The 55,674-nt window shown below is 58.0% G+C and carries 59 protein-coding genes (1 of these 59 only partly in view); 22 read left to right on the top strand and 37 right to left on the bottom strand.

The window, feature by feature from the left end; all coding sequences use genetic code 11:
* The 6 genes from ACFC20_RS00005 to ACFC20_RS00030 all read right to left on the bottom strand — a co-directional run.
* On the bottom strand, positions 1-166 hold a 166-nt coding region (locus ACFC20_RS00005; RefSeq protein WP_375191393.1), incomplete at its 3' end, for an RHS domain-containing protein.
* 14 nt (positions 167-180) lie between these two features.
* Entirely contained in the window at positions 181-3,351 is a 3,171-nt protein-coding gene (locus ACFC20_RS00010) for an RHS repeat domain-containing protein (protein WP_375191211.1), read from the bottom strand.
* Between the two features lie 23 nt (positions 3,352-3,374).
* The gene (locus ACFC20_RS00015) at positions 3,375-4,316 is read right to left on the bottom strand and encodes an IS1595 family transposase (RefSeq protein ID WP_375191212.1); all 942 of its coding nucleotides are present in this window, start codon (positions 4,314-4,316) and stop codon (positions 3,375-3,377) included.
* 4 nt (positions 4,317-4,320) lie between these two features.
* The gene (locus tag ACFC20_RS00020; RefSeq protein WP_375191213.1) at positions 4,321-4,662 is read right to left on the bottom strand and encodes a hypothetical protein; all 342 of its coding nucleotides are present in this window, start codon (positions 4,660-4,662) and stop codon (positions 4,321-4,323) included.
* Positions 4,663-4,726: 64 nt separating this feature from the next.
* Positions 4,727-5,035: a hypothetical protein gene (locus ACFC20_RS00025; protein WP_375191214.1), complete on the bottom strand. Its 309-nt coding sequence runs from the start codon at positions 5,033-5,035 to the stop codon at positions 4,727-4,729.
* A 352-nt stretch (positions 5,036-5,387) separates the two neighbouring features.
* Positions 5,388-6,377 (bottom strand): DNA-binding protein, encoded by a 990-nt coding sequence (locus ACFC20_RS00030; protein ID WP_375191215.1) that lies wholly within the window; start codon positions 6,375-6,377, stop codon positions 5,388-5,390.
* Positions 6,378-6,582: 205 nt separating this feature from the next.
* Between ACFC20_RS00030 and ACFC20_RS00035 the strand changes: the two genes are divergently transcribed.
* From ACFC20_RS00035 to ACFC20_RS00045, 3 genes are read left to right on the top strand one after another with little or no spacing between them, the layout of a single operon-like run.
* Entirely contained in the window at positions 6,583-7,077 is a 495-nt protein-coding gene (locus tag ACFC20_RS00035) for a hypothetical protein (RefSeq protein WP_375191216.1), read from the top strand.
* Entirely contained in the window at positions 7,067-8,326 is a 1,260-nt protein-coding gene (locus tag ACFC20_RS00040) for a site-specific integrase (protein ID WP_036207245.1), read from the top strand. Before ACFC20_RS00035 ends, ACFC20_RS00040 begins: the two co-directional genes overlap by 11 nt.
* 7 nt (positions 8,327-8,333) lie before the next feature.
* Positions 8,334-11,363, top strand: coding sequence for a Tn3 family transposase (locus ACFC20_RS00045; RefSeq protein WP_375191217.1), 3,030 nt, complete (start codon positions 8,334-8,336; stop codon positions 11,361-11,363).
* Positions 11,364-11,474: 111 nt separating this feature from the next.
* On the opposite strand, the gene ACFC20_RS00050 is transcribed toward ACFC20_RS00045, so the two are convergent.
* A complete protein-coding gene (locus ACFC20_RS00050; protein ID WP_375191394.1) occupies positions 11,475-12,887 on the bottom strand; it encodes a TrkH family potassium uptake protein in 1,413 nt (470 codons plus the stop codon).
* A 251-nt stretch (positions 12,888-13,138) separates the two neighbouring features.
* Here ACFC20_RS00050 and ACFC20_RS00055 point away from each other — a divergent pair, with 251 nt between their 5' ends.
* Genes ACFC20_RS00055 through ACFC20_RS00065 form a run of 3 tightly spaced genes read left to right on the top strand, consistent with a single transcriptional unit; the run spans position 13,139 to position 14,900 of the window.
* Complete coding sequence (locus ACFC20_RS00055; RefSeq protein ID WP_375191218.1) at positions 13,139-13,681, top strand: porin family protein; 543 nt, start codon at positions 13,139-13,141, stop codon at positions 13,679-13,681.
* A gap of 23 nt (positions 13,682-13,704) precedes the next feature.
* Positions 13,705-14,280: an ACP phosphodiesterase gene (locus tag ACFC20_RS00060; protein WP_375191219.1), complete on the top strand. Its 576-nt coding sequence runs from the start codon at positions 13,705-13,707 to the stop codon at positions 14,278-14,280.
* Positions 14,277-14,900: an ATP-dependent zinc protease gene (locus ACFC20_RS00065; protein WP_375191220.1), complete on the top strand. Its 624-nt coding sequence runs from the start codon at positions 14,277-14,279 to the stop codon at positions 14,898-14,900. Before ACFC20_RS00060 ends, ACFC20_RS00065 begins: the two co-directional genes overlap by 4 nt.
* 34 nt (positions 14,901-14,934) lie before the next feature.
* Here ACFC20_RS00065 and ACFC20_RS00070 read toward each other — a convergent pair whose 3' ends face one another.
* Positions 14,935-16,296, bottom strand: coding sequence for a TrkH family potassium uptake protein (locus ACFC20_RS00070; protein ID WP_375191221.1), 1,362 nt, complete (start codon positions 16,294-16,296; stop codon positions 14,935-14,937).
* Complete coding sequence (locus ACFC20_RS00075) at positions 16,293-16,946, bottom strand: potassium channel family protein (protein ID WP_375191222.1); 654 nt, start codon at positions 16,944-16,946, stop codon at positions 16,293-16,295. The genes ACFC20_RS00070 and ACFC20_RS00075 overlap by 4 nt, the downstream gene beginning before the upstream one ends.
* A gap of 168 nt (positions 16,947-17,114) precedes the next feature.
* Here ACFC20_RS00075 and ACFC20_RS00080 point away from each other — a divergent pair, with 168 nt between their 5' ends.
* From ACFC20_RS00080 to ACFC20_RS00090, 3 genes are all read left to right on the top strand, one after another.
* Positions 17,115-18,383 (top strand): MFS transporter, encoded by a 1,269-nt coding sequence (locus ACFC20_RS00080; RefSeq protein ID WP_375191223.1) that lies wholly within the window; start codon positions 17,115-17,117, stop codon positions 18,381-18,383.
* 123 nt (positions 18,384-18,506) lie between these two features.
* On the top strand, positions 18,507-19,331 hold the full coding sequence (locus tag ACFC20_RS00085) for a MipA/OmpV family protein (RefSeq protein ID WP_375191224.1): 825 nt from the start codon (positions 18,507-18,509) through the stop codon (positions 19,329-19,331).
* Between the two features lie 342 nt (positions 19,332-19,673).
* Complete coding sequence (locus ACFC20_RS00090; RefSeq protein ID WP_375191225.1) at positions 19,674-20,168, top strand: DUF3653 domain-containing protein; 495 nt, start codon at positions 19,674-19,676, stop codon at positions 20,166-20,168.
* A 1-nt stretch (position 20,169) separates the two neighbouring features.
* Here the strand turns inward: ACFC20_RS00090 and ACFC20_RS00095 are convergent, their stop codons facing one another.
* The 20 genes from ACFC20_RS00095 to ACFC20_RS00190 all read right to left on the bottom strand — a co-directional run bounded on the left by ACFC20_RS00095 (position 20,170) and on the right by ACFC20_RS00190 (position 30,270).
* Positions 20,170-20,322: a hypothetical protein gene (locus ACFC20_RS00095; RefSeq protein WP_375191226.1), complete on the bottom strand. Its 153-nt coding sequence runs from the start codon at positions 20,320-20,322 to the stop codon at positions 20,170-20,172.
* Positions 20,319-20,531 (bottom strand): hypothetical protein, encoded by a 213-nt coding sequence (locus ACFC20_RS00100; protein WP_375191227.1) that lies wholly within the window; start codon positions 20,529-20,531, stop codon positions 20,319-20,321. The genes ACFC20_RS00095 and ACFC20_RS00100 overlap by 4 nt, the downstream gene beginning before the upstream one ends.
* 12 nt (positions 20,532-20,543) lie before the next feature.
* Positions 20,544-20,750 carry a hypothetical protein gene (locus ACFC20_RS00105; RefSeq protein ID WP_375191228.1) on the bottom strand — a complete coding sequence of 69 codons (207 nt, stop codon included), beginning with the start codon at positions 20,748-20,750 and terminating at the stop codon, positions 20,544-20,546.
* Entirely contained in the window at positions 20,747-20,980 is a 234-nt protein-coding gene (locus ACFC20_RS00110) for a hypothetical protein (protein WP_375191229.1), read from the bottom strand. Before ACFC20_RS00110 ends, ACFC20_RS00105 begins: the two co-directional genes overlap by 4 nt.
* Entirely contained in the window at positions 20,977-21,510 is a 534-nt protein-coding gene (locus ACFC20_RS00115) for a hypothetical protein (RefSeq protein ID WP_375191230.1), read from the bottom strand. The genes ACFC20_RS00110 and ACFC20_RS00115 overlap by 4 nt, the downstream gene beginning before the upstream one ends.
* A gap of 2 nt (positions 21,511-21,512) precedes the next feature.
* On the bottom strand, positions 21,513-21,929 hold the full coding sequence (locus tag ACFC20_RS00120) for a hypothetical protein (RefSeq protein ID WP_375191231.1): 417 nt from the start codon (positions 21,927-21,929) through the stop codon (positions 21,513-21,515).
* Positions 21,929-23,380: a hypothetical protein gene (locus ACFC20_RS00125; RefSeq protein WP_375191232.1), complete on the bottom strand. Its 1,452-nt coding sequence runs from the start codon at positions 23,378-23,380 to the stop codon at positions 21,929-21,931. Before ACFC20_RS00125 ends, ACFC20_RS00120 begins: the two co-directional genes overlap by 1 nt.
* Positions 23,381-23,382: 2 nt before the next feature.
* Complete coding sequence (locus tag ACFC20_RS00130; RefSeq protein WP_375191233.1) at positions 23,383-23,880, bottom strand: hypothetical protein; 498 nt, start codon at positions 23,878-23,880, stop codon at positions 23,383-23,385.
* A complete protein-coding gene (locus tag ACFC20_RS00135; protein ID WP_375191234.1) occupies positions 23,870-24,244 on the bottom strand; it encodes a hypothetical protein in 375 nt (124 codons plus the stop codon). Before ACFC20_RS00135 ends, ACFC20_RS00130 begins: the two co-directional genes overlap by 11 nt.
* Complete coding sequence (locus tag ACFC20_RS00140) at positions 24,241-24,438, bottom strand: LPXTG cell wall anchor domain-containing protein (protein ID WP_375191235.1); 198 nt, start codon at positions 24,436-24,438, stop codon at positions 24,241-24,243. The genes ACFC20_RS00135 and ACFC20_RS00140 overlap by 4 nt, the downstream gene beginning before the upstream one ends.
* A gap of 9 nt (positions 24,439-24,447) precedes the next feature.
* Positions 24,448-24,738 (bottom strand): hypothetical protein, encoded by a 291-nt coding sequence (locus tag ACFC20_RS00145; RefSeq protein ID WP_375191236.1) that lies wholly within the window; start codon positions 24,736-24,738, stop codon positions 24,448-24,450.
* Positions 24,739-24,753: 15 nt separating this feature from the next.
* Entirely contained in the window at positions 24,754-25,560 is an 807-nt protein-coding gene (locus ACFC20_RS00150) for a major capsid protein P2 (RefSeq protein ID WP_375191237.1), read from the bottom strand.
* Positions 25,561-25,901: 341 nt separating this feature from the next.
* On the bottom strand, positions 25,902-26,576 hold the full coding sequence (locus tag ACFC20_RS00155; RefSeq protein ID WP_375191238.1) for a hypothetical protein: 675 nt from the start codon (positions 26,574-26,576) through the stop codon (positions 25,902-25,904).
* Positions 26,566-26,985, bottom strand: a complete 420-nt coding sequence (locus tag ACFC20_RS00160; protein ID WP_375191239.1) for a hypothetical protein — start codon at positions 26,983-26,985, stop codon at positions 26,566-26,568. The genes ACFC20_RS00155 and ACFC20_RS00160 overlap by 11 nt, the downstream gene beginning before the upstream one ends.
* Positions 26,982-27,263: a hypothetical protein gene (locus tag ACFC20_RS00165; RefSeq protein WP_375191240.1), complete on the bottom strand. Its 282-nt coding sequence runs from the start codon at positions 27,261-27,263 to the stop codon at positions 26,982-26,984. The genes ACFC20_RS00160 and ACFC20_RS00165 overlap by 4 nt, the downstream gene beginning before the upstream one ends.
* Positions 27,250-27,441: a hypothetical protein gene (locus ACFC20_RS00170; RefSeq protein WP_375191241.1), complete on the bottom strand. Its 192-nt coding sequence runs from the start codon at positions 27,439-27,441 to the stop codon at positions 27,250-27,252. The genes ACFC20_RS00165 and ACFC20_RS00170 overlap by 14 nt, the downstream gene beginning before the upstream one ends.
* Positions 27,438-27,665, bottom strand: a complete 228-nt coding sequence (locus tag ACFC20_RS00175; RefSeq protein ID WP_375191242.1) for a hypothetical protein — start codon at positions 27,663-27,665, stop codon at positions 27,438-27,440. The genes ACFC20_RS00170 and ACFC20_RS00175 overlap by 4 nt, the downstream gene beginning before the upstream one ends.
* On the bottom strand, positions 27,655-29,535 hold the full coding sequence (locus ACFC20_RS00180) for a replication endonuclease (protein ID WP_375191243.1): 1,881 nt from the start codon (positions 29,533-29,535) through the stop codon (positions 27,655-27,657). The genes ACFC20_RS00175 and ACFC20_RS00180 overlap by 11 nt, the downstream gene beginning before the upstream one ends.
* An 84-nt stretch (positions 29,536-29,619) precedes the next feature.
* Positions 29,620-29,958 (bottom strand): hypothetical protein, encoded by a 339-nt coding sequence (locus ACFC20_RS00185; protein WP_375191244.1) that lies wholly within the window; start codon positions 29,956-29,958, stop codon positions 29,620-29,622.
* 3 nt (positions 29,959-29,961) lie between these two features.
* Complete coding sequence (locus tag ACFC20_RS00190; RefSeq protein WP_375191245.1) at positions 29,962-30,270, bottom strand: hypothetical protein; 309 nt, start codon at positions 30,268-30,270, stop codon at positions 29,962-29,964.
* A 147-nt stretch (positions 30,271-30,417) separates the two neighbouring features.
* Between ACFC20_RS00190 and ACFC20_RS00195 the strand changes: the two genes are divergently transcribed.
* Positions 30,418-30,765 carry a hypothetical protein gene (locus ACFC20_RS00195; RefSeq protein WP_375191246.1) on the top strand — a complete coding sequence of 116 codons (348 nt, stop codon included), beginning with the start codon at positions 30,418-30,420 and terminating at the stop codon, positions 30,763-30,765.
* A gap of 147 nt (positions 30,766-30,912) precedes the next feature.
* On the top strand, positions 30,913-32,169 hold the full coding sequence (locus tag ACFC20_RS00200; protein ID WP_375191247.1) for an ABC transporter substrate-binding protein: 1,257 nt from the start codon (positions 30,913-30,915) through the stop codon (positions 32,167-32,169).
* Here the strand turns inward: ACFC20_RS00200 and ACFC20_RS00205 are convergent.
* A complete protein-coding gene (locus ACFC20_RS00205; protein ID WP_375191248.1) occupies positions 32,138-32,548 on the bottom strand; it encodes an ACT domain-containing protein in 411 nt (136 codons plus the stop codon). The two genes, ACFC20_RS00200 and ACFC20_RS00205, sit on opposite strands and share 32 nt — an antisense overlap.
* Before the next feature lie 189 nt (positions 32,549-32,737).
* A complete protein-coding gene (locus ACFC20_RS00210) occupies positions 32,738-34,198 on the bottom strand; it encodes a malate:quinone oxidoreductase (protein ID WP_375191249.1) in 1,461 nt (486 codons plus the stop codon).
* 329 nt (positions 34,199-34,527) lie between these two features.
* Here ACFC20_RS00210 and ACFC20_RS00215 point away from each other — a divergent pair, with 329 nt between their 5' ends.
* The 6 genes from ACFC20_RS00215 (at position 34,528) to ACFC20_RS00240 (ending at position 43,392) form a co-directional block, all read left to right on the top strand.
* The gene (locus ACFC20_RS00215; protein ID WP_375191250.1) at positions 34,528-35,712 is read left to right on the top strand and encodes a thiamine pyrophosphate-dependent dehydrogenase E1 component subunit alpha; all 1,185 of its coding nucleotides are present in this window, start codon (positions 34,528-34,530) and stop codon (positions 35,710-35,712) included.
* A gap of 1 nt (position 35,713) precedes the next feature.
* A complete protein-coding gene (locus tag ACFC20_RS00220; RefSeq protein WP_091985180.1) occupies positions 35,714-36,691 on the top strand; it encodes an alpha-ketoacid dehydrogenase subunit beta in 978 nt (325 codons plus the stop codon).
* Between the two features lie 26 nt (positions 36,692-36,717).
* Positions 36,718-38,319, top strand: a complete 1,602-nt coding sequence (locus ACFC20_RS00225) for a dihydrolipoyllysine-residue acetyltransferase (protein WP_375191251.1) — start codon at positions 36,718-36,720, stop codon at positions 38,317-38,319.
* Between the two features lie 9 nt (positions 38,320-38,328).
* Positions 38,329-40,173, top strand: a complete 1,845-nt coding sequence (locus ACFC20_RS00230; RefSeq protein ID WP_375191252.1) for a protein kinase — start codon at positions 38,329-38,331, stop codon at positions 40,171-40,173.
* A 143-nt stretch (positions 40,174-40,316) separates the two neighbouring features.
* The gene (locus ACFC20_RS00235) at positions 40,317-42,320 is read left to right on the top strand and encodes a methyl-accepting chemotaxis protein (protein WP_375191253.1); all 2,004 of its coding nucleotides are present in this window, start codon (positions 40,317-40,319) and stop codon (positions 42,318-42,320) included.
* Between the two features lie 127 nt (positions 42,321-42,447).
* Positions 42,448-43,392, top strand: coding sequence for a peptidoglycan-binding protein (locus ACFC20_RS00240; protein WP_375191254.1), 945 nt, complete (start codon positions 42,448-42,450; stop codon positions 43,390-43,392).
* 11 nt (positions 43,393-43,403) lie between these two features.
* Here the strand turns inward: ACFC20_RS00240 and ACFC20_RS00245 are convergent, their stop codons facing one another.
* Positions 43,404-43,556: a DUF1127 domain-containing protein gene (locus tag ACFC20_RS00245; protein WP_375191255.1), complete on the bottom strand. Its 153-nt coding sequence runs from the start codon at positions 43,554-43,556 to the stop codon at positions 43,404-43,406.
* A gap of 168 nt (positions 43,557-43,724) precedes the next feature.
* Positions 43,725-43,976: a YdcH family protein gene (locus tag ACFC20_RS00250; protein ID WP_375191256.1), complete on the bottom strand. Its 252-nt coding sequence runs from the start codon at positions 43,974-43,976 to the stop codon at positions 43,725-43,727.
* Positions 43,977-44,154: 178 nt separating this feature from the next.
* Here ACFC20_RS00250 and ACFC20_RS00255 point away from each other — a divergent pair, with 178 nt between their 5' ends.
* Positions 44,155-45,123, top strand: a complete 969-nt coding sequence (locus ACFC20_RS00255; RefSeq protein WP_375191257.1) for a beta-ketoacyl-ACP synthase III — start codon at positions 44,155-44,157, stop codon at positions 45,121-45,123.
* On the opposite strand, the gene ACFC20_RS00260 is transcribed toward ACFC20_RS00255, so the two are convergent.
* From ACFC20_RS00260 to ACFC20_RS00270, 3 genes are all read right to left on the bottom strand, one after another.
* Positions 45,117-46,754: a diguanylate cyclase gene (locus ACFC20_RS00260; protein ID WP_375191258.1), complete on the bottom strand. Its 1,638-nt coding sequence runs from the start codon at positions 46,752-46,754 to the stop codon at positions 45,117-45,119. The two genes, ACFC20_RS00255 and ACFC20_RS00260, sit on opposite strands and share 7 nt — an antisense overlap.
* A gap of 173 nt (positions 46,755-46,927) precedes the next feature.
* Positions 46,928-49,420: a YbcC family protein gene (locus ACFC20_RS00265; RefSeq protein ID WP_375191259.1), complete on the bottom strand. Its 2,493-nt coding sequence runs from the start codon at positions 49,418-49,420 to the stop codon at positions 46,928-46,930.
* Positions 49,417-51,045, bottom strand: coding sequence for an NADH-quinone oxidoreductase subunit L (locus tag ACFC20_RS00270; RefSeq protein ID WP_375191260.1), 1,629 nt, complete (start codon positions 51,043-51,045; stop codon positions 49,417-49,419). Before ACFC20_RS00270 ends, ACFC20_RS00265 begins: the two co-directional genes overlap by 4 nt.
* A 98-nt stretch (positions 51,046-51,143) precedes the next feature.
* Between ACFC20_RS00270 and ACFC20_RS00275 the strand changes: the two genes are divergently transcribed.
* From ACFC20_RS00275 to ACFC20_RS00290, 4 genes are all read left to right on the top strand, one after another.
* On the top strand, positions 51,144-52,055 hold the full coding sequence (locus ACFC20_RS00275; protein WP_091985160.1) for a LysR family transcriptional regulator: 912 nt from the start codon (positions 51,144-51,146) through the stop codon (positions 52,053-52,055).
* 90 nt (positions 52,056-52,145) lie between these two features.
* A complete protein-coding gene (locus ACFC20_RS00280; protein WP_375191261.1) occupies positions 52,146-53,633 on the top strand; it encodes a flavin-containing monooxygenase in 1,488 nt (495 codons plus the stop codon).
* 79 nt (positions 53,634-53,712) lie between these two features.
* Positions 53,713-54,390 (top strand): FadR/GntR family transcriptional regulator, encoded by a 678-nt coding sequence (locus ACFC20_RS00285; RefSeq protein ID WP_375191262.1) that lies wholly within the window; start codon positions 53,713-53,715, stop codon positions 54,388-54,390.
* 3 nt (positions 54,391-54,393) lie between these two features.
* Positions 54,394-55,398, top strand: coding sequence for a bile acid:sodium symporter family protein (locus tag ACFC20_RS00290; protein WP_375191263.1), 1,005 nt, complete (start codon positions 54,394-54,396; stop codon positions 55,396-55,398).
* Here the strand turns inward: ACFC20_RS00290 and ACFC20_RS00295 are convergent.
* A protein-coding gene (locus ACFC20_RS00295) for a J domain-containing protein (protein ID WP_375191264.1) crosses the window boundary here: on the bottom strand, positions 55,372-55,674 show its 3' portion. It continues 294 nt past the right edge of the window; 303 of the gene's 597 nt are visible here — the last part of the coding sequence; its start codon lies off the right edge, out of view; the stop codon is at positions 55,372-55,374. The genes ACFC20_RS00290 and ACFC20_RS00295 overlap by 27 nt on opposite strands.

Genomic DNA, 55,674 nt, shown 5'->3' on the forward strand with positions numbered 1-55,674 from the left:
CCTGCTGCCACACCACGGCCCCGGTACTGTCAGTCGCCGCAATGGGCGAGCCCAGATGATCGTTGTGGTAATAGGTCACCACCTCAGCGGCGCTAAGGGGCAAGGCGGTGAATATGAGCATGGCCAGCGGGGCCAGTGTGTTCCAGATAGTGCGTGTCATAGTCATGTCCTCCTTAACCGTTACTGGCCAACTACGGTGGTATCGTCCACCGCCTTGGCGGCGGTTTTCGAATCCACGTAGATGTATTCCTTGAAGCCGCCCGATGGATCGTATTCTCCCAGCAGGTCACCCATCATCGTGTATAGAACGTGAGTGTCTTCGGACGGCGAACTCCGGCTGACCCGGGTATTGGCTCCATCGTATGTGTAATCAATCACATCGGTACCGTTATCAATGGAGGCGAGATTTTTTGCGCCGTCGTACACCATGATGTTCGGGCCATCACTGGTCATGTTGCCCCGTGTGTCGTGGGTGATGGTGTAGAAAAAGGTTGGAAAAACCCGGTAAGTCATTTTGTCAGAGTTGTAGTAATACTCCTGCAGACTGCCATTACGATCCCGTGTGAGAATATTGCCCCGGCCGTCGTAGGTGATCGTCTCAGTCCCCCATTGCCCGGCTGCCGACGTCATTCGGTTCACATCGTCGTAACCAATCGTGCGGTTATGGAGTGATCCGGCGTTGTCGACAATGCTGGTGACGTTGCCAACGTTGTCGTAGCCCATACCCAGATCGACAAAGTCCACCTGGCCGTTATTGGACACCAGCGTATCAGGCCGCAATCGGCTATCCAGGGTTTGGGTAGTCACCACGCCGTTGCCGAAGGTCATGGTATCGACTGCTCCGGAGGGGTGACGATCCACGGATGATACATAGGGAGTTGCCTGGGTTTGCCAGCCCAGGGCGTTGGTGCCAAAGTTCACTGTGCGTCCACTGGGGTAAGTCACTGAAGCCAGATGGTCCAGATTATCAATGCCGTAAGTCACGCTGTAGGTGGCGCTTCCAACAGTCAATGATTCGCTTTCGAGGTTGTCGTTCTGATCGTAGGTATAGCTGCGACTGGCTGTCGAGCTGGTCACCGATTTCAGATTGCTGTTGTCGTCATAGGTAAAGGTAGCGGTCGGGGTGCTATCCGAGTAGGAAACAGCGGTCAGGCGGTTGAGATCGTCGTAGGTCCACGTTTCAATGATACCGCTGGTACCGATTTCCTTGCTCGTCATATTACCGACGTTGTCGCGGCCATAGACCGTGGTTCCTGTCTCCTGATGGATTTCCTGCATCAGGAAACCGCGTGCATCATGAATATACTGGCGGGCGTAGCCAAAAAGGCTTCCATCCGTCTGAATTTCCCCCTGAAAAACGCGGTAGACCTGCCCCAGGCCGTTCCTCGAGATGCTAGTACCGATGCTTTCGGGCGACGAGATGAAGATCAGCCAGCTGCCGTCCATAGTGCCATGGCTGGCGATGGTCTTTATGGTTACATGGCCGTTTTCATCCACCTCTCGAATTTCATACCCACTTGGGTACGAATAGGTTTTCGAGGTCTGATCGGGAAAGTCGATGCTCGTTACTCGCTGCAGAGCATCGTAGGAGATAGTTCTGCCCTGAGCGCTGTTGGGGTAGCTCTCAAAGGTCATATTACCCACCGCGTCCCAGGCCTTGGTGACTTCGGTAGTCGTATTGGTGCTGGTGTCTTCACGCTTGATGCCAAGGTCGCGCCAGAAGCCGTCGAAGGAACGGGTTTCCTTGAAGCTCCCTCGGGTCAATACGGCCGACTTGTCATCGTAGCTGATCAATACATCTGCGTGTATGGGGAAGTCGATACCGGTCAGGCGGTTCAGGTCGTCCCAGGTGTAGGAGGCAATGTGTCCTTCACCATTTGTGGACGAGGCCAAGGTACCGTCCGCATTGACAATCCGCGTCTCTGAAATGGCTTCGGGCCGATTGATAACCTGAGGTGTGCCCCGGTAATAGTTTGAAAAGGTAGTTACATGATTGTTGGCATCGGTGATCGAGGCAATGTCGCCTTCAGGGGTGTACGTGTAGGTGGTCAGAACGCCCGACTTGTCTTCTGTCAACATATTCCCGGCTGAGTCGTAAGTTCTGTCGGTGACCCACTGGGTGACCGGCGCACTGTTTGGATAATCAATCGTTTCCTGAGTCACCAGACCAAGGATCCAGTCGTTGGCTGAATGACTGTAGGTGCGGGTGCGAGTCCGATCGGAAGTGGCGGTGGTATTGGTGGTTTCAACGATGGTTTGCGGCTTGGCGTACGTATCGAAATTGGAATATTGGGTTTGTACGGAGGTGCCTTGTCGCCAATGCGTCATATTGGTCAGCAGCGGAACCTGCGTATCATTATCAATTCTGCTGGTATCCCGCCCATGCCAGAAGTTTTCATTGGATAGCAGCGTGCTGCTGTACTGGTAGGAGTACTGTTCCAACATCGTTCCTTGAAGGTCGTACACTTCCTCGTAACGCTTGGTGCCAATTTCCCAGACATTGGCGCTGGTGGTGTAGCCGATGTGGTAGAAGGTGCGCTGATGGTCCGGTGCCACCATGTGGGTTTCGTCATAACCATACTGCCCGTTGTAGGCCGGTGTGTAGGTGTAGGACCAGGTGCCCGGCGTTATGTCGCGGCCGCTGTTTTGCTTGCCAGTCACAACCGTTGTTGCCTTCTGGGCACCGAAGTTGAAGTAAACATAGTCATAGTCGTAGTCGATGATGCCGCCGGAGGGATAGGTCACGGTATCGATCGCGAGGCTGCCGGCATCACCGTTGGTGGTGATTGGATAATAGGTGTAGTTCCAGCTCTCACCGTCTGGACGGGTCACTGTGGTTAGCTGCGCAAAATCCGGCGTGGTGTTGTTGGTGTAGGTGTGGCTGTAACTCCAAGTCTGTCCATTGGCGGTAATGGATGTCAGTCGAGTACTGTCGCTTAAGGTATTCGCATAGTTGTAATCTACCGAGCGTCCGTCACTGGTGGAAATCGACTCAATATAGGTGATGCTAAACGCATTGGTATTGTAGTCAATAGTCATCCAGTTGCCGTTGGCATCCTCGATGCGGGTCGCGTAGATCTTCAGGCCCTCAGAGTCGTTCGCCCGGTAATCCATGGTGTAGGTGGTACCATCTGGCGACTTCACAATCACATCGTTGTTGCTGTTGCAGTTCGCACTCCACCACTGCTTGGTGATTAGCTCAGGACTATGTTGATCCGCGACTACCAGCAATTGGCGACTACCGTCGGCCAACTCCAGAGAGGGGTTGTCGAGCACATCCACTGAAAACAGGTTCTGACTGCAAACCTTGTCTGCGTTCGTGTCTGAAACGGCAATGCGGCCAAAATGCATGCTCCAGCCATAGCCATACCTGATTACGCATAAGGTTCAGCCATCTTAAGGAACCGGTACGGCATCGGCGGCGTTCGCATGGCGACCGAGAGAAAGCGCGGGATCATGGCCTTGAGGTCATAGCGTCGATTGAAGCGATACTCGAACTCGGCCAGATAGCGTGGGGCATGCTGCCCGCGGATGGCATGGTAGGTACCGGTGATCGCGTTTTTGACGTTACCGAGCAGGGTGTTGACCCAGTTGAACTCCGGGTTCGCCACGCTGGCACGTCCACCGCCGGTGATATGGCGCTGATGAACGTAGGTGGGGGTATCGAAAGCCCGGAAACATCCGAGGCCGTCGCTAATAACCCGGCTGCCGGGGGCAATGGCCTGTTGGGCATAGCCGCGTATCCCGGCCAGGGTAAAGCCGCTGATACGGCGCAGCTGAACACGCTGCGGATGGCCGTCTTCACTGGTTTGCACGGCGGCGACAAACGGGAACTTGTGCTCAGCGCCGCGCCCGCGCTTTCCCGGCCGTTCACCGCCCAGATAGGCGTCATCCAGCTCGATGCGTCCGGACAGCTTCTCTCCCTGGTTGCGCTCATGCATGACCTGCAGCAACTTGTGCTTGAGCTTCCAGGCGGTATTGTAAGCAACGCCAAGCTCCCGGGACAGTTGCAGCGCTGAGATGCCACTCTTGCGCTGGGTCAGCAGATAAATGGCCAGAAACCAGGTGGTCAGCGGCAGATGTGTGGCATGGAAAATGGTGCCGGCAGTCAGCGAGGTCTGGTGATGGCAGCGGTGACACTGGTGAAGCCCGCGTGACAGTCGGCAGCCGGTGTTATTGCCGCAGTCCGGGCACACGAACCCTCCGGGCCAGCGATGCTGGAAGAGGGCGGCCTGACATTTCGCCTCTGTGCCGTACTGCTCTAGAAACGCCGGCAGCGACAGGCCGGACTGGAACTGAATCGGGTTTCGTGCCATGGCGTCATCTCCGGTACTGGATATAACCACAGTGTAGAGCAGGCTGATCAAAATGGGTAATCAGGTAGCCATAAGGGCTGTATGGCAAAAAGGCGTCTTGAGGGTTGTTGTAAATTCGATTGATGCGGATATCGAAACCACCATTACCGGGCACGACGAGATCCGTGTAGCTCAGTTGCAGTTGACCAGAGAAGGGGTCGATCTCTTCTCCGAAATTCTGGTTGATAGTTTCCTTGAACGGGTTCAACCCTGGTTCTTCGTAGTAATCGCGAATGTTGGCCTGGGCAGTTGAGGCAAGCGCAGTGCATGCGATTAGGCAAGACACAACTCGAATGCGGAATGACATCAGTCACCTCCATGTGGTTTGGGCGTGTTCGGGGCTAGGCATCACTCACGATGCCAAGTGATAATCAGGAGTTCGGATCAGCAATAATTGAGCGAGCCTTGATTTTTTGGGCTTCGTGCTTCTCCATGGTTCTAGCGGCTTTGGGAGCGTTAAGTGACGCCGGCGCAAAAGACGGAAGTCTCTGTTGCGAAGCCTTGTCAAATGATGAGGCTTGTCGTGTGGTTGAAGCCGAATTTCTGTCCGAAGCACCTACCGTAAATGGCAGGCTTTCAATCGCTGAAGCCCCGTCCGGGAATGCATGCGGTTTCTCTGCGACCACAACTGAAGACATCAGTGCGGAGAAAAAAGTAAAACTGATAGCGGTAAATTTCATGTATCCACTCCCTGTGTGCTGGTCAATTTCCGTACAATCCAAGCTAGGCCAAGGCTGATCTTTTGTCCAAGCGAATTTACAAAACGACACATGTTTCAATAAACGGACACGTTTTGGCAAAAACCTGTCCCTAGACGATGAAAAGGCAGGGCAACACGCCGTCCTAAATCCGTCATCCAAACCACTCGGACTCCCCCCAATGAAAAACACCTGTGACTTGAGCCACAACAGCCTTGCAGTAGGCTTTAAAACACAGTCTGGAGGCATTTCAAGAAACGGGATATCTCAATTTTATGTCGCGGTCACGAGCGATCTGCTCCTTTCGTCAACAGACCGTGTCTTTACGAATGCATTAAGGGGCCCTTCTGATCGTCTCGTCGGAATCGTTGCCAGCGCTCAAACGATCCAACAGCTCACTCTTCACGCTCAGCTCGGTTTCAAGCTGCTGAACCCTCGCTTTCAGTTGGTCGTTCACGCGCTGCTGCTTTTCAAAGGCAGCCTTTGGTTGACGTAACGCTAAGGCTTGCTGCTCTAACCGCGCCGTTTTGTCGACCAGACGACGATTTTCGCGCTCCCGCTCGCCAAGTTGCTGCGTCAACTGATCCGACTGCTTTCGAACTTCAGTCACCTCCGTGAACAGCCGGGTAATCTCCCGGGTGGCCTGGGTCTGCTCGTCGCGTTTCACGGCCAGGGCTTGTTGCAGATGGCGTTGCTCTTCCTGGACTTGCTGGATCTGCTGCTCATGCCGCCGCTGATCCTGCTCGCGCTGCTCTTGCACAGAGCCGCGATAGTGCTCTAGTGCCTCGCGGGCATGTCCGTGCTTTTCTTCCAGCGAGTCCACCTGGCGCTGCTTGTCCTGAACCTGCTCAGTCAGACTTTCAATGCGTTGGGCCTGTGCGCGGTTATCGCCTTCGAGTGTCGAGAGCGCCTTCTGAAGCCTGCGGACTTCGGACTGTAACTCATCCCGCTCCTTAGCCAGCGATTCGTTCTGCGCCTGGTGTTGCCGGGTCTCAGCGGTCTGTGCCTTCAGGGTTTCCTGCAAGCTGGCGACCTCGGCCTGGTGGCGCTTTTCAGCCTGTTCGATGGTCTCCTGCGCGTCCTGGCGTAATTGCCGGGCGAGTTGGCCAACCAACTCGGTGACCTGGTTGCTCAGAAGCGCTTCATCATCCAGACGGGTGCTTTCTCGTGCCTCAATCGCTTTCAGATGGTTGCTGATGGTGGTCTTTGAGCCAGTGTTGCCCAATTCGGCGCGTATGGCGTCGATAGAGGGGCGAACATTGCGAGCCAGAAGACGTTTGCGGGCGTCCTCGACCAGGGGTTGGGTGATGCCGCCTCGGGCCATGGTGGTGTCCTCATGCTTATTTCATACCGTATTACGTAATACGTTATTACATACTATATACGTTAGAAATATAGTTGAAAAGAACAACAAAACAAACATGTGATAATCCAGAGTTATCCATTGTGATACCCGTTTCAGCGGCTATACTGACTCACGACCGGTACGATATGGCCTCGGACGACGGCCACGCAGCAGGAGATCACACATGCACACACAAGTCGATCCACTGGATCAGGTGTTTGCCTTCCGGGCGTTTGATTTTCGCAACCGGTTTCCCGCCCCATTACCAAGCTTTCGTGCGGCCCTTGAATGTCTGCAAAGTGAAGACGCCTATTTACCGGACGTTGACGCGGAGATCAGGGCCTACCTCAAAGACGGGCGCTCAATCGCGATTCCAAACAGTTTCTTCTGGGTGGAGCACAAGCAGTTCGGTTCATTGGCTGAGGCGCAAAGCTGGGTTCAAGGCCGTCAGGATAGAGCAGCCACGGGGTCTGCGCTGGACAGGCTGTCTGGCTCACTGATCACCAATCCCGACGATCCATTCGATCAACAGGTGCGCGATGCCATGGCCAAGACGTTCACAAAGATGGTTTCAAACGCGGACAACGATGCTGTGTGCGAGTCGGTCGAGCGCTGGTTAACAGAAGCAATAGCGGCATTGCCGACATCGAACGAGACGGGTGGGCCCAATGACGATTGATCGGTACGTTCGGGCGGCGACCCGCGACAACACCCGACGCAGCTACCGATCCGCAGTCGAGCATTTTGAGGTGACCTGGGGCGGGTTTTTACCGGCAACCGCCGATAGCATCGCTCGCTATCTGGCCGATCATGCCGAGCGGCTGTCGGCCGCCACCCTGAAGCAGCGCCTGGCGGCGCTGGCACGCTGGCATCGGGACCAGGGGTTCCCAGACCCGACCAAAGCCCCGCTGGTACGCACGGTCCTGAAGGGCATTCGCGAAGAACATCCGTACCGGCAAAAACAGGCCAAGCCCCTGGCCATCACCCAGCTCCAGCTATTGGATCAGTGGCTGGCCGGGCAGATCGCGCAGGCCCGTCAGCACGACGCACGGCGTCTCGGGGTCTGGTTGCGTAACCGGGCGATGGTCCTGCTCGGGTTCTGGCGCGCCTTTCGCAGCGATGAACTCTGTCGGTTAACCATTGAAGACATCACGCTGGCCCCCGGTGCCGGTATGTCCCTGTACCTGCGAAGAAGTAAGGGGGATCGTCAGGCCGAAGGGCGTCTGTATAAAGTGCCCGCTCTGAGGCAGTGCTGTCCGGTCGAGGCCTGTCAGGATTGGCTGGACTTCCTGGATCAACCCAGCGGCGCCCTGTTCAGGGCGATTGATCGCTGGGGGAACCTGTCGGACGTGTCATTGCACCCGAACAGCATCGTGCCGTTGCTACGCCAGCTACTGTCTGACGCGGGTATTGACGCCGTGGAAGCGTTTAGCAGCCATTCACTACGGCGCGGTTTTGCCACCTGGGCCAGCGCGTCGGGCTGGGAAATCAAAGCGCTGATGGAATACGTCGGTTGGCGGGATACCCAAACGGCCTTGCGTTACATTGAAGCCAAATCACCGTTCGAGCAGGCCCTGGTGCAGATTCCAACCGAAGTGGCGTCTTCGGTCGGCCAGCCGCGCCTGGCGGGCGCATCCCAACTGCGCTTACGGGCCTTGACCGTCCAGCTTACCCTGGAGCCGCAGCGTCCGCGAAGCCGCAAACACTACCAGGCCCGCACGGTGATCGAAGCCCATTGCCTGAAACCGTTCGAGGTGGAACACCAGACCGATGGACACTACCGCATCGAGGTGCCTGCAACGTCGGATGAGCATCTGGACGAAACGATGGACGACTTGATCGATGAGATACACCGTATAGCGTCCGACAAAGCCTGCTGGGTGGAGACACTGATCACGGACCCGGCCACCGGGCAGACATGGGATTGAGTCGATCATGAGTGCGATCCAGGATACAGCCTATCCACGGTTTCGGTCGGATATCCCACAACACGAACTCGATGCCGTTTACACACCCACCCCGAACGAGCAACGCTGGGCGCGTCGATGTGCTAAACAACTTCAACAACGCTTCTTTTTGCTGGTGCACCTGAAGGCTTATCAGAAACAGGGTTTTTTCTGCGCGACGGTTGATTTGCCGCCCGACTTGAGTGGCTACATAGCGAGATGTCTTGGCCTTCAAAAACGGCCGACCAAGATCCAGCAGAGGCAGTATGACCAATCCAGTGCCCGTAATCGCCACATCAATTGGATTCGGGCCTACGTCGGCAGCCGAATTCTGGGCGATAAAGATCGTCTGTGGCTCGAAAACCAAGCCATAAACGCTGCCGAGTCCCGCGAGGTGCTGGCTGATATTATCAACATTCTCCTTGAAGAATTGGTGCATCACCGCTTTGAGATTCCCGGCTTCACGGTGCTTTTGCGGCTTGCCAAGGATGCCCGAGCCACCGTGAATGACCGCTGTTACCGGTCCATCGTCAGCGAACTGACCGACGATACAAAGGCACTGATCAATGACTTGCTGGTGTCGCCACCGGGGATCGAGATCAGCGGTTGGCAGCGTCTGAAGCGAGAAATTCGCAAGCCGACCAATAAAGAGATCCGGTCCTACCTGCAACACCTCAAGTGGCTCAGGGATATCGTCGAGCGATTACCGAGTGTCCATGCCATTCCCGTGACCAAACGGAGGCAGTTCGCCAATAAAGCAAGAGCACTAGATGTGGCCAAGATGGCCCGAATCCCTGCACGCAAACGCTATGCCCTGGCGGTCGTCCTAATCCGGCAACAGTATGCCCAGGCACTGGACGATACCGCCGAGCTTCTGATCAAGCTGATGAGGCAGCTGGAAACCACCGCCCAGCAAAATCTGCTAACCTATCAAATGGAGCAGACCCAGCGCACGGATCGACTCGTGTCCTGCTTTAAAGACGTGCTGACCGCCATGGAAGCCGGGCCCAACCCCTGGCAATCACTTCAGGCCGTGGTCGGCGACAAGCGCCAGGAGTGGCTGGATGAATGCGAGGAACATCTGGCCTATGCGGGCAACAACTACCTGCCTTTCATGTTGCGACCGTTTCGCGCCAAACGCAGCCTGCTGTACAACTGTCTGGACATACTGACATTTCAAAGCACCTCCAGCGACACCTTGTCGATTCAACTGATTGAGCTGCTCCGAAAAAACCGTTCGCTGAAAGCCGAGACCCTGGATTTGCGAATCCATGCGCCGGATCTGATCGAAAACGTTCAGCAGACCAAGTGGACGCTCGATAAGTGGCGACGTCTGATTTTCATCCGTCCGGACAGCCTGACGGTTCACCGTAAATATTTTGAGTTGGCCGTTTTGAATCTGGTGAAACAGGAACTGAAGTCAGCGGACCTGGCGGTTGTTCACGGAGATCGGTTCGACGACCATCGGGATCAGCTGGTGAGCTGGTCGGGTTACGAACAGGAAATTGACCAGTACGGGCTGGAAGTAGAGCTTCCCATGGAACCGAAGGCGCTGGTCGGCCATCTCAAGGAACAATTAACCCAAGTGAGCCGCTCGGTGGACGCCGCCTTTCCGGACAATACACACGCCACAATCGAAGACGGTCGCATTGTCATCAAGCGGAATCAGAGGCAGGGGCTGCCGACGAACTGGCAGGCCCTTGATGACGACATCACACGTCGGCTTGGCACCCGCAGCATCGTCGACGTTCTGGTGGATGCGGAGCGTTGGCTTGGGCTGCACCGGGAATTCGGGCCACTGTCAGGCTATGAGGGGCGCGTTGAAGACCCCCGGTTACGCTTCATCGCGACGCTTTTCTGCTACGGCTGCAATCTGGGGCCCTCCCAGACCGCCGACTCTATCAAACAGCTGAACCGCCGCCAGATAGCCTGGCTCAACCTTAACCACGTGACCGAAGACAGGCTGGACCGCGCTATCGTCAAGGTCATCAACGCGTACAAGAAATACGAATTGCCCGGATACTGGGGGACAGGGCGGCGAGCCGCCGCCGATGGCACCAAATGGAATCTTTACGAGCAAAACCTGCTCAGCGAGTACCACATCCGCTATGGCGGCTACGGCGGCATCGGTTACTACCACGTCTCGGACACCTACATCGCGCTGTTCAGTCATTTCATCCCCTGTGGCGTTCACGAGGCGGTATACATCCTCGACGGGCTACTTGAGAACCGGAGCGATATCCAGCCGGATACCTTGCACGGTGATACGCAGGCGCAAAGCTATCCCGTTTTTGGGCTGTCCTATCTACTAGGGATCAAGCTGATGCCGCGTATCCGGAACCTCAAGGATCTGAACTTTTACCGGCCTGACCGGCGATTCCGCTACGCGCATATCGAAGAACTGTTCAACGGCCATATCGACTGGGCACGGATTGAGCGGCATCTGCCGGATATGTTGCGAGTGGCCGTGTCCATCAAGTTGGGTAAAATCACGGCATCAACCATACTGAGACGGTTGGGAACCTACAGTCGCAAGAACAAACTGTATTTCGCCTTCCGGGAGCTGGGCAAGGTCGTGCGCACCGGCTTCCTGCTCAATTACATCGACGATGTGGAGCTGCGCCAGACCATTCACGCCGCAACCAACAAGAACGAGCAGTTTAACGGGTTTGCAAAATGGAGCTTCTTTGGTGGCTCGGGCATCATTGCCGCCAACCTCCGGCATGAGCAGCAAAAAGTGGTGAAGTACAACCACCTGGTGGCGAATATGCTCATTCTGCACAACGTCGAAGCCCTCAGTCGGGTATTGCGCGACATGGCCGCAGAAGGAATTGCCATCACAGAGGATGTTTTGAAAGCGTTATCGCCGTACCGAACTCGCCATATCAATCGTTTCGGGGACTACACACTGGATCTGAAGCGACCGGTGGGGCAGCAGCTATTTGATTTGAAACTGGCTGAACTTGCCTCTCAGGGAGCGTCCAAAGCTCGGACGAGTGTTGAGGATGAAGCTGAATAAAAATCTACCCTAAAATTAGGCAATTCAATGGGTTGGGGGTGTTTCTGGGGAATTTTTCACGTTTGTCTGCCAACCCTCAAATAGGCCTGGTCTGAAAGGGTGTGGGGCGCGTCAGCTGCGCCAGAAGGCGGGCGACAGCACAATGACAACACTCAGAATCTCGAGACGCCCCATCAGCATGCCCACCGACAGAACCCACTTGGCACCATCCGGTAGCGGGCCGAAGTTGCCGGCCGGGCCAATAATGTCGCCAAGGCCTGGGCCAACGTTGGTCAGGGAGGTGAGGGCACCGGAAAGCGCGGTAATGAAATCAAGCTGCATGGCAGCGAGGGCAACGGTAATGAGCAGGAGACAGAGCAGGAAAATAAAGGTGTAGGCGATCATGGAGGAGATAATCTCGTCGCTCACTGACCGACCATTGTAATTCCGGGTCAGTACTGCCCTCGGGTGCAGCAGCCGCATGAGCTGTTCACGGAGGATGATCAGCGACAGCTGGAACCGGAAAATCTTCATGCCACCCGCCGTGGAGCCGGAACAGCCACCCACGAACATCAGGAAAAAGAACAACACAAACGCCAGGGGGCCCCAGGCCGAGTAATCCTCAGAGGCGTAGCCGGTGGTAGTTACCACCGAGGTGACGTTGAACAGCGTGGCCGCATAATTGTGGACCGGATCGAAGGGAACCGGGGAGACCAGCCACCGGTACAACGTGAGCAACAGCGGCACCAGGAACAGGATCATCAGGAACAGGCGAACCTGTTGGTCGCGAAACAGCACGCCATGCTGGCCGTGCAGCTCGCGCACAAACAGGAAGAAGGGCAGGCTGCCGATGATCATGAACAGGGTGGCTTCCATCAGGATCACGTCGTTGAACTTGCCCATGGACATGTCCGATGTCGAGAAACCGCCGGTCGCTATGCTGGTCAAACCGTGGTTGAAGGCGTCAAACAGGGTCATACCCGAGAGCCAGTAAGTCACCACCGCGATTACCGAGAACGCCACGTAGACCAGCAGCAGCCCTCGGCTGAGGGTCTTCATGCGGGGCAGTGCCTTGTCGGTCCATTCCGATGACTCGGTCGCAAACAGTCGCATGCCGCCCACTCGCAGGAAAGGCAGGACGGCAACGAACATACCGATGATCCCGACACCGCCGATCCACTGCAGAATCGACCGCCATAACAGCAGGTCCCGGTCCATGGCGTCGAGCCCGCTGAAAACCGTGGCGCCGGTGGTGGTGATGCCGGAGGTGCCTTCAAAAAACGCATCGGCGGCCGAAATGCCGTGATCGCTGAGGTAGAAAGGAAGCGCTGAGAGCAGGGCAATGATGAACCAGGAGGAAACGGTCAGCACGAACATGAAGCGCGGCTTCAGATCCCTGGGTTTCCGGTAGGTGGCGATCATGCCCACCAGACCCAGCGTAAACACGATGGCCGCCGACTCGGCGAACGCATCGGCGTTGGGCGCGTGGCCGCCGGCCAGTAGCAGCACGGGCAACGTCATGAAAATGCTCAACAGCACGAACATGACACTGACGATGAAAATGACGGGGTAAAGATTTCTCAATGGATGCTCGAGCCAGCTGAAACCGGGGAACGGCGTCAGAATACCTGCGAGGTGGGTTGTCCGCAAGGTAACCAGCCGCTTTCCGGACAATTAACAGCTGATTAAATCACTGTAAATTTGGCGTAAATGCGGATCTTTCTGATGGCAAAAATCGTGGGTCTGGTGCAAGTTCATTGCTGGAAACCGAAAGATTCGGTCAAGGAGATGCAATTATGAAAAGCACAAAGCTGATCGCAACCGTGTTCGCGTCGGGACTGGCGGCTGCAGGAACAGCGCACGCCCAGGACATGTACAAATCCGGGGTTGGCGGACTCTACTCCGGTCTCAATTATTCATTCGTGAGCCTTGATAACGGCAATGCAGAAGCTGACGTTGGCACGCTTTCCGCGAAAGTGGGTGTAATGGCAACGCCGTTCCTCGGCATTGAAGCCCGGGGCGGTTTTGGGGTAGATGACGACCGGATTGGCGGGGTCGACTACTCGCTGGATAACTTCTTCGGTGGTTATGCCACCTTTAACCTGGCCAACGAATCACCCCTGACACCCTATGCGATTCTCGGTTTCACCCGCGTTGAAGTGGAGGCCGAATCCGCCTTTGGCTCGGCAACCGAAGATGATTCGGATGTATCCTATGGCATCGGTATGAACATGGAATTTGCCCCCAACCTGTCGGGCAACCTGGAATACATGCGTTACTATGAGGATGGCAATACCGAAATCGACGGGCTCGGTGTCGGCTTGCAATTCAACTTCTGACAGCCATTGACCGGGGAGACTGCTTGAATCATCTGGCCCATGTATTTCTCGCGCCAGACTCACCCGAGGCCCGGGTGGGCAGTATTCTCGGCGATTTCAGCCGGGGCGTTGATCTGTCAGCGCTGCCGGCTGGGGTAAGGCAGGGCGTTCGGCATCACCTCGCCGTTGACAGCTACACCGACCAGCACCCGAGTGTTCTGGCCAGCAAACAGCTGTTCTCCGCCCAGCGCAGACGCTTTGCCGGTGTGGCACTGGATATCCTGTACGACCATTTCCTGCTGATGCACTGGTACCGCTTCACCCATACCGACAAAGATGCCTTTATCCGCCAAACGTACACAGAGCTTCAACAGAGTGAACACCTGATGCCCGAATCCATGGCCCGGGTGACTCGCCGCATGGTCTGGTATGACTGGTTCGGTGCCTACGAGGATCTCGACAACATCGGTGAGGCTCTGGATCGTGTGGCAGCGCGGATCCGATTCAGGAACCGCTTTCACGGGATAATTGCTGAAATCCGGGAGAACCACTCACAGCTAGAACAGAATTTCCTTTCATTTTTTCCTGATTTACAGGAGTTTGCAGGAGGTATTGAATGAGGTTTATTAAAACTGCAGCGATGGTTGCGGCGCTCTCTGCTTTGTCGCCATTGGCCCACGCAGCCGATCCGGACGCGGAATCCGGGCAGCGGGTGCCGGAGACCCTTGGCTACGTTGAGTGGATGGTGATGCAGGACACCAGCCTGAGGTTAAAAGCCAGGCTGGATACCGGTGCCAAAACCTCCTCCCTGCACGCAGTGAACATTGAGGCCTTCGAGAAAGACGGCGAGGAGTGGGTAAACTTCCAGATCCCTCTGGGCGACCATGAGGATCAGCCAACAGAAGGCGAACTGGATCATGAAGACGTCATCCTAGAATTTGAACGCCCGGTAGAGCGCACCGTACTGATCAAGCGTAAAGGAGCGCCGTCCCAGAAACGCTATGTGGTGGTCATGGATTTCTGCATCGCCGGCACTACCCACAGCACCCAGTTTTCCCTTACCGACCGTTCCAAGTTCTCCTACCCGGCATTGCTGGGACGGCGTTTCATGAGCGACGACAACATCCTCATCGATTCTGCAGACGCCTTCCTGGCGGAGCGGGAATGCGAGTATATGACGCTTGAAGAACTCGCCAAACGACACGCGGACAACCTGGTCGAGGCGGTAGACGCCAAATGACATCCTAATACTCGCGTTGAGAACGGGTTCGGGCTCACCCAACCGGGAACTCAGTCTGAGCATACCGGACCCGGGATTTTCTGCGAACCGTGAGCGTATAGCCCAGAGTAAGCGGCCCCAGGCGGCCAATGAGCATCACCGCCATGATAACCAACTGACCGGCGGTGCCAAGCTCACCGGTGGTTCCGCGCGACAAACCCACGGTGCCAAAGGCAGAAACGACTTCAAAGGCGATATCGAGGAATTCGTCCTCTACCAGGGCACTGAGCGACAGCCCCCCCAAAAACACCACGGCCATGCCGATCGTTGCTGTGGCCAGTGCCTTGAGCACGGTTTCGCTACTCAGGGAGCGCCGGAAGAAGGTGACGTTCAGGTTTCCCCGCAGGAACGAACGGGTGGCTGCCAGCATGATCACGAAGGTGGATATCTTGATCCCACTGGACGTGGAGTTTGGCGCACCACCAATGAACATCAAAAGCAGCATCATAACGCTGGTTGCCGCGGTCAAAGCACCTATATCGAGGGTGTTGAAGCCTGCGGTGCGAGGGGTGACGCCCTGAAACCAGGCAGCCAGCAGCTTGTCCCCGAAGCTGTCCAGTGCACCAAGGGTGGCCGGGTTGCCGAATTCAAAAAGCAGAACCGCGCCGGTGGCAGCGAGATTTAGAAAGAGGGTGGCGAGCAGGATGACTTTCGCGTACACCGATAAACTCGACCAGCGCCGTTTGTCCATCAGCTCCATGATAACGATGTAGCCAAGTCCCCCGACAATGAACAGGCCCGTTATAGCCAGGGTGATGCCTGGGTGGCTCACGTAATCAATAAGACTGTCGGCCGAAAGGGCGAATCCGGCATTGTTGAATGCTGAAATCGCATAGAACACGGCGTGGTAGACGCCGTCCCAGAAACCCAGCTCCGGCACAAAGAACAGCGCAAGCAACAGGATGCCGACGGCTTCGGCCACGAGTGCAAAGAGGGCGATGGAGCCACTGGCCCGACGTGCTGTTTGCAGTGAAATCTCATTAACAGCTTCCTGGGCGACCAGCTGCTGTCGTAATCCCAGCTTGAACCCCAGGGCCAGGGCAGTGAGCACGGCAAACGTCATCAGGCCAAGCCCGCCCAGCTGAATCAGGGCGAGAATGACCAACTGTCCGAACAGGGTGTACTGGCTGCCGGTGTCGACTACCACAAGCCCGGTTACCGTGACCGCCGAGGTAGCGGTAAAGGCAGCCTCCATCCAGGTGACCGGCTCCACGGTGGCGAAAGGCAGCTTGAGTAGGCAGGCGCCCAGGGCAATGAGTACCAGAAAGGCTTCCAGGAGCAGCCGGGGAGGGTTGATGCCCTTGGCCGGTTCACCATGTTTCCGGTACGACACCAGATCCAGGAAATGGACTTTCATAGCCGATCGACCAGGTCCCTCAGGTCTTCCAGCTGCCCGCCAAGAACCAAGCGATCGCCCTTACGGATCTTCCAGGTATGGTCAGGGTGAGGGTGGGCCTCCTTCATTCTTTTCACCACCAGCGCCTCCACGGGCTCACCCTTGATTACCTCACCGATGGTTTTGTCGACCAGATCGTCGGTGGTGTGAAAGTCCACGATGAAGTAATTGTCGTCGAGCCCCAGGTAGTCGTGCACCATGGGGTAATTGAGCTCCTGAGAAATGCGCACGCCCATTTCGTATTCCGGACCAATCACGCGGTTGGCCCCAAGCCGCTCCAGGATCCGGTGGTGCTGGTTGGTCAGCGCCTTGGCCCAGACTTTTTTAACCCCCAATTCCCGCAATTGGAGCGTCGCCAGCATGGTGGCCTCTACGTTCCTGCCGATAGCAACCACAGCGGCATCGTAGGTGCCCGCGTTTAACTCGATCAGGGAGTTTTCGTCGGTTACATCGGCAATGACCGCATGGGTGATCTCGTCAGCCAGTCGATCGACGCGCTGTTCATCGAAATCGATCCCGAGCACCTCGTGGCCAAGACGGGTCAGTTCGCGGGCAATCGTTGCTCCAAAGATTCCGAGGCCAATAACAATGAACTGCTGCTTTTCGATCATGGCTGCGTTCCCTGTATTCAATAGGTTTTGGCGACGGCCGCCGAAATCATCTCACAAGAGGCTGGAATTCCTCTATGCTTACCCGGCTGCGCGTGCATAATAGCCCCACCAATTCCTTTGCTTCACCTTAGCCAATCCACACCGGATTGATTGACCGGACATAGCTGAATGCCGCAAACAACGCCCCTGACCTACGATCGCTTGATGAACCCGGTACTGGTAGCCGGCTGCATCATCATTCTGGTGAGTTTTGCGGTGCGCGCGTCTTTCGGCCTGTTTCAGCTGCCGATTGCCCAGGAGTTCGCCTGGCCCAGGGAGTCGTTTTCCCTGGCAATCGCTATTCAGAACCTGTTCTGGGGCATCGGACAGCCCATCTTCGGCGCCCTGGCTGAACGATTCGGCGACCGTAAGGCCATTCTGGGTGGCGGTGCGTTCTATGTCGTTGGCCTGGTGCTTTCGGCCTATGCCATCACCCCGGGCCAGCACCAGCTTCTGGAAATGCTCGTGGGTTTTGGCATTGCCGGCACCGGTTTTGGCGTGATTCTGGCGGTAGTAGGGCGGGCAACTCCGGAACGGCATCGTTCCATGGCCCTTGGCATCGCCACAGCCGCAGGATCTGCAGGGCAGATCGTAGGGCCACCCGTTGCCAACGCGTTGTTGAGCCAGATGCCCTGGCAATCGGTGTTTGTGGCTTTCGCGGGTTTCGTTGCCCTCTCGATGTTTGCCCTGTTACTGATGCGTGCGCCACAGCGACAGCCAACTGCCGACACCGATGAACCGATGGGTGTTGTGGTCAAGAGGGCACTCAAGGACCCCACATTCCTGTTTATCTTTATCGGTTTCTTCTCCTGCGGCTACCAGTTGGCATTCATAACGGCCCATTTCCCCGCCTTTATCACCGAAATGTGCGAGCCAATTACGCCAGACAGCCTCATCTACGTACTGGGCGTAACCTCCGCCACAGGCCTTGGCGCCATATCAATCGCGCTGATTGGGCTTTTCAACATTGGCGGAACCCTGCTGGCCGGCTGGCTGGGCAACCGCTATTCCCGCAAATATCTGCTTGCCAGCGTCTATCTGTTGCGGACATTGGTCTCGGCAGCGTTCATCCTGACGCCCATCACGCCCGAAACCGTCGTCCTGTTTTCAGTAGCCATGGGTTCCCTCTGGCTTGCCACCGTACCGCTGACTTCCGGGCTGGTCGCCCACATTTATGGCCTCCGGTATATGGGCACGCTCTATGGGCTGGTGTTCTTTTCACACCAACTTGGTGGCTTTATGGGCGTGTGGCTCGGCGGAGCGCTGTATGATCTCTACAACAACTACACGCTGGTGTGGTGGGTTGGCGTAGGCGTAGGTGCTCTGTCGGCGGTGATTCATTTGCCGATCAAGGAATATCCGTGGTCGGAGCGCCCCAAAGTCCCTGTTGCTGCGTGATGGAAGCCTCCTTGAACGACCATTTAACCAAGAAAGTTTTCGAGCGTCCGTAGATATCAAGCTAATAAACTGCCGCAATCGGTTGATCGTATAAGCAGGTATCGCAGGGCAGGAGAACACATCATGAGAAAAACCGTCGTTCAAGTTGCAACATTTATGGGTGCCCTTACGTGTTACGGCCCCTTGTATGCCGCAGAGCCAAGAACGGCTCTGGTTCCGCTCCCTTCAATCGAGGATTTTACCAATGGAGAGGGCTGGGGCTTCGGGCTTGGCCTGGGCGTTGAATACGAGACGGCTTATGAGGGCTCGGACGAGTTCGAGGTTGAGGTCGACCCGGCCGGGGGCGTTCAGTGGCGAACCGGCGACCACGTTTTGTTCTGGGCGGGAGAAGCCATTGGTTGGCGGGCTCTGGCGAGCGGTTCGTGGCTGGTTCAGGCCTCTGTAGGTTACGAAGAAGGTCGCGAAGAGGGCGATTCAGAAGATGGCAGGCTCGATGGGCTAGGGGAATCCAGTTCCGGAGTAGGCGTGCTGTTGCAAGCTCGCTACGCGCTTACGCCAGATTGGCGTTACTTCCTGGATGGCCGTGTATCCACGGGAGAAGTCGGCACACTCGGAATTTTTGGCGCAGGAACGTGCCTGGGTTGCCAACTGGATGGAACGGGCTGGGAAATCGGCGCCGTTGTCACTTTTCATGACAGTAAGCTGGCCAATCGGGATTTCGGTGTGAGTGCCACACAGGCCAACAACTCAGGCCTCCCAGAAACTGACGTAGATAGCGGCTACCGATCAACCGGTTTCAATGTTAATTACCGTCATTACCTGAACACCAATTGGCAACTCTTCGGCGAAGCGCTCTATGAAATTTACGGAAGTGAGGTTTCAGATAGCCCGATCTCCAGAAACGATTATGAAGCGGAAGTAGGTGTCGGCTTTATCTATGTTTTTTGAGGCTGGTCGAATGCCGGTCCGCGAAGAAGGAGGTGAAGGCGCTTTTACAGGAGGCCTTCACTTCGAGAGTGCGGAGCTTATGCCGTATCAGGGGAGACACCAGTTATCGGCGAGCGGACTTGACCTTATGTCCACCAGGAGCGCCATACCATATTTAACATAATATACATTATGCGCAGTCTTGATGCCTGATTCCGGCCATATTTCACCATTGTTTACGCTGCCAACTCCCTGTTTTTTCGTGATCTCGCGCACACTTTCCAATCCTTTAGACCCCTATGGATTGGAGGTTAAAAAATGTGCGATTTTTATTCCAAAGGCAAACTTTTGTGGTTCCCGCTTATGAGAAACCCGTCTAAAAAAAGTTACCGCCACGACCCCACCCGCAAGACGTTACGCCTTGAATACGGCCCGCACGTGCGGTTTTTGCCCGCCGCCCTGGCGGCTGAACTTACCGGCGTGAGCGTGAAAACGGTCTACAAATGGATTGCCGGCACCCATCCGATTGACGCCCGCACCCGTCAGGTTCTGTATACGCGGGCACTCGGCCTGTTGCCCGATGAGCGCTGGACGCGGTGGCACATCGACGAAAACGGGCGCCTCACGGCCCCCAACGGCTGGACCTTCCACCCGGACGAATTGCTGGGCCTCAGTTACCTGAAACAGTTGAACGGCGCACTACAGGCGGATGTGGCCCGGCTCACGGTGGAAAACCGCATGTTGCGCGAAGCGCTGGACCATGCCCAGGCGAACCGCTGGCCCGGTAACGTGGTGGCGTTTCCGACGGGCACAAAAAAGCCCGGACTGAGCCGGGCCAAGGGTCCACAGGTGCCCTGAGTTATTCGGCGCTTTCCATCTGCTCAATGCCCTGGTCTACCGCCGTGCCTACCGACACCGCCACCGGTGCACCGACGCCCGTGGCGGCAATCAGACCAATCAGCACGTATTTACGCGCCCCGCTGTTCCAGAGGTTTCGAAACCAGTTTTTCACAATGTCACCCCGCCCATTTTGTCGAGTCGTTCGTGTGCCAGATCCGCCCGCGCCTTGACTTCGATAATCTCCCGGTCCTGGCGTTCCTGATGCTTGTTGATGTAATGAATGTGGACTTTGATGGCGGCAAACGCGCCCCCGAATCCACCCAGCCCGCCGGCTCCGGCGGCAATGATGCCCAACGCTTCCAGCCCCTGTACTGCCTCCACGTATACCCCTTACTACATCCGGTCAATCAATCGGTTTAACTCATCGGCCAGCCCGCCGCGTGCCGCTTGCAGGCTGTCAAACTGCACTGTGACCACCCCGCCCGATACGTCGGTGCGCACGGCTTCACCGATGTTTGATTTTGCCTTTCGGCCCCAGGCGAACCCGGCGACAGCGCCCACCAGAAAGCCCAGCGCGGCCAGTGGTACGGCTTTCTTCATCCGTCCACCCCGTTGAAGTAGTCGGCCAGATCCGTCCCCAGCGTGCCCTCCGAACCGGTCACGCCCTGGTACGCCTCATTGAACCAGCCGTTAATCACGTTGTCCGGATTCACCGGGTTTACGGCGTTGCCAACGTCCTTGACGGTTTCGACTGTCTTGTTTTTCAGATACCAGAGGGCCAGAAACCCGACAACACCGATACCGATTAGCTGTTTATTCGTGAAGGTCATACAACTAGCCCGATGCCCATGTATTCGCCCGACACTCGGGACCATGTGGCCACCGCTGGCCCTGGCCTTACGTCCACGTGCAGCATATTGCCCGGCGTGGTGTCGGTATACAGCCCTATTCCGGTAAACCCGACCCGCTGCGCGATTTCATAGGCCCGGCGTCGGTCCGTTGCCGTGCGCATGTAGCGGTAACCGGCGCCGCCGGCCGGCACCATCGGGAACACATCCACGGCCCGCACTTGGCCCCATCGGTCGATATTGTGTTGGCTGGCGCCTTCGCTGCCCTGGTGGCGACCGATACCCCCGTCCGCCGGGCTCACCCGCACCGGTGCGCCCCACTCATGCCGGAAGGCGTCGAGCTTGCGCAACAGCTCCGGGCTCATCTTGTCCCACCACGGCCCGAACTCTTCCGGCTCGAAGTAGCGCAGCTCTGGCCCGGTGTTGTCGGTGTTGGTGTTGGTCACGGCGTTACCCCTGAAAACGACGGTCAGCAGGAGCGCCCCGGCGGCTATGCCGATGAGGGCGCCCATGGTTAGCAGCCAATCTGAAACAGTGGCTGCTCGACTTCAATGTAACTGTCTACGGTCGCGCTTATGCCAGCGTCCGCCGCCGCTGTTACATCCAATTCGACGCGCAAATCTGTTTCACCGGCTACCTGGCTCATATCAACCGGCGATTTGTTTGAAATCACAGTTACGCCATTGATGGCCAGTGCCTCAGATCGAATCACCGTTTCACCGGCCATCAGTTTTATATTTACCGCCCCCGTCGTTGGCGCTGCAGATAGCCTGACCAAATACCGCCACATGCATGGCTTGTATTGCACATTGGCAAGCGGTCCCAGCTTTGGCCGCATGTTTTCCGGGGTTGCTGTTTGTCCGATCGCGTCCAGGCTTGTGGCCATTTTTGGCTCGAATCCCAGATGCGTGTTACCTGCCATCACTGTCATCAGATTGCCGCTCCTAATTCAAGTTCGTTATCCAGGACCAGAACAACGCGCCCCGGAAGAATGGTTGTAAAATTATCAATCACGTTTGTTCGTGCAAAAGAGGCATTCCCCCCGGTTATGGTTTTGAAGGGCTGGCCAGATCCGTCCTGCGTCAGGTCAAATTGATAAACATGATCCAGGTAATCATCTGGCGCTTTTCGCCTGTAGTGGTACTCAATGGCAGCTTTTATAAGCTCGCCTGACAGTTTCAGGCCGTTGGGCAATTCTTCCGCCTGTATATCCGCTGTAATTTGCGGGAGATCCTGAGGTTTGGCGTAGGCCGTGAAAAGGTCGCATCCTGGCGTGATACTCCGGATGAGCGGTTTTGTTGTGTAGTCCCGGACTGCCAGCTTTTTAATGCCATCACCGGCAGTCCCCGACATTGCCCAAATATCATTGCGCTCCACGTAAAACGGCCTTGATAGTTGCGCATCTTGAAGCGTCACAGCCTCCACCAGTTCCCACGGCGCTCGTTTATAAAATTCTAAGGTTTCGCCGTCGGCACTGCTGATTGCGATATGGCCAGTAAACGGATCAACGGTCACCCGGCCAGCGGTGTTAACCGGCACCCCATCGAATTGCTCAAAAATTTGATTACCCTGAAGGTCGTAAATCCGGACTACGCGATAGCTGGCATTGGTTGACCCGCAATAGGTCAAAATGCCACCAGTAACCGGATCATAGGCAATATCGTCGATCTTATCTTCGTTTGCTGGCCCTTCTTGCGGTGTAAACAGGTACGTCGGTTGCCCAACGTCGTTTAGTATTGCGACCCCGAACCCAAAGTTTGCATCAAGCCCCACCACACCAGCGCCGGGCACGTATGCAAATGCGTCGTCGTGATTTACCACACTTGATACGTAACTACGCTTTTCCTGGAGCGTTTCACGGTCTCGGGTAATGATTCGGTAACTATCATTGCTGAAAAGATCCTCAATTTCGGTAACTTCCCCGACTGCCCCGCCAACGATTGCCAATTCTGGATGCGCTAGAGAAATTTCTTGTAGGATCTGGCCTTCGGCGAAGCTTTCAACGGTTGTCACTTTCGGCATCAGATCAATCCTGACTGTGTGCCGGGTGTCGGTCACAAACGTGCCATCGGCTTTCCTAAGCCCCGGCTCGATCATTATTTCACCACGAACTATTTTTTCGTCATAGGTGCCGTTGCCCATGACAAACGCCACCGCCGCCGGGTTATCCGGGTCGGTGTTTTCGAATTCAACGCGGGCATTCGGCCCTGCCAGCGGCTCGAATTCCTGATAACCGCCGGCCCGCATGGTCACGGTTTTGCCCGCGATCTTTACCCGTATTGGCCGGTCCGCAAACTGGCAGAAAATGTAGGTTTCCCCGTTGCCGTTAATCGGGTAGGTGCCGCCGGCGGGAATGGTGAATGCTTTGGTATCGCCTGCCATGCTTACCCCTTACGATTCAGCAGCCACACGGCTGCAACAGTGCCGGAGGCAATGAGCCCCCACTTGGCCACGTTTTCGAATGCCTGCGAGGCGTCGGATCTGGTCGAGCTGTTCGCGTAGCTCAATACCCGGTCGAGTTGTTCGCTGATGCCCTGGTTTGCGGAGCTGGCGAAGTTCACGGCGCGGGCCAGCGAATCCTTGGCAAATTCCTGCGTGCCCAGTAGCGCGTCGTACCCGTCGCCTACCAGTTGTTCGGAGGTGTTCAGCAGCTCTTTATAACTCTCGCCTGTGGCGGCAATGCCGGTTTTCGCAATGTCCGCCCCGGCTGCAATAGAGCCCTGATCAGATAGCGTTACGTCGCCCACGGTCAGTTCGGAGCGGGCCAGATTGATGTTACTGGCCAAGGATGCAGACTCACCGCCGCCGCCGGCGTAGTCCGCATTGTTGAAGATGTACTCTTCCGTTGTTGTTTCCGTTCTGGAATCGCTGTTACCAACCATGTGCGACCACCGTTTCTTTTTTGCTCCAGCCGTGGCGCTCGAACTTGCGCACCAGCCCCGGCCTTTCGATATGAGCCCGCAGCCGCTTTATGCCGCAGTCCTCCGCGAGCTGCATACACCACGGAATAATTACATCGGCGTCGGAGCCCTGGCAGACCACCAGAACCAGCTCCCGCTCCCCGTTCGGGTGGCGCTCCACACGGGTGACCAGATAGGTTTCCCGCGTCAGATCATCCAGCCGCCACAGTTGCGCCCGCCCGGCGGCTACATCGGCCCGAATCCGGGCCATTTCTTCCGGGCTCCGGGCTGCAATGTCGAGCCCGGATTCTGCCCGGTCGTTCCAGTCGATTCGTTGCGCTTTCACTTTTTCACCGCCACCCACAGGACCGCCCCGGCAATCGCTGCCATAACGATCAGGTTGATATTCACGCCTTCAACGCCGGTCTGCGGAGGCGGGCCAAAGTTGAAAATATGCCCGCCCTGTTGCAGCTCGGAGCTTGTCGAGGCGCCCGAGGATGTTTGCAGGCCACCGCCGCCGGTTGAAATGCCTGGAATCATGGCGCCCCCTTAGCTGCGCGAGTAGATCACCGCCGCAAGGCCCAGGCCCAGCGCGAGAAACACCCAGCCTTTCATTCCGCCGAGTGTGCCGGTGATTTCATCGGCCACTTTCTGGGCGCTGCCATCGGTCGGTGTGGTCACGGTCTGATCGTAGGTGTCGGCGGTGGTGGTTCCGGATTGCTGGCCATCCTGGCCCCGGAGCCGTGCAGCGGTGCCCGCTGCCCAGCCGCTGACAACCTCATTGAGCGCACCGGAAAAGGTGCCCCCAAGGTCAGACCACGAAAGGTCGAGTTCTTCCATGGTCTATCCCTCCGATCAGTTGCCCAGACCGCCCACGTAGTCCACGTAGATCGGGCAGTTGGCTTGCGTGGTGCCGACTTCCAGAATCAGCGCGAAATCACTTACACCGGTGAGCGGGAACGGGTCGCCGGCGTAGCCCTTTTCGGTCCGGTCGATCACGTACCAGCCGGTTTGCGGGTCGCGGCGTGCCCTGGCCTGCGCGGCGCGGTTTACCGCGTCGGTGCGCTCAAAGTGCTTTTTCTGGTCCAGCTCAACCTTGAGCAGGCTGATGTTGGCCGTTGCCGCCTTGATGAACATGCGGCGCACTCTGGCGAACTTGACACCGCCTTTCGGCAAGTCCCGAATCTGGCGCTCTCCGGCGTTCAGGTCATACGGGAACTTGAGCAGGCGCGGAATCAGGCCCGGACCACCCGGCGCGGCGTCGTCCACATCCGCGAACAGGTCCAGTGATGGGCTTGTGGCGTCGCTCGGAACGTCGATTTCCACGGTGTATTTGGAAATGTACCGCCCGTTTTGATCACGGGAGCCGGTGTTGATGCCGGTCATTTCCTCACCGTCGCGGGTTTTCATGTTCTCGGTATTCAGAGGAATGAACAGAACGCCCGCTTCCGCCGGGATCTTGTCGTGCTGGTTCATCGCGTCGCGGTCAGCGGCGCTGTATTCCTGGATAACTTCACCGTTGATACGGTGCCGGATCATGAGCTTTGACCGGTCCACGGTGCCACCGATTACGAGGTCAAAGTTCAGGTACTTGTAACCGATGGGCATGTCGTAGGTAGTGGTGTTGCCAGCGGCCACACCGTTACCAGACGTAATGCGCATCGGAATTCTGTAAGGCGTTTTAGCCATGGTTCAGCCCTTCTGCGTTAATGGATTCTGGTCTGTTACCCGGCTTAGCCGTAGATAACTTTCTTGACCGGAGCGGCAGCGCCTACCCGGTTAATGACCATGAGCGCCAGCAGCGAAAAGCCCACGGCTTTCAAAACAGTTTTGTTAGGTTTCACGTTTGAAAATCTCCCGTTTCAGATACTCACCCACGACCATTCCCAGCGCGGAAATGATGATTCCGTAAACTAGGTGTTTGGTGGTCATGGCTCCCCCGTTGGTTAATGGTTACGCAACCTGAAACCTATGGGATAAAGTCCAGCGCTGCCAGCGCTTTTTTATGCCTCAATCGTTAACGGGTTTTCTTTGATCTTCACCGCCGTTAACGACTTTGCCCCATTCTCCGGAATCTGGATAACGCCCCGGAAATATTCGTTAGCGGCCATGTTCTTAATGATGTATTCCCGGTTTTTCAGACCACTGAGCAGCGATTCTGGAACGTCGATTTCGGAGGCCATATACTTCCTGTCCTGTGCCCTGGCCAGCCGGCCCACCCGCATAAACGAGGCGTTTCCCATAATGGTTTTGTCCGATTCCGCCGGGCGCTGCGTGACCGCTATCAGCGCAATTCCCCGTTTTCGTCCCCGGCTTACTAGCGTGTGCCAGCCCGGAGGCGCCTTACCCGGCGAGGTTACCCCGGCCAGCTCCTCCGCAACCGCCGTACACACGCCCCAGGCGAACACCGCCCGGCACCATGACTCGAATTCGGTTACCTTGCCCACGTAGGCAAACTTCCCGGCCTTCGATTTCGCCAGCTTCGTGACCAGCTCCCGCATGTTGGTTACGCGCTGCATACCCGGCACGCCCTTTGGCCCGGTGTATTCGTCGTCGATATCCCAGACAATGGCCCGCTTCGCCTTCACCAGTGCCTTTTTGATCACCACCGACTTCCCGGAGCCCGACGAACCGCAGACCACCCCAATATCGGCTTCCCGGCTGGTATCAACCCTCATCGGCTTGCGTCCCCCCTTCCTGTTCTTTGGCTTTCGGCTTTTCCCTGGCTGGGATGCCCTTGGCCACACGCGGGCCAAAGATGGCCGCTGTCATGAGCAGCGCGTTTAGCTCCACCCCGAAGGCGCCGATGCCATCCGGCCAATACTTGTCGATCATGTCGGCATAGCCATCGGCCAACGCCTTTTTTTCGGCGTCCTGAATCATCCAGTTTGGACAGCCCAGATCACACCCGAAGGAAATCAGCGGGTAAATCACCTCAGCCGTTGCCGGCCCCTGACGCTCGGCCAACTCCCCGCCGGCTTCCTGTTGCTCCTCTCCGGCCAGCTCCGCCGCTATGCTGTTCAGTTCGTCGGTGTCGATAGCGGCGCCGGCGGTTTCCTGTTCCCGTTCTTGAATATCGTCTTTCATTCGTCGTCGTCCTCAAGCAATGCCGAGAGCCAGTTTTTCGGCTTTGGCTTCGGTTTGTTTTCCGGCTCCGGCTGGCGTGCCGGCTCCGGGTTTTCCTCGCCTTCCAGCGGTTTCATGTTGTCCCGCATCCACTGTTGCCCCGCTTCCAGATTCGGCGTAATCATGCCGTGTTTGCAGGCGTAGTAGAGCTTTCGGCTACCCCGGCTGTATTGCCGGACCTTGCCCACGCACCCGGACTCGAGCGGGCACGCGATGGTGCCAATATCAGGATTCGCCACGGTTACCCCCTTCCATTTGCTCGATTCGCTTTTCCAGCGCTTCGATGTGGTTAATCATGCCTTCCATGCACTGCGCAGCCTTCACCATGGCCTTTTTGCCGAGCTGGGCAGCGGCCCACGGGCTGGCGTTTTTCAGTGCTTTCAGGTCTGTTACCAGATCTGCAAATTGCTCTTTCATAGTCCCCACTTCTCCAACAGGTACAGGGTTTTGTTAATCCAGTTCGCAAGGTGGTTTTTCCATGTCCACCCGCTTCGCTTTTGTTTCGTGAAATCCAGCGCGGTTAAACGCTTTCCGGTCATGGTCGGATACACCCGACAACCTGCGTACACCGCCATTGCCCGATAAATCGCCATTCCGATCAGGTGCCGGTGATAAGCCCTTACATGCGCGTCATGGTCCATACAGCCCGCCTCCGTCGGTCATTGCCCCGCCCCCTGGCGGGGACGGTTCAGGACATAACTGCACTGGCGTACAGTTATTGCCACGAGTCCAAGTGGCGGCATTCGCCGCCCGGCGGTAGTCCGCCACATTGGAGAACGGCGCCGGCCTTTCGGTGTCGCCACCATGCCCCCAGGTGCAACCGGTCCACGGCCCGAACATGTCTTGCCATTCCTGCACCGACTCACCCCGCCAGAACGCCCGCGAATGTTCCGCCCTGGCCCGATGGCTGGCGTTTTTCTCAGCGGTGCCGGCTTTCTGCAGGGTCCATCGGGTCAGGCGGGTAACCATGGAACAGAGCCCGGACACCGCCACACCGATCAGGCGTTGAACCGGCTGGTAATACTTGCTCAGCCCGTCCGGCTGGTATTGGCTCCGGATAAACTGCTCATCCCGGCGAACTGTCATACCGCCCTGCAACATGGTGTAAGCCGCCCAATCGGCAGAATCGGCAGCGGTCCACGTATCAATGAGCTTTTCGGCCTGTTCCTGGCTCAGATCAAACTTGCCGGTCATGTCCTCAATTTTCAGGCGCCGCAGCTCCCGCCACACGGTCACAGAGGCCCCGCCGATCTGTTGAAACTGGCGAATACCCCAGGCAGCGGCCCATGCGTCGATTCGCTCGGCTGAGTTCTTCGCGTCCTTCCCATACAGATCCTCGTCTATGGCGTGCCCGTCTATGTTCTTGCTGATGTACTTCGCGATATAACCGGCAGCGCTGCCCTTGTCCGGGTCGATGTTCACCACCGTTACCCGGTGTCGTTGCGTGCCCCACTCTTTCCCGTCCTCCCGGGTGCCGTAGTCGCGCATGATTTCGGTCAGCCGTTTTGCTTTTTCCGGGTCCACGAATAACAGCAGGTGCCAGTGCGGTGTACCGTCGTGATGCGGTTCGGCCACCCGGAAGCCATAAGGGCGGATATCTTCGCGCCACAGTTGCGCCCGGATCTGCGACCACACCCGGCAGAAATAAGCCTGCGCCTGACGCGGGTCAAAGCCCTGGTATTTCTTATTCGGGACTACCCGGTCCCAGCTTTTGATGTAGGTCATGCGGTGATACTTGGAAGGCGCCGTTAACGTGATGAACACCCCCACGTGTCCGGCGGTTTCTGCGCACTGCTCGAAGCCCTTGATGCGCACCATGAGTTCGGCCCGCCTGTTAACGGGATTGGCCATGCTGGTTTTCGCCACTTCCAGCAGGTTGATTGCCTCGCCTGCGTCGTTAACGGCTTCCATGTTCGTTAAGGCTTCGCGGTTCCTGGCCTTTTGAGCCTTGCGCCTGTTAACGGTGGTGTTACTGGCATAGATTCCGGATTCTTTGTGTACCAGTTGGATCTCCCGGGCTACGGCTTCGATTTTCCGCGCCTGAATTTTCCTTACCTGCAACCGCCACCACTTCGGGTCGAAGATCCGGGCAAAGGCGCCGGCGAAATCCTGTTTTGTCGGATGCTTCGGCATTTCCGGGCAGGGTAGACCGCATTCCGCCAACCGCTTGTTGGCATAGCGCCATGCTTCCACTACACCGGCGGTTCGGGTCCACTGGTCGCAACTGTCCGCGATTTCCGAGGCGTGCCGCTCACACCACTTTTTCAGCTCGGAATCATGCACGGTGCAGGTGAGCCCGGTTTTTCCCAATTCCAGATTCTCGGATAGCTCCCTCAGCCGGTGATTTGCCTGCACCGGGTCTACCCTGGCGGTGCGCATGTAGTCCACGGCCAAAGGCCGGCCCAGCTCCCCATGTTTCCGGCATAGCTTCGCAACATAGGCCCGGCTGTCCGGCCCGATCTGCCCCCATTCTTCCGATTTCAGCCCGTGCCATTGGAGCGGTTGTCCCACGTTCTATTTCCCCTGAAAGCCCTGAAAAGTAGATGAACAAAAAAACGGCCCCGAACAGGGCCAAGTTCTCCCGGTGGCGTTTCTTCAAGCCACCCCCTTGCGGGTCTGGACCTCCACGCGGCGCCAGTCCATCCCGTCCGCTATCACGGTTTTCAGCTCTCGGAGGGCAACCCGGATTGATTGCCGGGTTTCCTCAGTCATGTGCGCCCAGGCTTTCGACGCGGTGAAGCGGGACACGCCCGCCACTTCGCACACCACCACCCGGAACCGCTGGCTACGGGTTTCCCAGAACGTGATTTCTTTCGGGTCTACGCCCTGGCTCACCCATTCCCGCATCATGGCGCCCAGGTCCGCCGGGGTTTTCCCCCGGTAGAACTCGGAGCGCATGAGCGCCATTTCGGTGATGCTCTGCGTTGCCTGCATGGTTCAGCCCTCCACCAGTTGAGCGGCCTCAACGGCTTTTTCGGCGTTGTACTGGCTCCAACCGGGCAGGCTCATTAACGACTCGGAAGGCCGGTTGAACACAGACACCCACGGCGTGCCCATCTTGTCCTCACCGAACCGCATTACCCAGCTTGCCCAGGTGTAGTCACCATGGGTCATGCCTTCGGCTTTCATCTGTTCCGCTACCAGCCTTTCCAGCTCGGCAACGGGCATGTCTGGAACTATCGACTGTTTGTGATATCGGATGAGATCAAGCGCCAGTTCAAATAACGACTTTTCTTGAACGTCCATAACGGGGTTCCCTTCGGGTTGATTTTCGTTAACGGGTCACCGGTTAACCACCCGGTAACTGACGGTCACATACTAGTTAACCTTTCCCGGGTCATGCAAAGGGTCTACATTTCGTTATTAGTCGCGTGACGCGAATCGGGGAGACACATGGAAAATTCGGCCACTAAGAAATATCTCGACATCCTCAGGAACCAATACAACGGTTGCTCTGATTACCGAATAGCCCAGCTATTACAGGTGTCTAAGGCATGTGTAAGCCGCTGGAGCAATGGAAAAGTGGGGTTAGGTGACGAAAGCGCGGCCCGCCTCGCAGACCTTTGCGGCCTGGACCCGGTGGAAGTGATTACAGAATTGCATCTTGAGAAGGCGAAAAGTCGCGCTACGCGACTCTATTATGAGGAAGTTTTGAAGCGTACCAGCACGGCGCTAGTTGTTGTTTTGCCTGCATTTTTCTTTTTTTTGGCCCCAATGGTTACAGGTTACGCAACCCTTTAACGGCCTATACATTATACGCAGTTTTGGATGGAAACGCCTGTGCAAAAGGCCGCATAAAATTGGCTGATCCGGACGCCACCTCCTATTCTCTAATCATGGCTGTAAGCCTCAGCTGCACCCAATTACGTCCACCAATGGGCACAACACATGAATTTCAGGGATGCACTACTCGTCGTTTTGTTTTTCTGCGCCTCGAGCCTGCTCTCTGCTGAAGAGATTCGTGTCAGTCTCCAACTCCAGCCAAACCAGCGTGACACATTCGAAAGGATCTTCCAGCAATTCCAGGTCGAAACCGGAATCAAGATTGTGTCTGTTGTGGAAACAGATCTGGGTTATAAACGTAAGGTACCCCTCTGGCTGATCGAAAGAAAAGATACACCAGACGTCATGTTCTGGAGTGCGTCGCAACGGCTGTATCTTTATGCGGAAAAAGGTCTGATTCTGCCCATCACCGAGCTTTGGGATGAGCAAAATTACGACGAGCTATTCTCACACGTCAAGACGGGCGTCACGCTCAACGGCGAAGTTTACGCGATTCCATTTGCCTACTATCACTGGGGGCTTTTCTTCAGGAAATCCATGGTTGAACAGTTCGGAGGCGCGCCTGAGGATTGGGAGTCCTTTATTGCGGTTCTGACCAGAATGAAGAAGGCAGGCATTACTCCGATCGGTATCGGAACGCGCCAGAACTGGCCTGCTGCCGCCTGGTTTGATTACATCAATCTTCGTATGAATGGCCTGGATTTTCATCTGGAGCTGCTCAATGGAAACGTCTCTTTTCACGATGCACGTGTACAGAACGTTTTATTGGAGTGGAAACGACTTATTGATAGCCAGTTTTACAATGAGGACCATGAAAACTACGACTGGGACGGCGTGCTCCCGTTTTTCTATCGAAATAAGATGGGCTTTATGCTGCTGGGCAACTTTGTGGCCAGCAGATGGCCAGTCAGGGATCCGCTGTTCGAGGACATCGGTTTTATGCCATTTCCCACCATTAATCGAGGCATCCCCTACTATGAAAATGCCCCAACCGATGTATTCATGATTCCCAAGAGCACAACGAAAGTGGCCGAAGCAAAAGCCTTTCTCCGGTTCATGGCGCGTGCCGATGTTCAAACAACGCTGAACAAGGATCTGGGGTATCTTCCGCCAAACCGGGAAGCCACTGTTGGCGAAGACAGGTTCATCAGAGACGGTGCCGAACTCATCAGCCGGGCTGCGGGGCTCGCCCAGTACTTCGACCGGGATACACCCCCGGCTTTCGACGAGCTGGCAACGCCGTTACTGGCCGACTACATCAGCACCGGAAATATCGATGCCCTTACAGAAGGCCTGGAAGCTGCCAGAATCACGATTTTTGGTTTGACGCCTAACCCGCAGGATTCTCAGCCAGTTCCTTGAGCGCCCGCAGGGCTTCATCGGTGCGGTCGCTCGGAACGAACATATGGTCGTGGTAGAAACCAGCGATAACATTCGTCGTGATGCCTCGCTCTGCCAGCAGGCTGGTGACGACCGATGTAAGCCCGAGGGCCTCAAGGCTGGAGTGGCCTTCAAGCGTGATACGACGGAATACACGGTAATAATCCAGGCCTTCGGCCTCCGCCTGTTCCAGCGGAATCACCAGGGTGAGCCCCTCCAGTTCGGCGATGCTTACAATAGGCTTGAGGTGTTCCAGCTCCCCGTACGCAGCTTTCGGTACAGTGCAGTACACGTAAGACGCCGGATCCAGCTTTGGTGAAAGCTGACTGATCAGATTCTGGAGGAATTCGGTTCGCATCATTTTACTGCCCTCTGGCCCCATGGCTTGGCTTCCTTTAAAAGGTAGCATGTCCAGCGTTCCACGTTAGAAATACGTTGTTGGATGCGAATCCGGTTTGTAGAGATATATCGCTCTCTCCCGCACTATTGCTTGAGTTTGCACTGCCGATAGCTCAATCCGGCGCGGCTGAGTCATCGGCAGCGCTGCACTCTATTCCGGCGTAATTCCAAGCCTTGCATTCACCAGATCGCGGATTTCGCGGTAGCGGTCGGCGTCGTGGCTGAGGGTCTGCAGGTTGTCCTCAGGGAACATTTCCTTTTTCTTTGCCTGCGCTTCCGGCTTGCTGAACAGATCCGGCATCAACTGTTCCAGGCAACGCAGCATCACCTCAGGAGACACCGAGGCCCCGGGCGACGCCCCCAGCAAAGTACCGTAGGTCTTGTCGCTGTTGACGAGAATCTCGGTGCCCATCTGCAGGTCGCCGTCGCGGATAATCTGCACCCGCTGGCCGGCCTCCACCGGCTTCCAGTCGAACTTCTTGCTCATGCCGGGCGCGAAGCTTTCCAGCTCCTCGAACATGCTCTTCTCGCCCTTGAAAGTCTCCGACAGCAGGTATTTAACGAGCGGGAAGTGCTCAATGGCAACGTTCAACAGGCTCGGGATGTCGTGCAAGCGCATGGACTTCAGGTAGTCCAGAAAACCTCTTCCACGTTCCAGAACCGGCTTGAAGGAAGCGAACGGCCCAAACAGCAGGTAATACTGGCCATCGGCCACCCGCAGGTCCAGGTGTGGCACAGACATGGGTGGAGCCCCTACCTTGGCTTTGCCGTAGGTCTTCGCCCGGTACTGCTCTGCCTGCTCGGCGGTGATCGGCGCCTGCAGGAAACGGCCGCCCACCGGGAAGCCGGTGAAACGCCTCGCAAACGGCAGGTGGCTTTTCTTGAGGATGGGGAACGCACCGCCACCGGCACCCACGAACAGAACGTCTGCCCGATACTGCTTGGGCAACATGTCACCTCGATGATGGGTCTCGATCAGCCAGGTTCCGGACGGGCTCCTGTGCACCCGTTTAACGTGGGTGCCATATTCAATTTTCACACCCAGCTTGTTAACCGCATACTCGGCCATCTGTTCCGTCAATGCGCCAAAGTTCACGTCGGTACCCGTCTCAATTACCGTGGCGGCCATTTTGTCGGAGCGCGGACGCTCTTCCATAGTGAACGGGATCCAGCTCTTGATCTCGTCAAAATCCTCGGAGAAGCGCATCTGCTCAAAAAAGTGGTGAGCCGACATCTCTTTGTAACGCAGCTTGAGCTCCGGGATTGAGGGCTCAGACACGATGGTGCAGTGCTTGGTACGGTTGATGAAGGTTTTCGGCTCCTTGATCGCGCCCTTCTCCACCAGATAGGCCCAGAACTGTTTGGCCACGTTGAACTGGGCGTGGATCTTGAGGGCCTTTTCTACAGAGATGACTTCTTCATCCACCGGGGTGTAGTTCAGTTCGCAGTTGGCCTCATGGCCCGTGCCGGCGTTGTTGAATACCCACGAGTTACCCGCTCCCGGCCCATCAAGCCGTTCAAGGATGGTCACCTCAAGCTCGGGCGCCAGTTCCTTTGCCAGTACGGCAAAAGTGGTGCCCATAATCCCTGCGCCAATGATCGTTACGTTCATACAGAAAGTCTCACCCGTTCCAATGTGTTCCAATCCCGTTGCGGTTGCTGAATTTATCACGCTTCCGACATCTGGCGGAAATCAACAGAACCTGTAGGCGCTTACGGTCACCGGGCCATTCTGTATCAAAATCCATGCTCAGCTGGCGACATATCCTGCCGTCGCCATAACGAATGTTGGCATCGGCCTACCCTAAAAGCGCAGTTTACGTTAAGGTAACCCTGTTCCGAAGCATCACACCAGATTCTTCAGGACTGTCTACAATGACATTAACGACATGCCCACAAGGCGTGTTTTGTTCCTCAGGCCATTACCCCAGGAAGAGGATTATGACAACAACAAAGTCAAAAGTTGCGTATTCCCCGGTATTTACCGACGGTGCGGAATTCCGTATTCCCACGTTCAAACTTCTCAAACAGGACGGCAAGCTCTACAAGAGCGCCAAGGCGCCGGACCTGGATAAAGACAAGGCCCTGCGAATCTACCGGGCCATGGTCACCACCCGGATTCTTGATGAACGCATGCTGGCCGCCCAGCGCCAGGGCCGTTTGAGTTTCTACATGCAATGCACTGGCGAGGAAGCCGCTGTAATTGGCAGCGCCGCGGCACTGGATGATGGCGACATGATCATGGCCCAGTACCGTGAACAGGGCGCCCTCGTCTATCGCGGCTTCACCATCGACGAGTTCATGAACCAGCTGTTCGGCAACGAGCAGGATTATGGCAAGGGCCGGCAGATGCCCGTGCACTATGGTTCGAAGAAGCTCAACTACATGACCATTTCCTCGCCGCTGGCCACCCAGATTCCCCAGGCCACCGGCTATGCCTATGGCCAGAAAATGGCCGGTGATGGCCACTGCACCATCACCTACTTTGGCGAAGGCGCGGCCTCCGAAGGCGATTTTCACGCGGCCCTGAACATGGCGGCGGTACACCGGGTACCGGTGATTTTCCTTTGCCGTAACAACGGCTACGCCATTTCCACCCCTGCGGCCGAGCAGTTTGCCGCCGACGGCGTGGCACCCCGGGCCTACGGCTACAAAATGGACGTAATCCGGGTAGACGGCAATGATGTACTGGCCATGTACGAGGCCACCCGGGCCGCTCGCGCCATGGCCGTTGAGCACAATCGCCCGGTCCTGATCGAGGCCATGAGTTACCGACTGGCCGCCCACTCCTCGTCAGACGACCCGTCCGGCTACCGCAGCAAGGACGAAGAGGCCGTGTGGCGGGAAAAAGACCCCATTCTCCGCATGCGCCTGTGGCTGGAAAGCAAGAAATGGTGGAGCGAGGACGAAGAAAAGCAGCTCCAGGAATCCATGCGCCGTGAGGTGCTGGAAACCATGAAGCGGGCCCAGAAGCGACCGCCTCCCCCACTCGAATCGCTGGTGACCGATGTCTACGACGAGGTGCCAGCCTCGCTCGCTGAGCAATTCGACAAACTCAAGGCCCACATTCGCCGTTATCCGGACGAATACCCCAAGAGTGCCGAACACGCCAAGGGAGGAGCATGATATGAGCAAGATGAACATGCTCCAGGCGATTAACAATGCCCTTGATACGGCCATGGCCGCCGACGAGCGGGTGCTGTGTTTTGGTGAGGACGTCGGCGTATTTGGTGGGGTTTTCCGGGCCACCAGCAACCTCCAGCAGAAGTATGGAAAGGCCCGCTGCTTCAATACGCCCCTGGTCGAACAGGGGATTATCGGCTTTGCCAACGGCCTGGCGGCCCAGGGCTCGGTTCCGGTGGCCGAGATTCAGTTCGCGGACTACATCTTCCCGGCCTTTGACCAGATCGTGAACGAATCGGCCAAGTACCGGTATCGCTCTGGCAACCTGTTCAACGTGGGCGGCCTGACCATCCGGGCTCCTTATGGCGGCGGCATTGCCGGCGGCCTGTACCATTCCCAGTCACCGGAAGCCTACTTTGCCCATACTCCGGGCCTGAAAATCGTGGTGCCACGCAATCCGCACCAGGCCAAGGGCCTGCTGCTGGCAGCTATCCACGACCCCAACCCGGTGCTATTTTTCGAGCCCAAGCGCCTCTACCGCGCCTCCGTGGGCGAAGTGCCCGATGAGGACTACCGCCTGCCCCTGAGCGAAGCGGAGATCACCAAGGAAGGCACGGATGTGACCGTACTGGGCTGGGGCGCACAGATGGAGGTAATCGATCAGGCCGTGGAGCGGGCCGAGAAAGAAGGCATCTCCTGCGAGGTGATCGACCTGCGGACCATTCTGCCCTGGGACGTGGAAACCGTGGCCAACTCGGTGTTCAAGACCGGTCGTTTGGTGGTCACTCACGAAGCGCCATTGACCGGCGGATTCGCCGGCGAGATTGCCGCCACGATTCAGGAGCGCTGTTTCCTGTATCTGGAATCCCCCATCGCACGGGTTACCGGGATGGACACCCCCTTCCCGCTGGTGCTGGAAAAAGAGCACCTGCCCAACCACCTGAAGGTCTACGAGGCCATCAGGGCGAGCGTGGAATTCTAGGCTGATATCAGGACAGGAGAGCTGCAATGAGTGATTTTATACTGCCCGATATCGGCGAAGGTATCGTGGAATGTGAACTGGTGAAATGGCTGGTCAGCGAGGGCGACGTTATCGAGGAAGACCAGCCGGTAGCCGAGGTGATGACCGACAAGGCCCTGGTGGAAATCCCTGCTCCCTACAAGGGCCGTGTTACCCGCCTCTACCACAAGGAAGGCGACATCGCGAAAGTGCACGCGCCGTTGTTCGAGCTGGTGGAGGAAGGCGAGCCTTCTGAATCCACGGAAACAACGAGCACAGAGCAACCAAAAGACGTCGAGAAGGCCGAACCGGCGCCCAAACCGGCAACCTTGGCCGATACCGGCGACGATGCCACCGAAGACTTTATCCTGCCGGATATCGGCGAGGGTATTGTCGAGTGTGAGGTGGTGGAATGGCGCGTGGCCGAGGGCGACGAGATTGAGGAAGACCAGCCCGTGGTCGACGTGATGACCGACAAGGCCATGGTGGAGATCACCGCACCAAAGGCAGGCCGTATTACCAAGCTCTACCACGAGCAGCAGGCCATGGCCCGGGTGCACTCCCCGCTGTTTGCCTTCATACCTCGCGAGCGCGAAGATTCCGTTGGAACGCCCGCGTCCCAAAAACCGCAACAGCAGCCGCAAGCGGATACCGCAACGCCACCGGCAAAGGCGGTCAATGGCACCCATCGCCAGCGGATACCGGCCAGCCCGGCGGTGCGTCGCCTGGTGCGTGAGCATGAGCTGAACCTGGCGGACATTGCCGGGTCCGGTAAAGACGGCCGGGTACTTAAGGCGGATGTGCTTGCCCACCTGGAGCAACCCAAGGCGAAAGAGCCAGGGAAAGCCACCGCCGACAAGGCGCAACCGGCGGCTACAGGGTCACTTCGCCCGCAAGGCGAAGCAGAGGTGCGCGTCGAGCCCATCAAGGGCATGCAGGCGGCCATGGTACGCAGCATGACCCAATCGGCCAGCACCATTCCGCACTTTATCTACAGTGAGGACATCGACGTAACCGACCTGCTTGCCCTGCGGGAAAAGCTCAAACCTGAGGCCGAAGCCCGGGGTTCAAGGCTCACCCTGATGCCGTTTGTGATGAAGGCCATGGCACTGGCCATCCAGGAATTCCCCGTGCTCAACAGCCGCATCAACGAGGATGTCACGGAGATCCACTACCTGCCCCACTGCAACATCGGTATGGCCGTAGACGGCAAGGCGGGCCTGGTAGTGCCCAACGTGAAGAACGTGGAGCAGCGAACGTTGCTGGGTATCGCCGACGAAGTCTCCCGGCTCACCGAGGCGGCCCGCTCCGGTCGGGTCAGCCAGGAAGATCTGAAAGGCGGTACCATTACCATCTCCAACATCGGCGCGCTGGGCGGCACCTACGCGGCCCCCATCATCAACGCACCGGAGGTGGCAATTGTAGCCCTGGGCCGTACCCAGAAGCTTCCGCGGTTCGATGCCAACGGCCAGGTGGTGGAACGGGCGATCATGACGGTCAGCTGGGCCGGGGACCACCGCATCATCAACGGTGGCACCATTGCCCGTTACTGCAACCGCTGGAAGGGCTACCTGGAAGCGCCGCAGACGATGCTGCTGCATATGGGCTAACGATTGGTCATGGTGCAGCAGAAACCTCTTCAGCAGTTCTACATACCGGAAGAGCAGTCGATCTACCTGCTCAGCCATGACGATGCCAAAAAGCTCAAGGACTGGGTGGCGCTCTGCGCCGCCCAGCTCCGCCAGCTCGGCTACCGCGATATTGAACTGATTGGCAAGGGTGCCTACGGATTCGTATTCGCAGGTCGCCTGCCCACACCGAGCTCCCAGGGCCCGGAGCACGTGTTCAAGTTCACCCGGATCAACCTGCCCCAACACCTCCAGGACCGCCTGGAAGACGAGGCCTACATTCTTGAGCAGGTCCGACACCCCCGGGTTCCGCGGCTAATCTCCTACCAACGTGCCAACAACCAGCCCATCCTGGTGATGGAGCGGGCCGCAGGTCTGAATCTGGAAGAAGTATCCCTGCAGGAAGGACGTCTCAAACCACGGTTGATCATTCGTATTGCCGACCAGATCGCCGATATCCTTCGCTGCCTCCGCCGAGAGAACGGTCCCGCCGGGCGGCCGATCGTCCATGGCGATATCAAGCCCTCCAACCTGGTGTTCGATGCCCGCACCGAGAACGTTGCCCTGATCGACTGGGGCTCGTCGGTGTTCGCCCAGCTCGACGCCAACCAGCAGTTCATCACCGCGAATGTAATGGAGTTGATGTCCGACAACTTGCAACAGACCAACGCCCGGCTTGGGGACGTGTATTTCATCGGCGAGGAGCAGCTCAACGGCGGTCTGTCGTCGCCACGATTCGACGAACAGGGTGCCGCCGGGACTCTCTATGCCCTGGCCTCGGCCCAGTCATGCCGCTTTGGCCACCGGGCTATTCCAGCTACCTCTCTCGGGCTGCCCATGGAGTTTGCGCGCATGCTCGATGGCATGCTCTCGCCGGATCCGGAAACCCGTCGCAAAGCCGGAGACTACTACCTGCGGGAAATGCCGCGCATGGCTCGCACGGTCATGATCGATCTGAAAGAACCGCCAGTGCCGCCCCAGGTGCCGGTGTGGGTCCGCGAGTCTGACCAGGAGATCGACACCGTGGTCTACAGCTCGCGCAAATCTTTCCTGCGGGAGGAAGGCGCCCCGGAAACCCTGAGCGATGTGAACGACGTTCAGCTGGATCGCTACTACAAGAACTTCATGCAGGGCATGGGCGAAACTGAAAAGGCCTTTCTGGCGGCGGTCAGTCGCCTCGGCCGCTACCCCGTGGAAGGCGGGCTCGCGGTACGCTGGGAAACCGATGGCATTTACATCGACACCTCCCTGAACCTGCACGATCCGGCCCTGAAATCCGCCTTTGTTCAGGCGGTGAACAACATGGTGTATCTGGCCCAGGCCATTTACCGCAAGGGCATCTTCAAGAGCTGCCTGTTCAACGCCCGCAACACCCTGCACGTGGATCGCGACGATCCGAGCCAACCGTTCCGCATTGAGCCGGACCTCAAGCTCCATTACGAAGTCAGCGCCGCTCCCGAGGTGGAAGATGAATCCCGCGTGCACTCCTACTTCGAGGACGGACCCGACCCGGAGGAGTTCCTGGTACTGCCGGACACGATCATCGAGGCCCTTGAGGCGCTGAACGACATCCATCACACCGGCATGATCATCTTCGAGGCCCTGCCCCGGCACCTGAAGATCCACAGCCACTACCGCCTGCTGGACCCGGAACGGGAAGCAGAGTTCAGCCACCTGCTGGATGAGATCCTGTCCGCTGTCGAGCAGATCACCGGGCTGGGCGTATCCGGTTATATGAAGATGCCGTACAAGGACACCCGCTTCTTCCCACACATCGAGCGCCTGCCAGACCGTTACTATCCGCGCAATCCGAGGGCCGACATGGCGCCCTCCTGAACAGCTGCGAGAGGATCACTTTCTCTGGAAGCAGTGCAATACTCAAAACAGCCAATGCGCCGTAATGGAAACTCGAACGTAAAGCTTCAGGTTTTGTCGGCGCTGCCGATACCCGTGAAAACAACTTTAGAAAGGATCACACTTTGGCCTCCTCTGCCTTCGCATCGATTGAGCGCAAACTGGGTGTTCCCGGAAAGCTGCTGATTGCACCGGTTTTCATCCTGCTGCTGTTTGCCGCGGTCACGTTCTTCAGTGTCTATGAGTTCCAGGAACTGGACCGGCGAATGAATACCGTCGCCCGGGATCTGGCGCCGGATACTGCCATCGGCACGGAATCGGTTATCAGCGTCTACCGGATGCGACTGCGGGTATTTGACTATTACTCGTCTGGCCATGAAGAGGCCCTTACCCACTTTGACGAGCTGGAGCAGGAATTCAATGGCGTGATGACCCGGGCCCAGGAACGGATCTCCGACCCTGCGGCTGCCGAACTTGTCGATCGCATCGAAGAGACCACCCGTGAATACATCAATGCCTTCCGGAACGAACTGGTTCCGGCCAAGCGACAGGTGTTGGCAATTGTTCGCGACGAACTCAACCAGCATGGCCCCAATGCCACCCAGGCCCTGCGCATGGCCCTAAACGGGGTGGCCAACCGCGAGCCGGAAAGCGACCTTCGTGCTGGCCTCGAACAACTCCTGAACGACGCACTGGTGATGCGTTTGACCGCGCAGCGATACCTGGCCAGCGGTGAAAAGGACGCCCAGGATGCGCTAGGATGGGCGATCGAGGACCTGACAGACGCCCTGGAGCTGCTGGATACCGAGAACGGGCCCGAGTTTGTCCAGGTCTATCTGGATACCGTGGTGGAAGAACTGGCCAACTACCGGGCCGCGGTCCAGAGGATGCTTGAGCAGCAGAACATCGTGGTAACCGTGAAGCGGGACAAACTCGATGTACTGGGACCTGAAATCGCCAGTATGGCCCGGGAGCTGGAAAGCAGCATCTTCGCGGCCCTTGAAGTTGAAGCCGACGCCGCAGGCGAGGAAACAGACCTGGCCCTGAGGTTCACACTGATTGCCTTTGGTATTTCCCTGGTGCTTGGCCTGGTGGTGGCCGTTCTGATGAGCCGGATGATGGGCGCCAGCGTGAAGCGCGCGAAAACCGAAATCCTTGACTACCTGGATGACATTGCCCAGAACAATGGCGATCTCTCCACCCGCCTGACCCCGGGCCGCCCCGATGAGATCGGCGATTTCATTGGCGCCGTCAACGCGTTCCTGGAGACTCTGGAACAGACGATATCCCGAATCGTCAGCGCCTCGCGCCGTTTGACCTCCGAATCCGAATCGCTTTCCGGGATTACCGAGCGCACCACCGCCAACTCCGAGCAGCAACGGGACCAGATCACGCAGGTGTCAGCGGCCATGCAGGAAATGGTGTCCACCTCCGAGGAAATCGCATCGAATACCAGCGACACTGACGAATCCGCGCGCCGGGCGGCCTCGCTCGCGGACACCGGCCAGGAAACCGTCAGCACGGCCATTCGCTCCGTCACCAACCTGGCGCAACAGGTGGAGGAAGGTTCCAGACGTATTCAGCAACTGGAGAACGAGTCCGCCGAAATTGGCAAGGTACTGGCCGTTATTCAGGGCATTGCAGAGCAGACCAACCTGCTGGCCCTGAACGCTGCCATTGAGGCAGCACGTGCTGGCGAAGCCGGGAGAGGATTTGCCGTGGTGGCGGATGAGGTGCGCGGACTGGCCAGACGGGTCCAGGAGTCGACGGTCGACATCGAGCGGATCGTGTCCCAACTGCAAAGCGGAGCTGCGGGCGCCGTCGTTGACATGAGCCGCGCCAAGCAGATGGCCTCGGAAGCCAGCGAGGAAGCCGGCAAATCCGGCAAGGCCCTGGCCGATATACTCTCTGCGGTTAACAACATTGTTGAAATGACCACCCAGATTGCCAGCGCCACCGAACAGCAGCGGGCCACCGCCGCCGAGATGACCCAGAACGTCGAGGTCAGCAGCAACGCCATTGAAGAGCTGGCCGGAGACATTGGCCAGGTCAACCAGTCCAGCCGGTCCCTGGCGGAGATGGCTGATGATCTGAACACTCTGGTGAAGCGGTTCCGCGTAAAGGAGTAGCGCCAACGGCAATCGTTGCAGATGTTAACCACGTCATGGGCGGGTTCCTGAAATACTGATACGTTGGGCTGTCGGTTACAGAATGTAACCATCCAGGACAGCCTTGGACACGTTGGAGGGACCCACCATGACCCACGCCCGCAAAATCGTAAACGCCCACCCAGGTCGCCGGAGTGCGGCAATTCTGGCCACTGCCCTGCTCTTGAGCAACGCCCCACTCGGTTTTGCGCAGGCCGGTCAGACCGAGCAGGTTATCTTCTCTGCAGAAAACGCACTCTATGGCGCGGGGTATGACATCGGGCGTGCCGACGGCTGGTTCGATAATGACCTGCGCAGCGCCGTGCGCGCCTACCAGAAGGCCAACGCGCTGGCGGTCAGCGGCAAGCTCGACAACCCCACGCTCTCCGCTCTTGGCGTCAAAGCCGGCTCGGTTCAAACTGTCTCGGGCAACGCCCTGAGCAGCCGTGCCCAATCCCTCAAAGCGCTCGAGTTACCATCGCCCGCGACAATGCCGGTCGCTCGTCCTGAAGCGCGAAAGACGATTGTAGAAAAAGCGGTCGCCCAGAAGCCGATTGTCGAAAAGCCCGTTGTCGAAAAGCCCGTTGTTGAAAAGACGGTTGAAAAGACGGTCGTTGAAGAGCCGGTTTTGGAGAAAGCGGCTGTTGCCGAAGTGGAACCAGCTCCGCCTTCCTCTCCGAAGACTCAACCGACCACAGCCGAAGCGGTTAACGAAAGGCTCAGCGAAAGCACCGGATCGGTGGAGTTGGCTGAAGTGTCGCGAGCCAATGTTGATACAAAACAGAAATCTGCAACCGAAACCTCGATAAAATCTGAAGAAGAGATCCAGGAACCAGGTGCAGAAAAAACAGAAGAGGTAAAACCGGCAACCGTGGCCTCCATCGAGACGACCACGGTTGAGCCCAAAGCACAGCCTCAAGCGGCTATCGAGCCCGCCCGAAATGTCGAGCAATCACAACCAGAACAGGAAACCGCGGTTGAGCCCCGCCGGGCAAGCTCCGGAGGCGGGTTTTTCAGTGCCCTGTTCGATTTCTTCTTCGGCTGGCTGGTGTAGCCTTTCCCGAATCAGAATTTCCAGAACGGGGTACTGAGTTTCCGCTCGACGATCTCGGGCGAAAAACCTACGTCATTCAACAGACGCGGATCCATAGTCGAGACCAGATGGACGAAGTTACGCTTCATCCGCCAACCTTTGTAAAGAGACGCTGCTCGTTTCATGTGACTACTCCTGGACAGTGTAAGACTTTCGGTCTCAAAAACGGGACCCTGTTTAATTAGTGTCCTATTTTAAACCTGGCCAGGAGTGTTCTGAATACTTGGAAACCCCTATGAACAGGGGCTTCCAGCGCATTTCAGTGAAATTTTGATGACGGGTCTGTTACCCGTTCATGAAGACTTGCCGTTTGAAATCAGAGTCTGATACAGGTCGTCCTTGAGTTGGGCGCGTTTCTGTTTCAAGCGGTGCAGCTTGTCGTCGCCAATGGGCGCATCCCGCTTCTCCAGCCCCTCTATTTCATGGTCCAGGTCTGTGTATTCCCGGAGCTTCTCGTTGAACCTGAGATCGTTAGTCTTGAGCTCTTCGATGAGGCCTTTGTACTGGGGAAATTCAAGGTGAAGCTCGTGGCTGGAAATGCCCATTTTCCAAGTCTCCTCTATTGTCCGGAGTGTGTGCGCAATCGTGATCATTCCGATCACTTTCAGCATAGTCGAGCCTGCCACTTTCTGGGCTTCTTTGACAAATCGCTAATTACGCACGACGTTTCATGGGTATAGCATGGTCTTACGTTCATCCAGTTACGTCTCGGGACACTCGCGAATGACCTTTGCACGAATTACCGGCACCGGCTCCTATCTGCCAGACAATGTTGTGACCAACAAAGACCTTGAGAAGATGGTCGACACCAGCGATCAGTGGATTCGCGAGCGTACCGGTATTGAGCGCAGGCACATCGCCGTTGAGGGCCAGACCACCGTTGATCTGGCCGAGCAGGCCTCCAGAAACGCCATTGAGGCGGCAGGCATCAACCCCAACGAAATCGACCTGATCGTGTTTGCCACCTCCACGCCGGACAAGATTTTCCCGAGCTCTGCCTGCATTCTCCAGGCCCGCCTGGGGATTCACGGCTGTCCGGCGTTCGATATCCAGGCGGTATGCAGTGGTTTTGTCTACGCCCTGGCCACCGCCGAGAAGTTCATCAAAACCGGAAGCAGCAAAAAGGCGCTGGTGATTGGCGCCGAGGTGTTTTCCCGCATTATTAACTGGGAAGACCGGGGCACCTGTGTCCTGTTCGGCGATGGTGCCGGCGCGGTAATTCTGGAGGCAGACGAGGAAACCGGCATCCTCTCAACCCATATTCACGCCGATGGCCAGTACGAAGAGCTGCTGCACGTTCCTTGTGGCATTGCCGATGGCTACGAACAGGTCAAGGCCGGACGGGCATTTGTCGAAATGAAAGGCAATGAGGTGTTCAAGGTTGCGGTCAATACCCTTGGCAAGATCGTCGACGAAACCCTCGCCGCCAACCAGATGAAGAAATCTGACATCGACTGGCTGGTGCCGCACCAGGCCAACCTCCGGATTATCTCAGCGACGGCACGCAAGCTGAACATGTCCATGGACCAGGTGGTGGTCACCGTGAATGAGCACGGCAATACCTCTGCGGCGTCCATCCCCCTGGCGCTGGACGCTGCGGTTCGGGATGGTCGCATCAAACGCAATGAAGTGGTGTTGCTGGAAGCCTTTGGCGGCGGTTTCACCTGGGGTTCTGCGCTGCTTCGCTACTGACGCCCTGCTTCAGCCCGGGGAAGCGGCCCACAAACCCGGTTACGCCCGGACTCCTTGGCCTGGTAGAGAGCGTTATCAGCCTCGTCAACCAGTAACACGGGCCCGGTGCCCTCCTGATCCCCCTGCTCTCCCGAAGACTCTCGCTTCAACGACTGTTGTTCCGAAGCCAGCTCGCTTTCGGAGAGTTCGCTCGGCGCCAGCATCGCCACACCCACGCTGATGGTGACGGATTCAGCAACCGAGGAGAGCCGGTGAGGAATCCCACGCGCCTCAACCGCTTGACGACAGGCTTCGGCGATCGTCTCCGGCTGGGGTGTATCGGGCAGGATAATCGCGAACTCCTCTCCACCATAACGTGCAACCAGGTCAGCGGGACGTTTGACCACCTCCCGCAAAATCCCTCCAACGTCACGAAGGCACGAATCGCCGGCTGGATGGCCATACTCGTCGTTGTACTCCTTGAAGAAGTCGATATCGACCATCACCAGCGACAGGGTTGTCTTTTCCCGCAGCGCCCGCCGATACTCTTTGCGAAGCACCGCATCAAACTGCCGGCGGTTAGCCAGACCTGTCAGGGCATCGGTGAGCGAGATTCGTTCCAGCTCGGCCGTGGCAAGACTCAGCTGGGCGTTTTTTCTTGCGCCGGACAGGAAGTAACCCACCAGTACCACAACCAGCACCGTGCCGGAGGCGCTCACAAATACCGGCAGTATGCCGCGGCGGGCCTCGATATAAGACCGGGAGGGGACAGCTTCCACCGACCACTGGCGACCTGCAATCGAGATGGTCTGTGCGGTATGCCGGAGGTCGGGCTGCCAGGACAGGTGCTCCGGATTACGGGAGCGGTACAGCAACAGTTTCTGACTGCCGGTGATGTCCAGCACTTCAAACAGCAGGTCCTCGGTGAGCTCCGGCCCCACGGCCTGGCCCACTAACTCCCCCACCCGAAAGACGCCGTTGATAAACCCATAATGCTGGCGGGTATCGATCCCGGCACCCGGGCTTGTAGAAAGGGTATAAAGCGGTGCAAACACCAGGAATCCTCGCTGGTTCTCCGGTTCCTGAACAAGCCGGATTCCGGCCGTTGCGACCATTTCGCCAGATTCCCGTGCTTCCAGCAGCGCCTCCCGACGGGAGGCCTCACTGGCCAGGTCAAACCCGAGCGCGGCGCGATTCTGCCCCAGTGGCTCTATGTACTGCACCGGCACATACCAGGCCCTGTCCGTCAGGCCCACCAGGCCGTCAGGGCTCGCCTCTGTCATCGCGAAATCGGCAAACGCCTCTTTCTGTCGGCGGATGAATTCATCAAGTTCGCTGTGCTCGACGGAAGGCGCCCAGGCGAACGCCTGAATCGCTGGCGAACGCTCCAGGATCTCATAGGTCAGGCGATTGAACCTTTCGGCCGTCATCTCCGGCATCACGGCCACGGCCGATCTGAGGGCAAAGAGAATTTCAAGATTCAGCAGGGCTTCACGCTCAAGGCTGGCAGACAGTTGGTCAATCTCGGCCTTGAACTCCAGTTCGATGGCCCGGGTTTCTTCCTTGTACAGCAAACGCCCCAGTCCCAGGCTGAGTGCAATCCCAACAATCAGTGCGGCGATCGCGTACAACGACGCCCTTTTTTTCTTCATCTGCAATTTACACAAGACACACCCTGCTTCCGCTGACTAACGATTCTGGCGACCACGGGTGCCAAAACGCGCTGATTTTTCCCTACTTTATATACGCACGCGGCGCATGCCGGGATGTCAGCGTTTGTAACCGGGCGTGGCTATCTAAGAGATTCCGAAGGTATGACGTACGGTCAGGCGACCCGATGCCATGCGCCATTGTAATAACGTTCGATGCCATGATCCCCCATCCGGTGGATGAACAACCAGGCGTTGTCGACCAGCGCTGCAACGTCCGGCTGCCGACCTATGGCCGCTTCAATGCGATCGGCGGGGGCCTCGATAATCACGGTCAGGCGCAGAGGCTCATGACGCCAGCGGGTGCCGTCATGGACGGATTGCAGTGGCAGCCCTGTTCTGAGGTCCGAACCATTGCCTTCCACCACGCCCACATTGCCACCAACAACGGAGTGCAAAAGCTTGTTCCCGGCACCGTAGACGTCCGGTACCGTCACCGAGCCGAAATATTGCAGGTTGATCCAGTTGGCAACCAGAAGGGGGGCCGCCAGAAGGCTTTCGAGGCGCTGGCCGTCTTCGTCCGAAACGGGATCGTAGTCGTGCAGGAACACCCGCCCCGCCAGGTCGCAACCACGGGTGCGACTGCGCCTGGCAAAGATAATGGCAGCATTGCCTGCCAGGCCCCACTCCGGCCGTACCTCCGACCAGTCCCGCGTTCGCGTTTCCATGGCTGCGGTCAGACTGTCCGATTCCCCGTTTTCCTGGCCTTCGCCCAGCCTGAGGGATTCCGCGCGCTCATTGCGAGCCCGCGCACCGGCCTGCCCGAAGCCGGCCTCAAGGTCCGCCAGTTTTTGAAGGTGAGTATGAGGCACCCGGTCTCGATCAGCAAAAGTCACCCGGTCGGTCACGGTGCAATGCTCGGCAGCCACGGCCCAGGTGTGGTCGGGAATGCGTATGCCCTGCTCCGACAGGCCAGCCCGGACCATCGGATCATTGAACAGCTTCGCCGCCAGACGGGCGCTGACCCCGCCACTCTGGCCACCACAGGCGCCGCATTCCAGCCCGGCCTGGTGGGGGTTGTTGTCGGTGTGACTTCCGTGACCCACGAAAACCAGCAAGGGCGCAAAGCCATCCGTCAGGGACATGCCCCGAAGCATATTGGCGACCAGCGCGGTTTTTTCCGGATCCATCAGCGGATCCCCGCCAAGTTCATGGACCAGCAGCGTTTCCTGGTCATCCGGCCTCGGTCTGGAACGGCCCCGCTTGAGCGTATCCTTGATCAGCTTCCACGCCCAGGCCAGCCCGGTCGTCTCCACCAGGGTGAAAGTCGAGAGACTGCTGTATTTGGCCTTGCGCACGGTTTCCCGGGTAATCTCCCGCTGATCCCTGGCGCGGTTCTCCGCAAGATCCGCGCGCAGGTTGCCCCGGGTATCGATCAGACGATAAGGAGCCTGTAACAACCCTGGCAGCCGGCGAACCGGCTCAAAAGGCCCATGACGCTGGTGCGCAACCGGCATTCCGAAAAAGCCGGCAAACCCGAGAGTCTGTACCCGGGGCATCACCGCCTCAAGGTGGCGGCGTATCACTTCCGAACGCACATCAATACAGAACACGGCCTGCGCATCGGGAATGGCCGGCGGAGGCTCCGGTGCCTGGCTGTTGTTGGTTCGGTTCTTCAAGGCACTGAACAGCGTTCTCTGATACCCACACTCAAATGCCCGCTGCCACACCCACAGGGGGCGCCTGTCCTGCTGGCGCAGGCCATGGCCGCTTCGGGACCGCTCCAGTTGGTTTTTCTGGACGACCGATGCAAAGCGAAGAGCAGCGGCCTCCCACACCAGCAGCACCGCCAGCAGCTCACCCAGTTGGTCGGAGGCTCGCCCTTCCAGGGAGCCCCGCCAATCCAGGCCCCGACACCAGGATGCCCAGCCATTCACCCGGAGTAACAGGCTGTGGCACAGGGCCAGAAGCTCGTCGTCAGGCAGCCGGAGGGCTTCTGTGGCCTGGCTGACCGCCTGATTCCGGTCATCCGGCACTGCCCTGAAAAAGGTTCTCACACCGGCCAGCCCGGTGGTGAAATCCAGGGAAAGGTCCTGTCGCGCGGAGTTGAGCCAGAACCCGAACAACCCGGCGGACTCCCCGGAGCTGTGCTCCCCGGCCGACCACCGGGCCTGACGTCGATCGAAGAAGGCGCCGCACACACGGGCCACCTGATCATTAACAATCTGCCCGAGCGGTTCCGCGGTGCCGTCACCCTTGAACGTATCAAGGATGCTCATCGTGACACCTGCGTGGCTCTTCTCAGGCTTGTGAGGCCTCAGAACAGAGGCGCGGTCGAGCCATTCGAGGTACCAGGAGGGATCGCGACGCTCGCCGCGTTCGGCGACACTGGCGGCAAGGTCCTCCGGTTGAATCCTGCCTTGCTGCCAGGCCTCCCGATAGAACGCCGCCGGCATGAGAAGGCTGAAACCGCCCCGCTCCCGAAAAATATCGTCGGCTTGTTCCGCCGGCAGGTGTCGCATTCCCCAGAAGGGGTTTACAGCGATCCACTGGTCCAGCGGCCACACCGGTGCAACCAGCTCGCAGGCTTCACGAAACGGTCGTTGCCAGGACTCAACACCGTGCGATTGCTCCGGTTTCGAGACCGAGACACCGCTCATGGCGCTCATGACTCTTCCTCAAGCCGGAACGGATGGTGCGGAACCCGCTTGAACACCTGCGGAACCCGAAGCGCCTCGGCGGCAAGCAACCGCGTGAAGCGGTCAAAAGGCAGGGCCAGATAGAGCCCATGACGAAAATGGACCGAGAGAGCCTGGGTGACCCGGAGCTGCCCGCCAAACGCAATACACAGAGCGCACAGCGCCAACAGCAGCACCATCACCGAGCCTGTCACGTAGCCTGCCAGCGGAATAACGAAACCGCCCTGGTCCGGCACCGCCGGTCCCAGCAACAAGTGCAGCATTGCGTAGAGCGGTACCAGCGCCACAGCCATGGCAGCTCCCCTGAGCTTCACGCCGTTCGTGGCGCCGGCCGGTATGCCCATGGCTGAGGCGGCAACCGCCAACACCAGCAGCAGACCAAAAACCAGGTTGTACTCAACAACCCAGGGCGCCCACCAGAGGATGACAGCCGCCACCAGGCCGGTGGCCAGACCGAACGATATACGACGCCCGGCTGGCAGCTCGGGCAGTTTGCGGGCCGAAGACACAACCACGGTGCGCCCGGACGCCAGGAACGAGTGGGCCTTGTACAGGGAATGGGCGAGCAGGTGCAGTAGCGCCAGTGTGTAGGCACCCATACCGATCTCAAACAGCATGAATCCCATCTGGGCGCAGGTAGACCACGCCAGCGCGTGTTTCACGGAAAACTGGGTCATCATGGTCAGCACCGCCACCACGGCAGTGAAACCGCCCACCACCAACAGGATCATATGGCCGGTGGTGAAACCGTCGAACACCGGGAACAGGCGCAACCACAGGAAGCCGCCCAGGTTGATCACTCCAGCGTGAAGCAACGCCGACACCGGGGTGGGCGCTTCCATCACCCGGATCAGCCAGCCGTGAAAGGGAATCTGCGCGCATTTGAGGGCCGCCGCCAGGGCCAGGGCAACAGACGCCACCGTCAACGCCGTTGAACCGCCGGCACGGGCCGCTTCGCTCTGCGCCATGTTCTGTACCATGTCCGGCAGAAGGAAGGTGTCGTAATGCAGGTAGAGGGCCAAAACCCCGGTGATCACCAACGCATCGCCCACCCGACTGACAATAAACTTCTGCACAGCGGCCACGCGCGCTTCGGGACGATCCGGATACAGGGTCAAAAGATGATGCAATGCCAGGCTGACGCCAATCCAGGCACCGGCGAGGATCAGCAGATGGTTGGTGAGCACCAGCACCAACACCGAACCCACCGTCACCAGGAACCAGGGCAGAAACCGCTCCCGCCCCGGATCCTGTCGGAGGTAGTTGTCCGCGTAGCGCAAGATGACCCAGCCGACGAAGGCCACCATCAGGGCCATCCAGACGGCCACCCCGTCCGGGTACACACCAAACCGTGCCGCCAGGCCAACCGGCGTATCAGCATCGAATAGCCACGGCTCCAGCACAAGCATTGCCCCAACCGTCAGGGACGACACCATGGAAGCCAGCATTACCCAGCCGGCCAATCGCCAGCAGCGGTCAAGCTGTGGAGGGCTCTGAAGCCAACCGGTCATTGCGGCCAGGACGAACAGGCTCACGGGGAAAAGCAGCCAGAGGGCGAGCGTTACCAGAGATGACAGTTCGGCGATCGGGTTCATGATGGTAAACCTCCTGAACCGCTACTTTGCCTGCGTTCTTCATATATAAAAAATGGTTTATAATTATCACTTCATTCTATTTTTTAGAACGGTTGGCCATGAAGCTGAACTACCACCATCTCTATTACTTCTGGAGTGTCGCGCGAACCGGGCACCTGACCCGCGCCGCCGATGCGCTTCATATTTCCCAGTCGGCGCTGTCGGGCCAGATCCGAAAGCTCGAGGAAAGCCTCGGGCATGACCTGTTCATCCGGGAGGGACGCCGACTGAAGCTCTCCGAGGCCGGCCGTCTTGCGTTTTCCTACGCCGAGGAAATTTTCCGGCAGGGCGAAGAGTTGTCCGCCCTGTTCGATTCGGGCGTGCGACCAAACCGCGAGGTGCTCAGGATCGGCGCTGTGGCCACGCTGTCACGAAATTTCCAGGAAGGCTTTCTGCAACCCCTGCTGGACCGGGAGGACCTGGAGCTCAGCCTCCAGAGCAGCCATATTGACGAACTGCTCCGTCGGCTGTCCGCACACCGCCTGGACCTGATCCTGTCCAATCAGGCGGTCCAGGGCAGCGAACAGAATCCGTGGCGTTCGCGCCTGATCGCCAAACAGCCGGTCAGTATCATCGGGCCCTCGGGCATTCAGGTTGAGGGCGAATTTGCCGACGTCGTACGCGGGCGAAGTCTGATTGTGCCGGGCCCGGACAACAACATACGTCAGGCCTTCGACCAGCTGTGCGAGTATCACCGGCTACGGCCGAATATCGCAGCAGAGGTGGATGACATGGCCATGATGCGACTCCTGACCCGGGACACCGGCCACTTTGCCATCATGCCGCCCGTGGTCGTTCGGGACGAACTCAGGAGCGGAGCCCTTGAGGACTACGGCGCCCTGCCCGGCGTGTTCGAGGAATTCTACGCCATCAGCATACGCCGGCAGTTCCAGACAGCGGCACTGCGGGAACTTCTGGCGCAGCCTGCTGAGAACTTCCTGAATCAGGACTCGGTTGATCTTTCTTACTAACGGCGCTGTCAGAAAAAGTCATCCATCAGCGCACCGTGGCTCCGTATACTGGGCCCAATCCATGACAACAATAAGACCGGACACCCCAGGATGAGCCAACACAACCCTGCCCAGCCCGCCATCGCCATTATCGGTACCGGTTTCGGTGGCCTGGGCATGGCCATTACGCTTAAACAGGCCGGCTACACCAACCTGACGATCCTTGAGAAAGCTGGTGACGTGGGCGGTACCTGGCGCGACAACACCTATCCGGGCGCGGCCTGCGATGTGCAGTCCCATTTCTACTCCTTTTCCTTTGAGCCCAAGCACGACTGGTCCCGCAAGTTCGGTCTGCAGCAGGAAATCCTCGGGTACATGCACCACTGCGTAGAGAAGTACCAGTTGGGCGATCACTTTCGGTTCAACGCCGAGGTCGCCTCCGCCCGCTTCGACGATCAGAGCAATCGATGGACCCTTACCCTGGCGACCGGGGAGCAACTTCTCGCCGACGTGGTCATCACCGCAACCGGCCAGCTCAACCAACCGGCGTGGCCGAAGCTGGAAGGACTGGAACGCTTTCAGGGCCGGATGTTCCATTCCGCTCGCTGGCACCACGATTACGATCTGACGAACAAACGGGTAGCGGTGATTGGCACCGGGGCCAGCGCCATCCAGTTCGTGCCGGAAATTGCGCCCCGGGTAAAACAGCTGAGTCTGTTCCAGCGTTCAGCCGCCTGGGTGCTGCCCAAGCCCGACCGGCCCTTCAAACCCTGGGAACAGACGCTGTTCCGGAAGCTGCCCGCCTGGGACCGGCTTTATCGCTACCTGATCTACTGGAAAAACGAGAGCCGGGCCCTGGCGTTCACGCGGTTCAACGGCTTGCTGGAAGTCTTTGCCAATCAGGCACGGCGGGAAGCCCGCAAACACGTAACCGACCCGGACAAACTGGCCCACATCATTCCCGACTACCAGATCGGCTGTAAGCGTATCCTGATATCCAACGACTGGTACCCTGCCATCAACCAGCCCAACGTGGATCTGGTGACCGACCCGATTGAAAGTATCGATGAACAAGGGGTGCAGACCCGCAGCGGCAGGCACTACCCGGTGGATGCCATTATTTGTGGCACCGGGTTCCGGGCATCAGAGTTTCTCTCACCCATAGAGGTCACCGGTCGGGGCGGCAAATCCCTCAATGAGGCCTGGCAAACCGGAGCGTCTGCCTTCAAGGGCATCACCGTGAGCGGGTTTCCCAACCTGTTCATGCTCTATGGCCCGAACACCAACCTGGCCCACAACTCCATCGTTTATATGCTGGAATCCCAATTCCGCTACATCCGCACCTGCATCAACGCGCTGCAGAAGTACCCCGGCGCCGCCATGGACGTTCGCCAGGATCGTCAGGACCGGTTTACCCAGGTGATCCAGCAAGGCCTTCAGCACTCGGTCTGGAGCTCCGGCTGCACCTCCTGGTACCTGGACGAAAACGGCCACAACAGTATCAACTGGCCCGGTTTTACCTTCACGTACCGCCTTGCAACCCGGCGCGTGGATACCGCCGACTACCAGTTCCTCAACCCCTTGCACAGCGACCGTTGAACCGGCACCGGTTACGGTTATTGCGCTTCGCCTAAATTCATAGGATGATTGGTTTATCGGATAGAAGGATGATAAACCCATGCTGCAACGAATTCGCAAAGGATCTCTGGTGGAAACCGCCATAGAAAGCCTCAGAGGCGCCATTGAAGACAGGGTCTGGTCGGTCGGCGATCGCCTGCCCGTTGAATCGGAACTATCGGAATCCCTGGGAGTGAGCCGTAATACCGTACGCGAGGCAGTGCGGGTACTGGTCCACGTGGGCATGCTGGAGACCCGTCAGGGCGATGGTACCTACGTGAGGGCGACACGGGACGCCGGAGAAACCCTGCGGCGGATCGCACGCACCCAGCTGGCGGATCAGCTGGAAGTACGGATCATGCTTGAAACCGAAGCGGCAAAGCTGGCGGCCTCACGCCGCACTGACGAGGATCTGCGCAGCATGACCAACGCACTCGACGCCCGCGCCAAGGCCGGAGCGGTCCTGCCCTTGCGTATCCGGCACGACGAAGCCTTCCACCACGCACTGGTAGCGGCCTCTCATAATTCCGCACTGGTGGAGCTGTACGACTACTTCTCCCACGCGGTGAGCCTGACCATTGAGCAAACCGAAACCGACTCGGACCTGCCTGAACCCTCCCAGGAAGACCACGAGCTGTTGCTGGCCGCCGTTCGACGCCGGGATGCAGCCAAGGCCGAACAGCTTGCCCGGCAGTTGCTCGCTCCCAGCCTCAGGGCCCTTCAGCGTCAGGAGTTGTAATCCATGAAGTTCCGCATCGACACCTTTACCCTGCTTTTGCTGGGTGCCATTGTCCTGGCCACGTTCCTGCCCGCCACCGGCCAGGCGGGCGATTTCCTGGCCAAAGCAGGCACCGTTGCCGTTGCCCTGCTCTTCTTTTTTCATGGCGCCGCACTTTCCCGGGATCAGATCATTGCCGGTGCCACCCACTGGCGCCTGCACATTCTGATTACCGCGCTAACGTTCGTTTTCTTTCCCCTCGTCGCCTTGCCCATCAACGAGCTGAGCACCATCGCGCCGGCCTGGATGCCAAAGGATCTGGGGCTCGGCTTTTTGTACCTTGGCGTGCTGCCCTCGGCGGTGTCTTCCTCCATTGCCTATACCGCCATGGCGCGGGGCAACGTGCCGGCCGCCATCTGCAGCGCGGCTGCGTCCAACGTGTTCGGCATGATGCTGACCCCGTTTCTGCTCCTGCTCCTGGTCAGCACTTCCGGTGGTGGCGACTTTTCCATTGCAGAGGCGCTGAAGGACATTGTGATGCAGCTGCTGCTCCCCTTTGCGGTCGGGCATGGCATGCGCCCCTGGCTCGGCGGATTCCTGTCCCGCAACGAGCAGCTCATGGCCCGCTATGATAAGTGCGTGATCTGGCTGATTGTCTACTCGGCGTTCTCGCACTCGGTGGAAAGCGGGCTCTGGCAGAACCTTCCGGTGCAGGCCATTGTCCTGACCATCCTGCTCTGCCTGGGCCTGTTGTTGTTGTTCATGCTGCTGGCGCGGTTTCTGGTACGACGCTTCGGCTTCAGCCTGGAGGATGAGGCGGCAGTGGTATTCTGCGGCTCAAAGAAAAGCCTGGCTTCGGGGCTACCGATGGCCAAGGTGCTGTTCTCCGGCCACCCGGGCTTCGGCATGATCGTGCTTCCGATCATGTGCTACAACCAGATTCAGGTGATCGTGGGGGCAATTCTGGCGCAGAAATACCGGGAGAAGATCGAAAAGGCGGCCTCAGCCGCCCCCCATGCCACCGAATAGCGTGGCCAGGATGACCAGCCCGACAATCCAGCCGATCACGGCCGGCCAGAAGTTCACCATCTGGGGAGGCTGTTCCGGTAAATCTTCGGACTCGTCACCTTCAGCGCCATGGCGCTCGTCCAGCGGTTGTGGCGCCTGCTCCGGGCTGAACCAGCCAAACCACTCCCCGAGGAAGTGGGCGACGGGCTGTGGGAAGGACCCGTTTTCAGCGATGGGCCTGAGTTGGGGCTCAAGCTGCCGACCAATTTCCGCACGCAGGGCCGGCTCGTCCGCCGG

Origin of the sequence: Marinobacter sp. (assembly GCF_041984545.1) — a bacterium.
Classification (GTDB): domain Bacteria; phylum Pseudomonadota; class Gammaproteobacteria; order Pseudomonadales; family Oleiphilaceae; genus Marinobacter.

Excerpts from the sequence above, each read along its gene's own strand:
- ACFC20_RS00160 (WP_375191239.1), bottom strand. The coding sequence starts at position 26,985 with ATGAAAGACGATATTCAAGAACGGGAACAGGAAACCGCCGGCGCCGCT.
- ACFC20_RS00040 (WP_036207245.1), top strand. The coding sequence starts at position 7,067 with ATGACGATTGATCGGTACGTTCGGGCGGCGACCCGCGACAACACCCGA.
- ACFC20_RS00205 (WP_375191248.1), bottom strand. The coding sequence starts at position 32,548 with ATGATGCGAACCGAATTCCTCCAGAATCTGATCAGTCAGCTTTCACCA.
- ACFC20_RS00285 (WP_375191262.1), top strand. The coding sequence starts at position 53,713 with ATGCTGCAACGAATTCGCAAAGGATCTCTGGTGGAAACCGCCATAGAA.
- ACFC20_RS00025 (WP_375191214.1), bottom strand. The coding sequence starts at position 5,035 with ATGAAATTTACCGCTATCAGTTTTACTTTTTTCTCCGCACTGATGTCT.
- ACFC20_RS00020 (WP_375191213.1), bottom strand. The coding sequence starts at position 4,662 with ATGTCATTCCGCATTCGAGTTGTGTCTTGCCTAATCGCATGCACTGCG.
- ACFC20_RS00185 (WP_375191244.1), bottom strand. The coding sequence starts at position 29,958 with ATGCAGGCAACGCAGAGCATCACCGAAATGGCGCTCATGCGCTCCGAG.
- ACFC20_RS00045 (WP_375191217.1), top strand. The coding sequence starts at position 8,334 with ATGAGTGCGATCCAGGATACAGCCTATCCACGGTTTCGGTCGGATATC.
- ACFC20_RS00195 (WP_375191246.1), top strand. The coding sequence starts at position 30,418 with ATGGAAAATTCGGCCACTAAGAAATATCTCGACATCCTCAGGAACCAA.
- ACFC20_RS00245 (WP_375191255.1), bottom strand. The coding sequence starts at position 43,556 with ATGAAACGAGCAGCGTCTCTTTACAAAGGTTGGCGGATGAAGCGTAAC.
- ACFC20_RS00115 (WP_375191230.1), bottom strand. The coding sequence starts at position 21,510 with ATGGGCGCCCTCATCGGCATAGCCGCCGGGGCGCTCCTGCTGACCGTC.
- ACFC20_RS00120 (WP_375191231.1), bottom strand. The coding sequence starts at position 21,929 with ATGACAGTGATGGCAGGTAACACGCATCTGGGATTCGAGCCAAAAATG.
- ACFC20_RS00055 (WP_375191218.1), top strand. The coding sequence starts at position 13,139 with ATGAAAAGCACAAAGCTGATCGCAACCGTGTTCGCGTCGGGACTGGCG.
- ACFC20_RS00015 (WP_375191212.1), bottom strand. The coding sequence starts at position 4,316 with ATGGCACGAAACCCGATTCAGTTCCAGTCCGGCCTGTCGCTGCCGGCG.
- ACFC20_RS00290 (WP_375191263.1), top strand. The coding sequence starts at position 54,394 with ATGAAGTTCCGCATCGACACCTTTACCCTGCTTTTGCTGGGTGCCATT.
- ACFC20_RS00280 (WP_375191261.1), top strand. The coding sequence starts at position 52,146 with ATGAGCCAACACAACCCTGCCCAGCCCGCCATCGCCATTATCGGTACC.
- ACFC20_RS00210 (WP_375191249.1), bottom strand. The coding sequence starts at position 34,198 with ATGAACGTAACGATCATTGGCGCAGGGATTATGGGCACCACTTTTGCC.
- ACFC20_RS00145 (WP_375191236.1), bottom strand. The coding sequence starts at position 24,738 with ATGGAAGAACTCGACCTTTCGTGGTCTGACCTTGGGGGCACCTTTTCC.
- ACFC20_RS00085 (WP_375191224.1), top strand. The coding sequence starts at position 18,507 with ATGAGAAAAACCGTCGTTCAAGTTGCAACATTTATGGGTGCCCTTACG.
- ACFC20_RS00080 (WP_375191223.1), top strand. The coding sequence starts at position 17,115 with ATGCCGCAAACAACGCCCCTGACCTACGATCGCTTGATGAACCCGGTA.
- ACFC20_RS00265 (WP_375191259.1), bottom strand. The coding sequence starts at position 49,420 with ATGAGCGCCATGAGCGGTGTCTCGGTCTCGAAACCGGAGCAATCGCAC.
- ACFC20_RS00140 (WP_375191235.1), bottom strand. The coding sequence starts at position 24,438 with ATGATTCCAGGCATTTCAACCGGCGGCGGTGGCCTGCAAACATCCTCG.
- ACFC20_RS00090 (WP_375191225.1), top strand. The coding sequence starts at position 19,674 with ATGAGAAACCCGTCTAAAAAAAGTTACCGCCACGACCCCACCCGCAAG.
- ACFC20_RS00255 (WP_375191257.1), top strand. The coding sequence starts at position 44,155 with ATGACCTTTGCACGAATTACCGGCACCGGCTCCTATCTGCCAGACAAT.
- ACFC20_RS00035 (WP_375191216.1), top strand. The coding sequence starts at position 6,583 with ATGCACACACAAGTCGATCCACTGGATCAGGTGTTTGCCTTCCGGGCG.
- ACFC20_RS00010 (WP_375191211.1), bottom strand. The coding sequence starts at position 3,351 with ATGCATTTTGGCCGCATTGCCGTTTCAGACACGAACGCAGACAAGGTT.
- ACFC20_RS00150 (WP_375191237.1), bottom strand. The coding sequence starts at position 25,560 with ATGCGCATTACGTCTGGTAACGGTGTGGCCGCTGGCAACACCACTACC.
- ACFC20_RS00275 (WP_091985160.1), top strand. The coding sequence starts at position 51,144 with ATGAAGCTGAACTACCACCATCTCTATTACTTCTGGAGTGTCGCGCGA.
- ACFC20_RS00065 (WP_375191220.1), top strand. The coding sequence starts at position 14,277 with ATGAGGTTTATTAAAACTGCAGCGATGGTTGCGGCGCTCTCTGCTTTG.
- ACFC20_RS00260 (WP_375191258.1), bottom strand. The coding sequence starts at position 46,754 with ATGAAGAAAAAAAGGGCGTCGTTGTACGCGATCGCCGCACTGATTGTT.
- ACFC20_RS00110 (WP_375191229.1), bottom strand. The coding sequence starts at position 20,980 with ATGACCTTCACGAATAAACAGCTAATCGGTATCGGTGTTGTCGGGTTT.
- ACFC20_RS00240 (WP_375191254.1), top strand. The coding sequence starts at position 42,448 with ATGACCCACGCCCGCAAAATCGTAAACGCCCACCCAGGTCGCCGGAGT.
- ACFC20_RS00155 (WP_375191238.1), bottom strand. The coding sequence starts at position 26,576 with ATGAGGGTTGATACCAGCCGGGAAGCCGATATTGGGGTGGTCTGCGGT.
- ACFC20_RS00070 (WP_375191221.1), bottom strand. The coding sequence starts at position 16,296 with ATGAAAGTCCATTTCCTGGATCTGGTGTCGTACCGGAAACATGGTGAA.
- ACFC20_RS00075 (WP_375191222.1), bottom strand. The coding sequence starts at position 16,946 with ATGATCGAAAAGCAGCAGTTCATTGTTATTGGCCTCGGAATCTTTGGA.
- ACFC20_RS00225 (WP_375191251.1), top strand. The coding sequence starts at position 36,718 with ATGAGTGATTTTATACTGCCCGATATCGGCGAAGGTATCGTGGAATGT.
- ACFC20_RS00170 (WP_375191241.1), bottom strand. The coding sequence starts at position 27,441 with ATGAAAGAGCAATTTGCAGATCTGGTAACAGACCTGAAAGCACTGAAA.
- ACFC20_RS00050 (WP_375191394.1), bottom strand. The coding sequence starts at position 12,887 with ATGTTCGTGCTGTTGAGCATTTTCATGACGTTGCCCGTGCTGCTACTG.
- ACFC20_RS00230 (WP_375191252.1), top strand. The coding sequence starts at position 38,329 with ATGGTGCAGCAGAAACCTCTTCAGCAGTTCTACATACCGGAAGAGCAG.
- ACFC20_RS00270 (WP_375191260.1), bottom strand. The coding sequence starts at position 51,045 with ATGAACCCGATCGCCGAACTGTCATCTCTGGTAACGCTCGCCCTCTGG.
- ACFC20_RS00220 (WP_091985180.1), top strand. The coding sequence starts at position 35,714 with ATGAGCAAGATGAACATGCTCCAGGCGATTAACAATGCCCTTGATACG.
- ACFC20_RS00215 (WP_375191250.1), top strand. The coding sequence starts at position 34,528 with ATGACAACAACAAAGTCAAAAGTTGCGTATTCCCCGGTATTTACCGAC.
- ACFC20_RS00125 (WP_375191232.1), bottom strand. The coding sequence starts at position 23,380 with ATGGCAGGCGATACCAAAGCATTCACCATTCCCGCCGGCGGCACCTAC.
- ACFC20_RS00105 (WP_375191228.1), bottom strand. The coding sequence starts at position 20,750 with ATGAAGAAAGCCGTACCACTGGCCGCGCTGGGCTTTCTGGTGGGCGCT.
- ACFC20_RS00030 (WP_375191215.1), bottom strand. The coding sequence starts at position 6,377 with ATGGCCCGAGGCGGCATCACCCAACCCCTGGTCGAGGACGCCCGCAAA.
- ACFC20_RS00250 (WP_375191256.1), bottom strand. The coding sequence starts at position 43,976 with ATGGGCATTTCCAGCCACGAGCTTCACCTTGAATTTCCCCAGTACAAA.
- ACFC20_RS00190 (WP_375191245.1), bottom strand. The coding sequence starts at position 30,270 with ATGGACGTTCAAGAAAAGTCGTTATTTGAACTGGCGCTTGATCTCATC.
- ACFC20_RS00130 (WP_375191233.1), bottom strand. The coding sequence starts at position 23,880 with ATGGTTGGTAACAGCGATTCCAGAACGGAAACAACAACGGAAGAGTAC.
- ACFC20_RS00175 (WP_375191242.1), bottom strand. The coding sequence starts at position 27,665 with ATGGACCATGACGCGCATGTAAGGGCTTATCACCGGCACCTGATCGGA.
- ACFC20_RS00200 (WP_375191247.1), top strand. The coding sequence starts at position 30,913 with ATGAATTTCAGGGATGCACTACTCGTCGTTTTGTTTTTCTGCGCCTCG.